The sequence below is a fragment of the Streptomyces sp. 840.1 genome, assembly GCF_003751445.1.
In the GTDB taxonomy this organism is placed as follows: Bacteria; Actinomycetota; Actinomycetes; order Streptomycetales; family Streptomycetaceae; genus Streptomyces.
Map to the genome: position 1 here is coordinate 4,372,632 of NZ_RJUU01000001.1, position 57,671 is coordinate 4,430,302.

A 57,671-nucleotide genomic window follows, 5' to 3' on the forward strand; every position below is an offset into this window, starting at 1 on the left:
TAGCCTGCGTCAAACCCGAGGCCGGTGACGCCGTCATCTTCGACTCGCGGAACCTCCACGCGGTCGAGCCGGCCCAGGGCGAGGGGCGAAGGGTGAGCCTCTCCTTCTTCCTCGGGGTGACCGGCCGGGGGCCGCTCGCCATCTGGTCCTGACCCGTCCCGTGTGCTGGTGCCGATTCTGCCGCATTCCACGAAATGGGGGAGATATGCGTCTCAACGAGGAGCAGGTGGGCCTGTTCCGGGATCAGGGTTTTCTGCTGATGGAGTCGGTCTTCGACGAGAAAGAGGTCGAGGCTCTCCGGGAGGCCTTTCGCCGGGACAGCCTGATACCCGGCGAGCAGCGGATCATGGAGGAGCGCGGCGACACGGCTCGCGCGGTGTACAGCTCACACCGGCGACAGCCCGAGTTCGCGGCTCTGGTGCGCTCCTCCCGGCTGCTCGGTCCCGCACATCAGCTTCTGCACGAGGATCTCTACCTCTACCAGTTCAAGGTGAACGCGAAGCCGCCGTTCACCGGCGACCTCTGGGCGTGGCACCAGGACTACCTCGCCTGGAAGATCGCCGACAACCTCCCGGCTCCGCGCCTGCTCAACGTCGGTCTCTATCTCGACGACGTGACCGAGTTCAACGGCCCGCTGATCTTCATTCCCGGTTCGCACCGCAACGGTCTGGTGAGCGAGGGCAGAGGGCGGGAGCGGAGGTCCGAGCAGCATCTCGACCCGGACGACATCCGGCTGTCCGAGTCCGAGATGGCCGCACTCGTGCGGGAACACGGAATGCAGAGCCCCAAGTGCCGGGCCGGCTCGGTCGTGTTCTTCGACCCGGAAGTCGTCCACGGCTCGGCCCCGAACATGTCGCCCTTCCCGCGCAAACTGCTGATCGCCACCTACAACCACGTGGCCAATCAGCCCCGCCCCCTGAAGGAACCACGGCCCGAGTACCTCATCTGCCGTGACACGAGGCCCCTGCGGATGGCCGACGAACCCCTGGATTCCCTCGCCGGAGGTGGGGCGAAGTGAGCGATCACGCGGAACACGGCACGTACCCGGCCACGGCGAGGGCGGTCGTGCTGGAACAGTTCGGTGAACCCCTGGTACTCCGCGAGTTCGACGTCCCGCCCGCGCCACCCGGCGGACTGGTCGTGGAAAGCCGCTTCGGCGGCATCTGCGGGACCGATCTCCACTTGCAGCAAGGCCACTTGGCCATTCCCACCCCGCTGGTGCTCGGACACGAAGGACTCGGCACCGTGCGCGAGCTGGGTCCCGGGGCCGACCGGGACGCCCACGGCTCCCCGCTCGCCGTCGGTGACGATGTCATGTGGGCCTCCTCGATCGCCTGCGGACAGTGCGTCTACTGCCAGGTCCACCGGGAGCCGACGCTGTGCGAGAACCGGCAGACCTATGGAGTGAACCGCCCGGCCTCCGCGGAGCCCGCACTCTCCGGCTCCTGGGCCGAATGCATCGTGCTCCGGGAGGGAACCACGGTCGTCAGACTCCCGGCGGGCGTGGGGCGGCCGGCCGCGATGTCGCTGGCCTGCGCGGGGCCGACGATGGTGCACGCGCTGTACGAGCGGCGCCCGGTGCGCGTCGGTGAAGTGGTGGTGGTCCAGGGCAGCGGCCCCGTCGGACTCGCCGCGGCCGCGCTGGCGCAGCTCGCCGGAGCGTCGAAGGTCATCCTCGTCGGTGGGCCGGAGCAGCGGCTCGGCCTCGCCGCGAAGGCGGGGATCGCCGACCACCACGTGAATCTCGTCGAGGCGGAGGACCGGGACCTCGCCATGGACAAGGTCCTCGGCCTGACCGGCGGGCTCGGCGCCGACCTGGTCATCGAATGTACCGGGGTGCCCGCGGCGATCAGCCAGGGAATGCGGTTCTGCCGACGCGGTGGCTCGTATCTGGTCATCGGCCAGTACACCGACAGCGGTGACACGGTGATCAATCCCCACCAGATCGTCTACCGGCAGCTCGATGTCGTCGGTTCCTGGGCGTTCAGCGGCGCGCACCTCGTCGAGTACGTACGACTGCTGCCCGCCCTTGCCCGCCGCTTCGATTTGGCCAGTATGGTGACGGCTTTTCCCTTGGAGGACCATCGCGCCGCACTGGAAGCGGTGGCGAGCGGAACGGTGATGAAGGCGGTATTCGTCAGTCGGCCGTAATTTCCGGCAGAGCGGCGGGACTTGCTCCGGTGGGCCTCAACTCGTAGCCTGGCCAACCTGGTTGGCGCATCTGAAATCGCCGCCGGATTCGTCCGTAAAAGACGGTACTCCTGACGCGTATGCTCACTCGGAAAGGTCGGATATACGTTATGGAAGGCAAGTCCAAGTCATTACTCTTCCGAAACCGCGACTTCGGTTTGCTGTGGTCGGGTGAGTCGGTAAGTCTGCTGGGCAGCGAGATCAGCATCATCGCGCTTCCCTCATTGGCTGTACTCGTCTTCGGAGAGGGCACGCTGGGTGTCGGTGTCCTCGTTGCGCTGCAGTGGATACCGTTCGTACTCCTCGCGCCACTGCTGGGTGTGTTCACCGACCGTTTCCGTCGCAAGCCGTTGATGCACATTGCCAACATCGGGCGTTTTGTCACGCTCGGTTCGTTGCCGCTGGCCGCGGTGCTGGGTCATCTCACCGTGACCCACCTGTATGTGGCCGCACTGGTCAAGGGCATTTTCGACGTCGTGTTCCAACTCGCGTACCAGGCGTATTTGCCGAACCTGCTGGAACGGCAGGATTTCGCGGACGGAAATGCCAAGACCCAGCTGAGCCGGTCGCTGGCGGTCGTCCTGGGCCGTTCCGCCGGTGGTGGCCTGGTCGGGCTCATCGGTGCCGCCAAGGCCATCACGGCCGATGCCGGCTCGTATCTGGTCTCGAGCATCGCCCTGATGTTCATCAAGGCGAAGGAGCCCGCCCCCGCCGTCGCGGCGCGCGGAGTCGCCGCCACTCTGGGAGAGCTCCGGGCCGGAGTGCAACTCACCTTCGGCAACCGCCTGTTGCGCTATCTGACGCTGATGGCGACCTTCGGCAACATGGCGGTCTCGATGACGCTCGCGATGATCATCGTTTACGCGTACAAGGATCTGGACTTCGGTCCGGGACGGCTGGGTCTGGCTCTCGCGGCCGGCGGTATCGCCGTCGTGGCCGGCGCGATGCTCTCCCGGAAGATCAACGCCAAGTACGGCATGGGGCGGACCCTGATCTTCACCCATCTCGTGCTCGGTGTGGCGTTCGTGCTACTTCCCACCGCCCAGACGGGTGGCACGACCTTCGCGTTCGTCGTGATCGTCATCTCTCAGCTCGTTTCCTCGTTCACGTCCCCGATCGCGAACGTCGGCATCATGACCCTCATCCAGAAGGCCACACCTCCGCAGGCCATGGGGCGTGTGGGCGGGGTGGCGCTGCCGTTCGTGTGGGGAGCCAATGCGATAGGTCCGCTGCTCGGCAGCGGCATCGCGGCGTTCTCCTCCAACGCGGCGACCTTCTTCGTGGCCGCGGCGCTTGCCTGGATCGCGACGATCTGGATCGTCCTGGGTTCCGTGCACACACTCTTCGACGAAGTGCCCGAGGAGTTGCGGGTCGCCGTCTGAGCCGGGTGCAGGACCGTAGGAAGGGATGAGCTGCCATGCAGGACCAGGACGCGACAGACAGCCTCGCAGCCAAGCGCAGACGGCTTGCGGCGATGTTGGCCGATACCGGACGAAGCACGGCGGCCCGCACCGGCCCCGTTTCCTTCGCGCAACGGCGCTTGTGGATCCTCGACCGCCTGGTGCCGGGCAGCAGCGCCTACAACGTCCCCATCGTCCTGCGGACCCGCACCGCTCCGGACCCCGGCGCGCTGGCGAAGGCGCTGGGCGAGGTGATCCGCCGCCACGAAGTGCTGCGCACGGTGTTCCTCGGCAATGACGGCGTCCCGGTGCAGCGGGTGTGCGACCCGTACGAGCCGGTGGTCGACGTCTGCGATGTCAGCACGGAGCAGGACCCGCAGGCCGCGGCGGACCAGCGGGTCAAGGCCTCGATCAGGCAGCCCTTCGACCTCGCGAAGGGGCCCTTGCTTCGCGCCCTGCTCCTCAGGACGGGCCCCGAGGACCATCTGATCTGTCTGACCGTGCATCACGTCGTCTGTGACGGCTGGTCGATCGTGACGCTGTTCCGGGAGCTGGACGGGCTCTACGGACAGGTCCGCGGCGGTCCCGAGGCACAACTGCCGCCCGTACAGCAGCAGTACATCGACTTCGCGCTCTGGCAGCGTGCCCGCCTGTCGGGCGAGCGGGCGAAGGAACTGAGCGCGTACTGGAGCGACTGCCTCGACGGCGCGCCGGGCTTGCTGCAACTGCCCCTCGACGCCTCCCGGCCGGTCCATCACCGTGCCAACGGCGGGATCCACGAGTTCGCGTTTCCCGACCGGCTGCGCGAGGACATCCTCGCGTTCGCCGCGCGGGCCAGGACGACCCCGTTCTCCGTGGTCCTGTCCTGCTTCACCGCGCTGCTGCAGCGGTACAGCGCCCAGGACGACATCGTGGTGGGCGTGCCGGCCGCGGGGCAGACGCACAGCGAGCTGCAGGGAATGATCGGCTTCTTCGTCAACACCCTCGTCATGCGCATGAATCTCGAGGGCCGGCCCAGCCTGAACGAGGCGGTCGGCCGGGCACGCGAAGTCGCCCTGGGGGCGTTCGCCCATCAGGACATGCCGTTCGAGAAGCTCGTGGTGGAGCTCCAGCCCGACCGCAACCCGACCGTCACGCCAATCTTCCAGGTCCTGTTCAACTTCCAGTCGGCGTCGAACGAGAGGCTGCGGCTGCCGAACCTGGACGCCGTCCTCGTGCCTTTCGATACGGGGATCGTGCGGTTCGACCTGGAGTTCAACGCCTTCGTTGGGGAAGACGGGATGGGCGGCTCCTGGCTGTACAACCGCGACCTCTTCCCGGCAGCCGCCATCGCCCGGATGTCAGGGCTCCTCGAACGCCTCCTCGCCGCGGCAGTCGCACAGCCCGACGTCCCGCTCAGCGGCCTCGAGCTGTTCGAGCGCGCCGATCTCGACGAGTTCGGCCGGGTCGGAGGAACGGCTGAGGAACACCCTCGGCCCGTGCCGGGCGGGGCGGAGCGGGGCGAGCCGGTCGTCCGGGTCCGCCCGGCGTCGAGTCCGGACGCCGAACGCCGGGTTACCGGCGAGCTGCTCCCCGCATGGCGGGCCAGGGACTCCGATCCCGCGCTGCGGCGCGCGGTTGCCCGGCGCGCACGCGGTTTCGAGCTGCCGGCCGGCGGCGTCGTGGTGATCGCGGCGGACATCCGGACCGTCGCACTCGACGAGGCGCTGTGGGTGCTCGACGCGGGCGCGCAGCTGGTGCTCGTCGAGGCGGCCGAGGGACTTCTGGACGCCGTGCTGACGGTACTGGCCGAAGAGGACGTCGACACACTGGTCCTCGCGCCCGGACTGCTGCACCAGGTGATCCGGGCCGTGGAGCGGGGCGAGGCCTCGCCGGCACCGCGCCGGGTCCTCGTCACCGGCGAGGCCCTCGGCCTCGGCCTCGAACAGCGTTGCCTGCGGGCCCTGCCGGACACCGAGTTCTGGTCGGTCTACCGGGTCGCGGGGATCGGCGATGTCGCGAGCCGAAGGTGCACCGGAGACGTCCCGGCGGGCCACGACGTGGCGGGGACCGTCTGCTCGGGGCTGGCCGTACGGATCCGGGACGGCGACGGCCTGCTCCTGCCCATCGGAGCGCCCGGGAGGGTATGCGTCAGCACCGGGCCCGGCGTGGCCGGCGAAGCCGCGACCGGCGATCTGGGCCGGTTCAGGGAGGACGGGACGCTGGAGGTGCTCGGCGCCGAGGCGGACCAGACCTACGTACGGCAGGTCCGGGTGCCGCGGGGCGAGATCGAGGAGACGCTGTCCGGCCACGGGTCCATCGGCGACGCGAGAGTGGTGTCGGCGTCCGACGGCAAGGACGGCGGGCCCGCCCGGCTCACCGCCTGCCTCACGCCCGCGGGGGCGTGGGGGGAGCCCGCACAGCTTCGCGACTCGGTACGGGCGCACGCACAGCGGCTGCTGCCCGGCGTCCTGGTGCCCGACGCCTATCTGTTCCTTGAGGAGCTGCCCCTGACGGGGCGGGGAACGGTCGACCTGGCGGCTCTGCGTGAGATCGAGGGTGCCGAGGAGGACGAGGAGAGACGCGTCGCGCCGCGTACCGCCACGGAACGGCTGCTCGTCGGGATCTGGCGTTCCGTGCTCGGTGTCGCGGACATCGGGATCCACGACAACTTCTTCCTGCTGGGCGGGCACTCGCTGCTGGCGATCCAGCTGATGAGCCGCGTGCGCCGGGCGACCCGCGTCGATCTGCCCGTGAGCGTGCTGTTCCGCTACCGCACGATCGCCGATCTGGCCGCGCGCATCGCCACCGTCTCCAGCGGAGGCGGGGCCGGCGGCAACCTGGTCCGGATGCAGTCCGGTTCCGCGCCACTGCCCCTGGTCCTGGTCCACCCCGCGGGCGGCGGGGTGTTCTGCTACGGACCGATGGCCACCGCGCTCACCAACCGGACCGTGTATGCCTTCGAGGGACGGCACCCGGGTGCTTCGCTGACCGCGCTCGCCGAGCACTATCTCGAACAGCTGACCGATGAGATCGCCGATGCCCCCTTCGCCCTCGCCGGCTGGTCACTGGGCGGCGTGGTGGCGTTCGAGATGGCCCGCGTGCACGCCGCGAACGGCGGTCCCGCCGTGCCCCTCGCGATGATCGACTCCGCGCTGTTCGAAGGGGACCCCGCGGCGCCCGACGCGGAGGCGCGACTGCTCGACGGCTATCTGCAAGGGGTGCGCGCGGACTTCGACCTGGCGCTCCCGGCCTCGCCCGAGACGGCTCTGCTCCCGCCGCGCAGGGTGTTCGCCGACATCCTGGAACGCCTGGGACCCGATGTGCCCGAGGCCCTCGACCTGGAGGAGATGATGCGCCAGTACTCCGTCTACCGCTCGCACATCCGCAACCTGGCCGGCTACCGCCCCGCGGCCCCCTACCCGGGCGGAGTGCACCTCATGCAGGCATCCAAGTCGCCCTCCGCGGCTGAGGCCTGGCGCCCGTACGTGCCCGGCCTGGTCGTGTCCCGGGTCGAGGGTGACCACTACAGCATCATGCGCAATCCGGGGCTCGCCGCCGTGCTCACGGAGCTCGAAGGGGTCCTTGCGGACGCCTCCGCCGCGGAAGGGGGACCGGTCGGGTGACGCGGATACAGGATGCGACAACGATCGTCGGCGCGATCGGTACGGCGGCCGCCGAGTACGCCACCCTGCCGGCGGTCGTCGACGGGGCGGACACCCTCTCCTACGGGGAACTCTGGCGCGACGCGGGCCGGATCGCCCGAGCCCTGCGATCACGCGGTGTGCGGACCGGGGACATCGTCGCGCTGGCCGCCGAGCGCTCGCCCGGCCTCCTGGCCGGGCTGCTCGGCATTCTCCGGTCCGGCGCCGTGGTGCTGCCCCTGGACGTCACCTATCCGGCCGCCAGGCTGCGGATGATGCTGGACGACAGCGGCGCGGCCGTGGTGGTCGGCCAGGAGAACACGCTGGGGCCCTTCACCGCCGACGGGCGGGAAGCCTTCGTGCTGGGGGAGGTGCTGAGCGGCGAGGAGACGAGATCCGGTGAGGAGCTGGAGGAACCGGATCCGGCTGACGGCTGCTATCTGCTCTACACCTCGGGGTCCACCGGTGGGCCCAAGGCCGTGATGATGCCGCACGCCGGCCTCGCGAACCTCGTCCGCTGGCAGACGGAGGCCTCGGACTGCGGCCCGGGGAGCCGGACCCTTCAGTACGGGGCGATCTCGTTCGACGTGGCCCTCCAGGAGATCTTCTCCACCTTCGCCAGTGGCGGGACCCTGGTCTGCATCGACCACGAGACCCGCCGCAATCCGGTCCGCACCTGGGAGCTGGTCATCGCGGCCCGGGTGGAGCGGATCTTCCTCCCGTACGTCGGACTGCAGTCCCTCGTGATGGTCGCCGACGCGGTCGACGTGGAGGCGGCGTCCCTCCGGGAGATCATTCCCGGAGGCGAGCAGCTGCAGTGCACGCGAGCCCTGCGCGAGCTCATGGCGCGGCTGCCGGGGTGCCGCATGTTCAACCACTACGGCCCCGTCGAGACGCACGCCGTCACCCACCATCCCCTGGAGGCCGATCCGGCCCGGTGGCTCGCCCTCCCCCCGATCGGCACGGCCATCCCCGGCAACCGCGTGTACGTTCTCGACGCCGACGGCCATGAGCTGGGCGTGGGCGGGATCGGCGAGCTCCATGTCGCCGGTGCGCAGGTGGCGTACGGCTACTGGAACCGTCCCGGTCTGACGGCGGAACGCTTCCTGCCGGCGCCCGACGGCCACGGTGAGCGGATGTACCGCACGGGTGACCTGGTGCGCAAGCGCGCCGACGGCGCGCTCGACTTCCTCGGGCGAGCCGACGACCAGGTGAAGGTCCGGGGCTTCCGCGTCGAGCTCGCGGAGGTCGAGGCGGCCGTCAGCGACCACCCGGGTGTGAACGCGTGCGGAGCGACAGTGGCGGGTGACGAAGGCATCGACCGGATACTTGTCGCCTTCGTCCTGGTGAAGGAGTCCCTCGACGCCGACGTCGTACGCGAGGAACTGCGGGAACGGCTGCCCGACCACATGGTTCCCGCGACGCTGACCGCGGTCGAGTCACTGCCCCAGCTGCCCAGCGGGAAGCTGGACCGCCGCGCCCTCCGGCTGATGGCGGAGACCGTCACGGCAGCAGGGCAGAACGCGGCGTACTGACTCCCTCGCGGAAGCCGCTGTCACGGATGGAGCGTCATCCGCCGTGACAGCAGCTTCTCGTAGAACGGCAGGTGGAACCGCAGGTACTCCGCGAGTGTCTCGTCGTTGTCCGGGGTGGTCCCGTACGGGGAGGCCTCCTTGTGGAAGCCGTCCGTCCGGCTGGTCGACTCGTGCCACCGCTGGGTCCTGCGCCACTCCTCGCGCATCCCGGGCTGCCAGGACAGGGCCTCTTCCCGGTAGGCGATGCCCACCCCGGCGCAGTACGCGGCGACGGTGTCGGCCGGCCGCTCCATCAGGAGGCCGGAGTCGACGACCACCGGTTCGCGGCCCGTCGCCTCGACCGCGTCGTAGATCTCGGCCAGCCGGGCGAACCCGATCTCATCGCGTCCCAGCGAGGGATTCAGCGCGAAATGCGAGGCGATCGCCTCCCGGGGATGGCGGATGATGAAGGTGTGGGTCGCCTCGGCGAGGAACGCGGAGTCGGCGAGCAGACCGGGGTAGTGGAAGTCCGTGGTGTCCTTGAAGAAGACCGGGCGCTGCTCGGAGAGCTCCCGCAGCGCCGCGATCAGCTCCGCCTCGCTGTGGGCCCGCAGCGGACCGGCCTCGGCCACCCCGAAGTCGGCGAGGTGCGAGAAGGGTTCGTGAACCACGAGGAAGTCGCCCCGCTCGGCCATCATGCGCATGAAGGCCGTCGACCGGCAGCGCGGTGCGCTCCACAGGGCGAGGATCCGGGGGCCGTTCTGCTCCGGCAGATGCACAGTTCACTCCTGTGAGCGAGGTCGGATGTCGAGCCGGGAGACCGGCGTGTGCGGTTCGGCCGTCACCTCGGTGAGCAGCTCCACCACGTGATCGATGTGCCGCAGACCTGTCTCCCGCTCCCACAGGCCGGTGTTGATCTCCAGCATGACCAGGAAGGCGTCCTCGCGGATGACTCCGTGGAACGACAGCTCGTACCGGGCGGTGCCGTGGGAGAGGAGCTCGTAGCGGGACGCGCAGCCGTTCAGGTCGAGCGGCATCCAGTCGGCGAGCTGCAGCTCGCAGGTGACCTGGTAGAGCGGATGACGATCGGCCTGCCGGTCCGGCCGGACCGCGTCGAGGATGTCGGCGAACGGCAGCCGCTGATGGTCGTAGGACAGCAGCAGACTCGTGCTCACCCGGTCCAGCAGCTCACCGAATGCGGGGTCGCCCGAGCAGTCCACACGCACCGGGACGACGTTGAGGAAGCAGCCCATCAGCTGCTCGGATCCCCTCCTGGAGCGGTTCTCCGTGGGCACGCCGACCACGAAATCGCTCTGCCCGCTCAGCCGGTGCAGCAGGACGACGACCGTGGTGAGGAAGACGGTATAGGCGGTCACCCGGTGTTCCCGGGCCAGCCTGCTCATGGCCTCCGCCAGTTCCCTGGACACACGTCGTTCCAGGAACTCGCCCTCGTGGGTGGGCCGCGGGGGGCGTGGCCGGTCGGTGGGAAGGCAGAGCTCCGGCGCGCCGGCCAGCGTTCCCCTCCAGAACCGGCGCAGCCGGTCGCCCTCCGGGCTCGCCAGCAACTCCTGCTCACCCGCAGCCAGTTCCGCGAAGTCGAGGGCGAGCTCGTCCAGCCGTACCGCGCCCTGCCCGGTCCGCGCGTTGTAGAACGCGGAGAGCTCGCGCATGAAGACCGTCATCGAGACCTCGTCGGTGACGAGGTGGTGGAACAGCAGATGCAGTACGTGCTCCTGCTCGCCCAGGCGTACCAGGCGCGCGCGCAGCAGGGGCTCGCTCGTGATGTCGAAGCCCCCGTACGCGGTCTCCTCCTCCAGGGCGCGGCTCTGCTTGCGGAGGGTCTGCGGCGGCAGGTGGCTCAGGTCGGTCATGGGGACGTCGAATCCGAGGAACGGCGCGATGCGCTGCATGGGTTCGCCGTCGATCTCCACGAACGTGCCGCGCAGCCCGGCCTGCCGGGCGACGATGTCACCGACCGCGGCGCGCAGCGCGTCGCTGTCCAAGGGGCCGTCGAGGCGCAGCAGCAGGGGGATGGTGTGGGTGAGGAGCCCCGGGTTCACCTGCTCGGCCAGCCAGAGCTGCTGCTGCGCGGAGAGCAGCGGAACGAGCCGCTCGCCCGAGTCCTGGCGGGGCGCCGGGGCCGGTCTCCCGGCGGCCTCGCTCTCCGGAGCCGGGTCCGGGTCCGGCTCCGAGGCGACAAGGCGCAGTACGTCGTCCAGATGCGGATACCGGCGCCGCAGTTCCGTCGTGAGCATGCCGGGCGTCGGGTTCTCGAACAGGACCCGGATCCCCATCTCCGCGTCGAGGCTCTCGCTCACGTTCGCCACCAGGCGAGCGGCGAGCATCGAGTGTCCGCCGATGGCGAAGAAGTCGTCATCGGCGGACACCGCCCGCAGCTCCATGGTCTCCGCCCAGAGTTCGCACACCACGGACAGCAGGGCGTCGTCGCCGGTGCGGACGGGCGCCGGGGCGCCGTGCGTCACGAACTCGGCGCCGGAGACCAGGTGCACGGCGCCGGCCGGGCTCAGACGCGCGGTGAGGCCCGTCGGGACGATGCGGCCCTCGTGGACGACGGACAGCGGGGCGGGTGTGTAGGCGGACAGCGGATGGGCTCCGTCGCCGAGCACCAGCCGGCCGGGGCCGGGTGCGAGCACGACCGGCCATTCCCGGGGCAGCGCGGTGAGATCCACGGCCAGCACCGTGTCCGTGCCGGGCAGGGGGAGCATACGGATGACGCGCTGCCCGGGTCTCTCCCGCAGCCGTGCGAGTTCGGTGTCGGGGATCGCGCTGTCCACGACGGTCAGGGCGCCGGACCCTGGCTTTCCGCCGGTGGCGCTCAGGGCCGCCCTGAGGGGTGCCCCCGCCTCGTGGGCCGCACGGCGTACGTCGTCGCCGGGGCCGGAGGCGAACGCGAGCCCCGACAGGGGCTCCCGGGGCGCGTCGAGCAGTGCCCCGAGGAGGAGCTCGTAGTCCCTCATCAGCTCGGCGATGCCCTGCTCGGTGTAGATCGCGGTGTCGTACTCGATCCAGGCCGCGGTCACCTCCGCGGTGGCCTCGAACTCGACGATGGTGTCGAACCGGCCCCGTCCCCGGTGGACTTCGACCGGTTCGGCGGGAAGTCCGCCGAACGAGGTGGTGCCCAGTGCGTCGAGCCGGGGGAGGAAGAGGTGCTGGATGAGCGGGGTCCGGCTGGGATCGCGGGCGGGCCTCGCCAGGGCGAGGATGCGGCTCAGCGCCAGCCGTTCGTGGTCCACGGCGCTCGCCACGGTGTTCCCGCAGCGTTCGGTCAGCACCTCGAAGGAGGGATCGCCGCCCACGTCGAGGCGCAGGGGCAGCGTGTTCGCGAACTGGCCGACGAGATCTGCCGTTCCCGGGGCGGACCGGTTCGCCGCGAGGACGCCGAGGACGAAGTCGCGGGCCCCGGTGGATTTGTTGACCAGTGCGGCGAAGCCGGCCAGCGACACGGTGTAGGCCGTGGTGCGGTGTTCGCGGGCGAAGGCCAGCAGCCTGGGGCCGAGGGCCTGGGCGAACCGGAACTCGCTGCGGCGCCCCTCGGTGCCCTTCAGCGCGGGGCGGGGGCGGTCGGTCCGCAGGTCGAGCGCGCTGGGGACGCCCGCGAGGGTCTCCCGCCAGAACTCCCCGTCGGTCCGCTCCGCGACCGGGAGCAGCACCTCGCGCTCCCACCGCGCGAAGTCCGTGTACTGCAGGCCGGGTTCCGGCACGGGGGAGGCGACCCCGGCGAGTGCCGCCGCGTAGTCCCGGCTCAGCTCGTCCACGATGACACGGACGGCGGTGATGTCGGCGATCACGTGGTGGACGGAGAGGACGAGGACGTGGCTGTCCTCGGTGAGCTTCACCACCAGGAGACCGAACAGCGGACCCGTCGCCACGTCGACAGGGGCCGCGGCGAACGCACGCGTCGCGGCGTGCATCGCCGGCTCCCGCCCGCCGGCCGGTTCCGCGCTCAGGTCGAGCCAGGTCAGTGGGGGTGCGGCGGGGACGGGCGGCACACGAAGGACCGGTTCGCCGTCCGAGTCGGCCACCGTGCTGCGCAGAATCTCGTGCCGGGCTATCAGCGCGGATACCGCGTGGGTGAGAGCGGACGGAGAGAGCGCGCCCCTGATCCGCATAGCGGTGCATTCATTCTGGGCCGCGCCGGAACCACCGGCGTTGAGAAAGTGCTGTTGGATAGGAGCGAGCGGCACACCGGATATCTTCCCCTGCATATGTCCCCCATCAAGGCTCACTACAACGTGCCTTCCCAGTAGGTTAGTTGACGGAACGCGGCAGTGGCAGTGGGTGCCGTACTTCGCTACGATCGCATCGGTCGCGTGCATGCCGCGGATAGTTGACGGAAATGGGCGGGAAGAGCCGGTGACGATGTCGAGATTGTTCCTCAAATTGCCTTCGGAAGAAGCGGAATTCCGTCTGTTCTGCTTCCCGTACTCGGGTTGTGGCGCTTCGATGTACGTGAAGTGGCCGGACCGGATCGGTCCGGTCGAGGTCGTGCCGCTCCAGCTTCCCGGCCGGGAGAACCGGATGCGGGAGCCGCACTACGGGACCTACGAAGAGCTCGCAGTCGACGTGGTCGACGGGCTGGCGCAGTATCTGGACCGGCCGTACGGGGTGTTCGGGCACTGCGGCGGGGCGCTCCCCGCCTTCGAGGCCGTGCTGCGCATACAGGAACTCGGGCTTCGCCCGCCGTCGCGCTGTTTCGTCTCCTCCCAGGTCGCACCGCAGGACGGCCCGCACGGCCGGTTCCTCGGCCTGTCCGACGACGGTCTGCGGGCCGAACTGTCCGGCCTGTTCGCCGAGCTCGGATCGGCCGAGCCGCCCGCGGAGATGATCGACATGTTCCTCGAGGTGATGACCGCCGACCTGGAGGCGAACAGGCGGTACGTGAAGCCGGCGGCGGGACGCGCTCCCTGCCCGCTCACCGTGGTGGGCTGGGACCGTGACCAGGAAGTGCCGCACGAGCTGATGGGCGGCTGGGAGCGGTGGGCCGAGGCCGACAAGATCGTCCTCCCCGGCACGCACTACACCTTCCTCGGCGCACCGGCGGAGTTGATGGAGCGCCTGCGCTCCGACCTGGTGGGCGGCTGATCCACCGCCTCATTCGGCCAGGCCGGGAGCCGGGCTCGAAGCGGCGAGATGCGCCTCTCCCGCCTCCCTCCAGAGCCGGGGGGCCGTGCCCATCCGGCTTCCCTCCACGGAGGCGATCCGGTAGGCCGTCGCCACGGTCGAATGCGCCAGCATGCCTCGTACTCCGTGCAGTTGAATCGCCAGCCGGGTGCACCGGAGGACATGCTCGGTCGCCGCCGCGAGCACCTGTGCGGCGTGGGCCGCGCAGTCCCGGCCGAGGTCGTGCCGCCAGGCCGCCTCGTGCAGCAGAAGCCGCCAGCCGTCCGCCGCCCCGACCAGCTGGGCGAGCCGGTGGGCGACCGTCTGGAGCTCCACCAGCGGCCGCCCGAACTGAATACGGCGGTTGACGTGGCCGCGCGCGGTATCGACGGCCCGGTCGGCGACGCCCAGGAGGAGCGCCGCCTGCCTGATGCGCGCCGCGTCAAGGCTCCGCCGCAGCTGCCCGTCATCCGGGGTGGCCGGCGCCGCGGGGGCGCCGGAGAACTGCAGGCGCCGGCCCGGCAGGCCGAGCAGTGCGCTCCCGCGCGAGCTGGAGGTGCCGGGGTCCGGGCGCACGACGTACCAGCGGTGGTCCCCGCCCTGGGCCACCGCGCGGACCACCGCGAGGCTCACCTCGCAGTCCGGCAGGTACTCGCTCTCGCCCCAGAGCCTGTTCTCGTCGTCGGCGCGCAGGGTCGGCGCGCAGTGCACACCGATCGTGACCGCGTGAGCGGTGCCTTTGATGACCTGCTTGACCAGGGAGTCCGGCAGCCGGTCGGCTGCCGCGAGTTCAAGGGCCAGCATGGTCTCCCGGTGGGCGGCCAGCGGCACGAGGCCGCGCCCGAGCTGCACGTTGACGATGATGTCCGCGCTGAGCCCGAGTCCGAACCCGCCGAGCCGCTCCGGAAGGCTGAGTTCGGGCACCCCGATCGCCGCGAGCTCGGCCTGGACGTCGCTCGTCCTGCTGAGAGCGGCGTCCACGGCGTCGGCGAGCTGGACCTGAAAGGGGTCCATCTGAAGATCCACGGTCTATCCCCCTGTCTCCACGTCCTCGAGCAACCGGGCACCTGTGACGATGTCGAGCAGGACTTCCGAGGCGCCGCCCGAGACCGTGAGTCCTGGAGCCTCGCGATAGGCCGCCTCGAGCGCGGACCCACCGGTCTCGAAGCCGGACTCGATGACCTGGGTACCCAGGGTGTCGAGTGCCCACCAGGAGATGGCCTGGGCGGTCTCACTGCAGTGCCACTTGGCCAGGGAGGCATCGCTGATGTCGGGCCGGTCCTCCTGCAGATGCTGCATGGCGCGGCAGGTCAGGAGCCGGCTCGCGTCGAGCCGTGCCCGGTGTTTCGCGAATTCCGCGACATCCGCGCCCCGCGTTTCACCCGGCACCCCGTCGTGAGCGGTGAGGCTCCGCGCCGCGAGGCCGAGCCAGTGCCCGGCCCTGGCGTAGTAGTCGAGTCCACTGCGTTCCGCGGCGAACATCCGGGTGATGAGTGACCATCCTTGCCCTGCGGCTCCGAAGAGTGCCTCGGGCCCGACACTCACGTCCACCAGCGCGATGTCGTGGAACTGCTCGTCGGCAAGGCTGGGAAGGGGACGTACGGAGACCCCGGCCGTGCTCATGGGGACGAGGAACAGGCTGATCCCCTGGTACCGGCTCTCGCTCACGTCCGTCCGGACGGCGCACAGGGCGATGTCGGCGTAGGCGCTCTTCAGGTTGTAGGTCTTGCGCCCGTTGAGGACCCAGCCTTCGCCGCCCGGTCCCGGAGCGGCGCGGGTGGTGACGCTCGCCAGGTCGGAGCCGTGTTCCGGTTCGGTGAAGAGGATGCACGCCGTGAGGTCCCCGGAGGCGAGCCGCGGCAGGAGTGTGCGTTTCTGCTCCTCGGTGCCCGACTGGAGGATCAGGGAGCCGACGATCTGCACGGAGATGTAGTAGAGGCTCTGGGGTATGCCGTGTCTGACCAGCTCTTCCAGCAGTACGACGGTCTCGGTGAAGTCTCCGTCCCTGCCTCCGTATTCCGCCGGCCACGACGGAGCGAGAATACCCTCGCGCCCGAGATGACGATAGAGCTCGCGGACGTCGCCGTCCATACCGTCGTTCCTCTGGTGTACCGCGTGCAGCAGGCGACGGGTTTCTGTGGCCGACAGGGTGGATTTGAGCTCTTGTCTGAAGTCAACGGTTCTGTTAGGGACGCCGAAATCCATGGCTTGATCCTTGTCGAGACTCGATGGCAACACTACTGTGGCACACGTTCACAACCTTCGCAGTATTTTGACTGTCTCTCAGATGCCTTGCTGTGAGGTCGAGTTGGGGTTCCCAAGACCGCACTGAGCGCGAGGCCCAAGACCCGAACACGCCATTCCGGTTTAACTGCCCGTCACTCTTGGTGGACTTGGGGAGAAATGAGTCAGCAAAGCGAGTTACTCCGCAGACTGCGTGGTATGTCGGCGGACCGAAGAGAAGATCTGCTCTCCCGGCTGGACAATGTCTCGCGAGGTGCGCGCACTGCGCCATTGTCCTTCCGGCAGGAACAGCTGTGGCTGTTCGACAAGGTTTCCTCCAGCGGCGCGGCGTACGGAATCGGATTCGCGATCCGCCTTCGCGGACCGCTCGACGAGCGCCTGCTCGGACACGCGCTGAATGACGTCGTCGAGAGGCACAGCGTTCTTCGCTCCGTATTCCCGCACGAGCACGAGACCGGGGTCCAGGTCGTGCGGCCGCCCCGGCCCGTCCCGCTGGAGAGCGAGCCGTGCGGAGAGCGGGGCCCGGAGGAACACGGGGCGAGGATCGTCGGCACGGAGCTGCGCAAGGGCTTCGACCTCAACGCCGAGAGCCCCGTGCGTCTGCGTCTGCTCCGGGTGTCCGCCACCGAGCACGTGCTGGTCCTCGTCACGCACCACCTGGTCATGGACCCCCGGTCGATCGAGGTGCTGCTGCCCGATCTCGCCGAGGCCTACCGGGCGCGCCTGGCCGGACAGGAGCCGTCCTTCGCCGGGGACAGCCCGCACTTCGGCGAGTACGCGAGCTGGCAGCGCGCCTGGGTGGACGGTGACGAGGCCAGGGAATGCGCCGAGTACTGGCAGCGGACGCTCGCCGCCTGGGAGAACACCGAACTGCCGGCGGACCGGCCGCGGTCCCGTCTTCTCGACCTGACCGCCGCCGCGGTGAGCAGTCCCCTCGAACCCGAACTGGCCGCCTCGGTCAGGGCACTCGGCGAGCGCCTCGGGGTGCCGGCCGAGGACGTACTGCTGGGAGCCTTCTACGCGACTCTGGCCCGGCACACGGCAGCCACCGATCTGACGGTCGGGATGCGGTACACCGTGCCCGGCCCGTTCGCTCCCGGACTGCTGGTCGGCGACTGCGGCAACCTCCTGCCGCTGCGCCTCGAAGGGATGGACGGACTGTCGTTCGCCGAAGTGGTCCGCAGGGCCGGTGCCGTGCGCGACGGCGCGGAGAAGCACGGAAGCCTCCCCTTCAAGCTCGTGCTCGACGGCCTTCACCTCGACCCCGACCCGGCCAGGCTTCCGCTGGTGCAGATCGGCTTCGACGCCCGGACGCACGCGCCCGTGACGGCGTCGGCGGGCGGGCTGACCATGTCCGCCGAACAGATCGACACGGGTGCCAGCCCGTACGAACTGTCCCTGGAGACCGTGCTCGACGGACCGGGGTCGTCGGTGACGGTCCGTTACGCGACAGCGCTCTACCGGGACTCCACCGCGCAGCGGCTCGTCCACCGGTATCTGCGCCTGCTCGAGGACGGCTGCGCGTCCCCGGAGGCGTCCCTCACCGAGCTCTCGATCACGGGCCCGGACGAGCGGGAGTCCGTTCTCGAGGAGTGGAACGTCCGGCTCGGGCCGTACTCCGAGGATTCGGTGCACCAGGTGTTCCAGCGCGTCGCCCGCGAGCACAAGGGCCGGGTCGCCCTCGTCGGGAGGGACGGGGAGGTGACGTACGCGGAGCTCGAGGCACGGGCCAACCGGCGCGCGCACCGGCTGCTGGAGCTCGGGGTGGAGCCGGGGACCTGTGTGCCGGTCCTGGTCAAGCGAGGCAGCCCCGTCGTCGAGGCGATGCTCGCCGTGCTGAAGGCCGGCGCCGCCTACGTGCCGGTGGACCTCGGCCAGCCCGCGGAACGGGTCAGGTCCATCGTGGCCGACTGCGGCGCCCGGGTCGTCCTCGCCTCCGAGGGCGCCGGGGAACTGCTCGGCGCGGCCGGAGTGCGCGTGGCGTACATGGAGGACGACGTGTCGGGGCTGCCCGACACCGCACCGGACGTCGAGGTGCCACCCGAGCAACTGGCCTACGTCATCTACACGTCCGGGTCGACGGGCGTCCCCAAGGGCGTCCTCATCGAGCATCGCAACGCCACCGGATTCATCCGGACCGTGCGGGACATGTTCGGCCTCGGCCCGCAGGACCGCATGCTGCAGTTCGCGTCCGTCGGCTTCGACGTCTCCGTGTTCGAGATCTTCGGCGCGCTGCTGTCGGGCGCCCGCCTGTACATGGTGGACGACGAGGAGCGGTCTTCCATCGACTCCATCGACGCGCTCATGGTCGACCAGCGGATCACCGTCATCGACCTCCCGCCGGCGATCATGGAGCTGCTCACGCCCGAACGCTATGCGGACCTGCGTGTCGCCTTCGTCGGCGGAGAGGCGTTCTCCGGCGAGCTGACGACCCGGTGGGCACGCCACTGCGCGTTCACCAACGGCTACGGCCCCACCGAGACGACGGTCACCGTGCTGGCCAAGCAGTGCGAGGGACGATGGGCCGAGTCGCCTCCCATGGGCCGGGCCATGAGCAACCACCGCGCCTACGTGGTGGACGCGGACGGGGGACTGCTGCCGGCCGGCGCCGTCGGTGAACTGGCCATAGCGGGGCGGGGACTGGGGCGTGGATACCTCGGCCGCCCCGACCTCACGGCCGAGCGCTTCCGGCCCGATCCGTACGGCCCGCCCGGCTCCCGGATGTACCTGACAGGGGACCTCGCGATCTGGCGGGACACGGGTGACCTCGCCTTCCTCGGCCGGGCCGACCGGCAGGTCAAGGTCAGGGGCGTGCGCATCGAACTGGGCGAGGTCGAAGCCGCCCTGCAGGCCGTCCCCGGAGTCGCGCGGGCTGTCGCCGACATCGCGGTCGACCCGCACCGCGGCACGCTCCTCGTCGCCTATGTGGTGCCCGCTGCCGGGACGGAACTGCAGCTGGACGCCGTGCGCTCCGCACTGGGCAACCGGCTGCCCCCGACCATGATCCCCACCGTGCTCGTGCCGCTGTCCGGCGTACCGCTGACCCGGAGCGGAAAGGTCGACCGCAGAGCACTCCCCGCGGTCGAGTTCGCCGGACTGGAGAGCGCGGCGGACAGCGACCTCCAGGACTGCACACCCACCGAGCGGACCGTGGCGAGCGAGGTCTTCGCCACGCTGCTGGGCACCAGGGTGGCCCGGCATGTCAACTTCTTCGCCCTCGGCGGTACGAGCCTCCAGGCGATCCGTATCGCGCCCCGGGTGAAGGCCGTGTTCGGCGTCGACGTACCGATCGCCGAGTTCTTCTCCGCGCCGACCGTCACCGGACTCGCCCGCATCATCGACGACGCACTCGCCAGGGAGAGCGTGCGGCGCGACCACCTCGCGAGCGCGCTCGACCTGGTGGAGGGCCGGAGCGACGAGGAGATCGCGGAGCTCGTCCGCACCAGATTCGGTGACGCCTCATGACAGGGGCGGTGTTCACCGCCGAATCGCCGTGGATCCGCAGATCTGCCCGTGCCGCGCCCGCGGTGCGGCTGATCTGTCTGCCCTACGCGGGCGCCGGCGCGTCCGTCTACCGGGACTGGCCCGGCCTCCTGCCCGACTCGGTCGAGGTCCTCGCGCTGCAGCTGCCGGGCCGGGAGGACCGCGCGCGGGAGGACGCGCCGGCGGACCTGCCGACGCTGGTGCGTACCTGCGCCATCGCGCTGCGGCCCTTCTGCACCACGCCGTACGTGCTGTACGGGCACTGCGCGGGGGCTCTCCTCGCCCATGACGTGGCCCAGGAGATGGCCGAGCGCTTCGGCGTACGGCCGCGGCGCCTGATCGCGGCGGCCCAGCCGGCCCCGTACGTCACCCCGGTTCAGGCCCCGCTGCACGAACTCCCCGACGAGGAGTTCACCGAAGCGGTGCGCCTGCGGGGCGGGCTGCCCGAGGCACTCCTGGCCAACCCGGCCATGCTGGAGTTCCTGCTGCCCATGCTGCGAGCCGATTTCGCGCTGTGGGAGCGGTACGAGCACGAGCGCCGGCCCACACTGCCCTGCCCGGTGACGACCGTACGCGGCCGGGACGACACGGTCGTGAGCGGCGGCCTGGCGCAGACCTGGGGGGAGTGCACCGAGCACGGTCACGAGCACCACGAGGTCGACGGCGGCCACTACTTCGTCAGCCGGATGACGCCTGCGGCCGCCCGGACGATCGCCCACGCGGTACTGGACAGTGAGGGGCAGAACGGGTGAGTGACAAGGGCGGGGCGCCGCGCACGGCGCCGGCGGACGTGACGGGGATCGGTCGTCTCGCGGGAGCTGTTCCCGGCGTGCGCGAGGCCGTCGCGATCACCCGCCACCGGGTACGGACACCGGCCGCCTCCGGCGACCGGGCCACCTCGGGGACGCCGGTGACGGGTGCGGCGAGCGGAACCCCGGTACCGGACGACCGGCCGGCCGTCAGCACCGGTCCCGTGCCGAGGGTTCCCGCCGACGGCGTGGGAACGCTGACCGAGGCCCTGCTCCGGGCGGCGGAGCTCGCGCCGGAGCGCGGCACGACCTTCGTTCTCCGGGACGGGAGCACGGACCGGCAGACGTACCCGGAGCTGCTGGACGAGGCGCTGCGGCTGCTGGGCGGGCTGCGGAAGGCAGGCGTCGGCCGGGGTGAGGCCGTGCTCCTCCAGTGCGCGGACAGCCGCGCCTTCCTCACCGGATTCTGGGCCTGTGTGCTCGGGGGTTTCCTGCCGACCCCGGTGGGGCCCGCGCCCGACTACACGGCGGACAACGCCGTCACCCGAAAGCTGCGGTCCGCCTGGCAACTGCTCGGCAGGCCCTTCGTGCTGAGCGATACGGAGCTGCGGGACGGCGTTGCCGGTCTGGGCCGTCTCTGGGGGGCCGGGGCACAGTTCAGGACCGGCTCTGTGGCGGAGCTGACGGCCGCCGGACCCGACCGGCCCGAGACCGCCCACCCGGATCAGCCGGTGCTCAACCTGCTGACCTCGGGCAGCACGGGAACGCCCAAGTGCGTCCGGCACGCGCACAGGTCCATCGTGGCGCGCAGCTATGCGACCGCCCAGGCCAACGGTCTCACCGAGCACGAGGTCACACTGAACTTCATGCCCCTCGACCACGTCGGGGGCATCGTCATGTCGAACGTGCGGGACGTCCTGCTGCGCTGCGAGCACGTCAACGCGCTCACGGACTCGCTCGTCCGCCGTCCGGTGAGCCTCCTGGACTGGTGCGACCGCTTCGAGATCACCAACACCTGGGCGCCCAACTTCGCGTTCGCGCTGGTCAACAAGCACGCTGCGGAGATCGAGGCGGGCAGCTGGGACCTCTCGCGGCTGCGCCACATCTGCAACGCGGGGGAAGCGGTCGTGCCGCGTACCGCGTACCGGCTTCTCGAACTGCTGACCCCCCACGGTCTGCCGCCCTCCGCCATGGTCCCCTGCTGGGGCATGTCGGAGACCTCCTCGGGCGTCACCTACTCCGCGATGGACGCGCGGGACCCCGCCGCGGGTACCGTCTCGCTCGACCCGGCCTCGCTGGACGGCCGGCTGGTCACCCTTCCGCACGGCACACCTCGCGCCGTAGTGCTCGCCGACGTCGGGCCCCCGATACCCGGGGTCGGCCTTCGCATCGTCGGCCGCGAAGGCGAGGTCCTCCCCGAAGGCCGCGTCGGACGCCTCCAGGTCACCGGAGACACCCTGCTGCTCGACTACTTCGAGAACGCGGCCGCCAACGCGGCGAGCTTCACCGACGACGGCTGGTTCGAGACCGGGGATCTCGCGTTCCTGCGCCAGGGGCGCCTCACGCTCACCGGCCGTGAGAAGGACATGGTGATCGTCAACGGCGCCAACCATCCGGTGTCCGACATCGAAGCGGTGGTCGAACAGAGCGCGGGGGTGCGACCGGCCTGCGCCGCCGTGTGCGCCGTCCGTGACGAGGAGGCCGACACCGGTGAGATCCTCGTGTTCTTCGTACCGGCCGAGGACGCGGCCGGGGACCTGGACGGCACCGTCACCGCCATCCGGGCGGAGCTCGCCCGCGACCTCGCCCTGCGCCCGAAGGCGGTCGTCCCCGTGACCGCCGCCGAGTTCCCCAGGACGGCCAGCGGCAAGATCCAGCGCAACCAGCTCGCCGAGGCCTACGCGGACGGACGGTTCGACGGACGGCAGTACGACCGGAGGTCCGCGCCGGACCCGACGGACGACGACTGGCTGCTCGAACGCGTCTGGACAGCCGTCGACGCGGCCGCCGCCACCCCGCCCGCCCGGCCGGTCCTGCTCTATGCGCCGGGCGACAGCGCCCTGGAGGCACAACTCACCGGGCTCCTGTCCGGCGAACGGGTCAGGGTGCTCTCGGCCGGACAGCGGTTGCGGGCCCCCGGACCGAGGCACGCGGAGGTGGACCCTCTCGACCCGGAACAGCACGACCTCGCGCTCGCCCACCTCACCGGGGGCCTCGGCGAGCCCCCGCGCGTGCTGTACGCGTGGGGGAGTGAGCCGACAGCGGCCGGGACGGCACCGGACGGCCTCGCGCCGGCCCGTCTGCTGGTCGCTCTCGGCGCTCTCGCGCGCGCCCACCCGGACGCCGAGGTCACCGTCCTCACCCGGCACGCACTCGGGGTGTCGGCGGACGACGAGGTCGACCCGGGCCGGGCAGCGCTGTCCGGCCTGGTGCGCAGCGCCGTCACCGAAGGGCTGCTCGCCTCGGCCGGGCTGGTCGACGTGCCCCCGCAGGCCGACGCGGCCGAGAGCGCACGGCTCGCGCTGGCCACGTACGGAACCGACCTGGTCGCCGTCCGGGACGGCGTCGCGTACGCACCGAGGCTGCGGATGACGGCCAGAGCCGGCACGCTCGGCGTCCCGCCCGAGGCCCTGCGGCCCGGCGGCACCTGTCTGGTCATCGGCGGTCTCGGCGGTCTCGGCCGGATCGTCGCCGAGTACCTGGTAGCCGCCCTGGGCGCCCGACTGCTGATCACCGGACGCACACCTGAGGCCGAACTGCCCGGCACGGATGCCGGTGCCGTGCTGCGCGATCTGCGCGACCTGGGTGATGTGCGCTACGCGGCAGTGGATGTCGCCGCCGCCGGCGCACTGCGCGAAGCCGTCGCGGACGCCGAGGCGCACTGGGGGCGGCGCCTCGGCCTGGTAATCCACGCCGCGGGCGCCTCCCCGGCCCCGCAGTGGGAGGACCTCTCCGCTCATCAGCTCGGCAGGGAGAGCGTTCCCTGGCTGCGGACCATGCTGCACTCCAAACTCGAAGGCGGGGCGGCGGTCGAGGAACTGCTCGACAGCCACCCGGACACCGGCGTGGTGCTGTTCTCCTCGGTCAACGGATTCCTCGGCGGCAGCGCCTACGGCGCCTACGCCGCGGCGAACGCGGCGCTCGACGGCTTCGCACACCGCTGGGCGGCCGGTGGGCGGTACGTCCGCTGTCTGGCTTGGAGCATGTGGGCCGGCGTGGGCATGAACGACGGCAGTCCGCTGGTGGCCGCCGCACAACGTCGCGGACTGCGCCTGATCGAACCCTCCGACGGCCTGGGGCTGCTGCTCGCGGCACTGAACCAGCCCCGGCCGTATCTGCTGATCGGCCCGGACCCGGGCAACCCCCACCTGGCGGCACATCTCGCGCCGGACCAGTTCGCCGGCGGCAGCACCGTGGTGGCCGTGGTGCCCGAGGACTGTGCTGAACCCGAGACCGTCAGGAGCGCCGTCGCGGCGGCCCTCAGCGAGCACGGCGTACTGGCCCAGGTCCTGGCTGTCCCGCGGATCGCGAGAGACGCGGGGGGCAGCCCCGACGTCGTCCGGATCCTCGCCCACCGTGACGGCGCGGCCCGGCCCTCGCGGTACGTGGCTCCGCAGGGGTCGACGGAGGCGGTGGTGGCGCGGGTCTTCCAGGAACAGCTGAAGCAGGGGCCGGTGGGCCGGGAGGACTCGGTCTTCGCGCTCGGCGGCGACTCGATCCAGGTGCTGCAGATGGCGGGCAGCCTGGGCGAGTACTTCGGGCGCGAGCTCCCGGCCAGGCTGCTGTACGTCCACCCGACCGTCCGGGAGCTCGCCACGGCCATCGACGACGCCGGGGCTGACTGACTGCGCGGTGTGCCGCGCCCCGACCGGGGCGCGGCACACCCGTAACGGTCAGACCTTGAGGGCTTGTTGGATCGTCACCGCGACCTCGGCCCGGTGATCGGTGAGGAAGAAGTGTCCGCCCGGCCGGACGAACAGCTCGAACCGCTCCGAGGTCATCTCACCCCAGCCGCGCATCTCCTCGGCCCGCACGTCGGGGTCCGCGTCGCCGCACCAGGCGAGAACGGGGCAGCTCAGGGCCTGGCCCGGCGTGTACCCGTACCGTTCGATGAGAGCGAAGTCGGCACGCATCATCGGGATCAGCACGTCGAGCAGCTCCTCGTGGGCCAGGATCTCCTCCGAGGCGGCCCCGTAGTCGCGGAGCACCCGCACGAACTCGGCTCTCGGCAGCGTCGACACGAGGCTCTCGGGGCGGCCGATGGGCGGGGCGGGACGCCCGCTGACGAACAGGAATTCCGCCGGACTGCCCAGCCGGTCAAGACGTCTGGCCACTTCGAAGGCGATGATCGCCCCCATGCTGTGCCCGAACAGCAGGGGCCGGGTCGGTGCACGCGCGATCACTGCCGCGATCTCGTCGGCAAGCCCCGCCATGTCGGTGGGACCGGGTTCCGCCATCCGGGGGCCCCGGCCGGGGAGCTGGACGGGAACGAGTTCGACCGCGTCGTGGAAGCGCTCGGCCCAGGGTGCGTAATAGCCTGCCGTCCCTCCCGCGAAGGGGAAGCAGTACAGGCTCGCGGATGCGCCGCGGATCCGGAACCGGTCGTCGAACCAGGACGCGGCCCTGAACGCGGCCGGGGGGCGTGGCGAGCCGGTCATCCGGCGGCCCCCGAGAGAGTGCGTTCGGTGACGCCGGCCCTCGGGGTGAGCCGCACCGGCATGTTCTTGTAGCCCGCCACCAGGTTCGATGCCAGATGGGTCACCTCGCCGGCCGGCTCGACCCGCTCCACCAGGTTCATCAGCTCGTCCAGGAAGACGCGCAGGCCGAGCGTGGCCAGACCCGCGCCGATGCAGTAGTGCGGCCCGACCCCGAAGGCGACGTGCTTGTTCGGCTGCCGCTTCACGTCGAACTCGTACGGCCGGTCGAAGACCCGCTCGTCACGGTTGGCCGAGCCCAGCCACACGCTCACCGGCTCGCCCTCCCGCAGCGTCCTGCCGTGCAGCTGGACATCGCGCAGCGCGTAGCGCATGAAGTGGCTCGCGGGGGACGACCAGCGCAGGGCCTCCTGCACGCAGGGCCGCCGAAGGCTCTCGTCGTCACGGACCTCGCGGAACTGCCCCGGGTGCTCGGCCATCATGGCCACCAGCGTCGACGTGACGTGCGGGGTCGTGACGTTCGCACCCAGGAGGAGGGCGTAGCAGTTGAGGACGAGCTGCTGCTCGGTCAGCGGGGACCCGTCGACATCCATCGCGCGCAGGATGCTCAGCAGATCCTGGCCGTGCGCGCCGGAATGCCGCCGGCGCCGGACTTCGCTCAGGAAGAAGTCGAACAGCTCATGGTGTGCCTGGCGGAGCGTGGCCCTGGAGTCGCCGACCGAGTAGTCGGGATCGTCATAGGCGATCGTCATCGCCGTCAGCTCGGACATGCGGCGCCAGTTCTCCTGCGGCAGACCCATGAGCGTTCCGGTGAAGGCCATGGGGAACAGCAGCGCGGCCTGCGCCATGTCGAACACTCCGCCGTCGAGCGCCGGGCGCAGCAGGTCGCGGACGATCGCGCGTATCGGCTCCTCCTGTGCGGCGACGGCCCGGGGGGTCAGGGCCCGGTTCACCGGTTCCCGCAGCATCCGGTGCCGGGGCGGATCGGTGTCGGGCATCATCTCGTCGGAGGCGAAGTCGGGCATGCTCAGATCGATGATGCACAGCATGGTCCCGCGCCGGGACGTGAACGACTCGTAGTCGCGCAGGACCATCGACACGTCCTCGTGCCGGGTCAGCACCCAGAACGCCTCGCGTCCGTCGGCCGGGTCACAGTAGTAGGCGGGGTCGTGCTCCCGCAGCTGAGCCCAGAGCGCGTGCGGATCGGCGGCCGCGTAGTAGGTGGAATCGAGCAGATCGGCGTCCTTGAACTCGGCAGGGCCGAAGGGAGGTCGGGAAAGCCGCATGTCATGCTCCTTCGCCGGTGCCCGCGAGCCGGGCATTCACCTCGTGGGCGAGCTCGGAAACGACCGTGGCCCGGTAGAAGACCCCGGGCGTGAGCCGCGCGCCGAATTCCTTGTCGATGGCCTCCAGCAGCGCGATCGCCGACAGCGAGGTGCCGCCGAGCGTGAAGAAGTCGTCGCTGTCACGGACGTCCTCGATCTTCAGTACACGTCCGTAGATCTCGGCGATCTTCGTCCTAGTGGGATCAGGCATCAGGCGTCCACCCCTCGGCTTCAGGTTTTCCGATGACACGTAACGCGGCCGCGCCGATCGCCGCCGCACTGACGCCGGCTTCCTCCAGAGCCTCTCGGTGTCCTTGCACGACGGTCCCCACGCGGCCGCGTACGGCGACCCGCAGATGCGGCACGGGACAGTGCTCGCCGAGCGTCTCCGCGACGGCGTCCCCCAGCCCGCCGCGGGGGCGGTGCTCCTCCACCGTCACCAGCCCGGCGGTTGCCCTCGCGGCGTGCACCACCGTCCCGGTGTCCAGCGGCGAGAGTGTGTGCACCTGCACCACGCGGCAGCGCACCCCGTCGGCCAGGAGCGCGTCCGCAGCCTGGAGGGCCATCAGTACGGGCAGCGGCCCCATGGCCATCAGCGTGACACTGCCGCCCGGCCGCAGGGTCACCATGCGCCCGAGCTCGAAGCGGGGGACGACGTCGTGCACCGCGGGAGTGGCCGAGCGTCCGAGGCGCAAGTAGGAGGGTCCGGGCAGGGAGTGCAGGGAACGCAGCGCCGCACCGATCTCCTCGGCGTCCGCGGGAACCACGACGGTCAGATCCATCAGCGCCCTGGCGACGGCCAGGTCCTCGAGTCCGTAGTGGGTGGTTCCGAAGTGCGTCGCGGAGAGGCCCGCGTGCGTCGCGACGATGCGTACGGGCAGCTCGTTGCCGACGATGTCGACCTTGAGCTGCTCGGCGGCCCGCATCGTCGCGAACGTGGCCATGGTGTGGACGTAGGGCAGGTATCCGCGGGAGGCCAGTCCGGCGGCGATGCCGAACATGTTTGCCTCCGCGATCCCCACATTGACGTATCGCCCGGGGAACCGGGCGCCGAAGGTCTTCTCCAGGCCTCCGGTGTCCGAGTCGAGGCAGATGACGCGTTCATCGGTGCCGGCCAGCTCGATCAGCGCCCTGCGGTATGCGAGCCGGGGGGACTCCGGCTCCCTCCTGTCCGGTGCGGCCGTCATGAGGGATTCCGCGCTTCCAGGCTCGCGTACGCGCGTTTGAGCAACTCCGGCCGCAGTGTCACGTAGTGGCTCGCCGTCTTCCCCTGCAGGAAGGACACCCCTCGCCCCTTCAGCGTCCGCGCGATCACCGCGACGGGACGCTCGCCGGGACGGCGCAGCGCCGTGCGCAGGGCGTCCACATCGTGTCCGTCGACCGTCCGCGTCTCCCAGCCGAATGCCTCGAACCTCGGAGCGAGGGGCTCAAGGCCCACGCAGTCCTCGGTGGACCCGGTGATCTGGAGACGGTTGCGGTCGATGACCGCGACGAGGCCGTTCAACCGCTGGTGCCCGGCGAACATCGCCGCCTCCCAGACCGTCCCCTCCTGCAACTCGCCGTCACCGAGCAGCAGATAGACGCGGCCGGAGCCGCCGGAGAACCGCTCGGCCAGGGCCAGTCCCGAGGCCAGGCTCAGTCCGTGTCCGAGTGAGCCGGTGGGGAACTCGACACCGGGAAGCCCGCGGGGCGGATGCCCGAAGAGCCGGCTTCCCGGTGTCGCGTATCGGGTCAGCTCCTCCGGGTCGAGCAGTCCGGTGGCGGCGAGAGCGGCGTAGAGCGCGGGTGCGGCATGGCCCTTGCTGAGGATGAAGGCGTCCCGCTCGCCCAGGACTTCGCCGTACAGCACGGCGAGGATGTCCGCGCAGGAGAGGCTGCCGCCCAGGTGCGCGCCCTGCGGACCCGCGGCCATTCCCACGATGTCGCGACGCAGCCGGTGGGCGAGTTCCACGAGGTGGCGTGTCATCGGGCACCGTCCGGGAAGTGCCGGCGCCAGTCGTCGCCGGTCTGCGCCCGAGCGATGTCGCGGACCAGGCCGAGGTGCTCCCAGGCCTTCTCGAAACCCCGCGCGTACAGGGGGAGTACGTCCGCGGCCGCCGGATTGAGGTGGCGCCGCTGCAGACAGAGCGAGCCGTCGATGACCCGGCAGGACGACGGGAACCGGTCGGCGATGTCCTCGTACGACAGGCCGGCGGGGCGGAAGGCCGGGTGCGCGGGCAGCGGAGCCACCTGGTACTGGGAGACAGGCACCCCTTCGGCCCTGAGTACGCGGTGCAGGGCCCGGCGGACCGAGGCGGGCGCGATGCCCGCCATGTCCATCTCCTCGGGCACGAGCAGGAGCCGGATGATGTGCCAGGCGTGCGAGCGGTCCTCGGGTACCTGGGGAACCCGGAGTCCGGGCAGCGCCGCGAGCCTGCCGAGCAGGGCGGTGACTGCCAGGTCCCGGTCCTTCGAGTAGGCCGGAAGACGAGTCAGCTGCGAACGCGTGAAGGCTGCTTGTACCGGCCCGAGCCGGGCGTTGCCGCCCGCACGGTGCGCGATGTAGGTCCGGGTGCCGGCCGGTGCGCGCTCGCCGAAGTTCCGCAGCGCGAGCGCGGCCTCGTGCAGCGGACCGGAGTCGGTGGTGATCAGTCCGCCTTCCCCGCAGGTCGGCAGGTTCTTGCTCGGGTGGAGGCTGAAGCCACCGAGCAGGCCGAGCGCTCCGGTTCTCCGGCCCCGGTAGGTGGCGCCGTGCGCCTGCGCGGCGTCCTCGACGACTGCCAGCCCGCCGGCCCCGGCCGTGGAGGCCAGCTCGTCCATGTCGGCCGGCAGACCGTGCAGATGGACGGGCAGGAGCGCCGCGGTCCGCTCTGTCAGCACCTCGGACGCCCGCTTCGGATCCAGCGTGTAGGTGTCGGGATCGATGTCGGCGAACACCGGTGTGGCGTTGCACTGCACCACCGCGTGGGCGGTCGCGTTCATGGTCAGCGCGGGGACGACGACCTCGTCGCCGGGGCCGATGCCGAGCGCGCCGAGCGCGACCCGCAGGGCCGCGGTTCCCGAGCTGACGGCCACGCAGTGGGCCACTCCGACGTGTTCGGCCCATTCCCGCTCCAGCGCCGGGACCTCGCTCTCCCCGGCCGCTGTCGCCGTCAGCCGGCCACCGCGCAGCACGCGGGACACGGCCTGCTCGTCCCCGGGCGTGACGACCGGCCAGAGCGTCGCGGCCGACGTGGTGCCGGAGGGGACGGCCGGTGTTCCCCCGAGCATGGCGAGCTTGCCCATCAGGTCTCCTCCGGCTTGTCTTCCCAGTGCGTGAGTACGTCCTCGAGGCGCTGGAGGCACTGTTCCCAGTGCACCAGCAGCCGCCGTCCCAGGGCTGCCACCCGGTGCTCGGCGGGGAAGTCCGCGACGGCTCCGTGTGCCGCGCCGACGCGCAGCCCCGTCCAGCTGTGCGCCACCAGGTCGACCCACCGGGCGGCCTCCACGAGGTCGGGCCGCTCGAAGTGCAGCCCCGCCCGGGTGAGAAAGGTGCTGTGCAGGCTCGCTTCGGCCTGGGCCGGCCAGCCGAGGACGTAGATCTCCTGGAGGGCCCGCACGCCCTCGCGACGGATCCGTCCGGGCAGTTCGTCGAGCAGGCGCACGAGGACGGCCGGGCCCCCGGCCGCGGCGGCGTCGCGCATCGAGGCCACGTTGTCCGTCAGTACCTCGCGCAGCCAGGGCAGCGAGGGCAGGGGCTGCGGCCCGGTGGTGCGCACCTCCAGCCAGCGCCAGGACGGTGAACTGCCCGCGAAGAACGGGTCGCTCGTGTCATCGACCGCCAGGCGGTGGCGTGCCTCGTCGAGGACGGAGCGTGGGAGGTCTCCGCGGTGGGCGGGCGGCATGGGGTCGGCGATCCGGTAGACGTCCCGCTCCGGGTCGTACGCCGTGACCACGATGAGGTGGGCCGCGTGGACGTCGTGGTAGGCGGGCCGGAAGGGCAGGTGGTAGTTGTTCACCGCGACCACGGGCGGAACGCCGCGCGCGAGGGAGGCGACCACGTCGTGGTGGGCAGCGGCGGCGTCGCGAGGACTGTGCCAGCGGAGCGATACCGGATGGTGCAGGCAAAAATACTCTTCGACGCGGTCGCCGGCCGGATGGAAGTATTCCACGGATTCGACCGGGCCCGTCGGTGCGCAAAAACGCCAGCCGGCGCCGAGCGCCTGGACAGGATCCCACCCCGCCCGCTCGAGTACGTAACCGATATCTGTCTGCAGACAACTGCTCAGATCGTCGTACCAGGAAACAAAAGAGCCCCCTGCCGGGGCGGTCACCGAACGGTCTCCATGGTGAGGGCGAATATATGCAGGGCCGGGTTGTCGGGCAGCCGGAGCGCCCGTACCGGCTCTCTTCGCGTCACGGGTATCCGAACTGCCCATAATTGCCCGGAGAGGTTGCCCTGGCGATGGTGCGGATAGTGCATCGAGGGTGATGTCGCCGCGAGGGATTCACCGAAGTGCGCCCGCGCCGGCCAGAAATCGGAGACCCTGATCCATTCAGGGTCGACGGCGCCGGAGGAATAATGGATGTGGACGGTCTCCTCGCAGCGCCGCTCTGCGGCCGTCAATAGATGGAGCCAGTCCGCTTTGCTCTCGGGAAGCTTTAGATACTGGGCGTCGCAGCGGATGTTGTCCGGCTCGGAGTCGACTTCGTTGAAGGTTTCGAAGGGGACCCCATCCACCGAGAGACGGCCGGAAGGGATGGTTTCGAATTGCAAACTGTTCCCCCAAACGTTTAGCCGGCCGTCGCCCAGGTTCTGCATCGCGGTAAGGGCGACGTTGTTGAGATGCGGTGCCAGATCGACCGCTGCCATGGTGTGGACACGTGACGTCTCTACGGGCAGAAAGTGGCTCACTCCTTGACCCTCATCAATTCATGTGGGGTACCTGGGACAGCGCCTGCACTGGGGCTGGATGCTAGGCGACGCACTCAGACCGAAGCAAGCCTTAATATTCTCATGGCCTACTCTTGACTGCCCTGTGATGCCAGTGTTCTACTTCCGCTGGATGTCAGGATCCGCGCTCCTGGGGAGGGGAAAGTCTCAATGGCTGGGTCAGTCAGTGAATGCCCTGAGTGTCACGCGACTATTACTGCCGACGCGGACGTGATGATCGCGGAGATCATTGACTGCGTGGATTGTTCCGCAGGACTCGAGGTGGTGTCCGCGGACCCGCTCATCCTCGCTCTGGCTCCCGAGGCCGAAGAGGACTGGGGAGAATAACCGGCGGTCCGGGCGGCCTGGCAGGTTCGAATGACGGGGGACGGGGGGCGAGTGCTGTCGTCGTATCCAGTAGTGCTGATTGCCACGCGTATCCGTACTGAGGAACGCATGTTGCTCGAAGCGTTCCGGCGCAGGGCGGTGCCCTGCGTACATGTGGACGACCGCTCTCTGGTCTACCGGGTGGGTGGACCGCCGCCCAAATGGCGTGCTGTTCTCAACCGTGCTATTTCAGCGACCAGAAGGCTCGAAGTAAGCAGACTGTACGAGGCGTTGGGCATCTCGGTGTTCAACTCGCTTGCAACAATGACTTGTTGTAGCAGCAAGATAGCCGGTTCCCTCGCGCTGCACCATGCCGGACTGCCGGCCCCCGCGACCGCGATCGCTCTCGATGCCGCCGCCGGCGGTGCGGCGGTCGCCGAAGTCGGGTTCCCCGCAGTGCTCAAGCCCGTCGTCGGTTCCTGGGGGAGAGGCCTTGCCAAGGTCAATGACACCGATGCGGCCGAGGCCGTCATCGGCCTGCGGGACCAGATGCCCTCGCCGGTGCAGAAACTCGTCTACGCCCAGGAGTTCGTGCGCGGACGCGACATCAGGGTGCTGGTCGTCGGTGGCCGGGCGGTCGCCGCGATCGAACGGGCCGGCGAGCACTGGGTGCGCAACACCGCCCGGGGCGGGCAGCCGCGGGCCTGCGTGCTGGACCCCGGGCTCACCGAGCTCGCAGAACGCGCCGCGGAGGCGGTGGGGGGCGGCATCCTCGGCGTCGACCTCCTCGAGACGGACCAGGGGGACCGGTTCGTGATCGAAGTCAACGGCGGGGTGGAGTTCCACGGTCTCGCGGCCGCGCATCCAGGGATCCCGGTCGCCGACGTGATGATCGACTACGTATTGGGCGGGACTTCATGAAGGTTTCGGTCATAGGCGCATCCGGCTATGTCGGTGGCGAACTCGTGCGGCTGGCTCTGGGGCACCCGGAGCTCGATCTCGTCCAGGTGACGTCACGACGCCACGCGGGCGGCGTGCTGGGAGCCGTGCACCCCAACCTCCGGCACCACACGGACATCACTTTCACGGAGCCCGGCCGCCTCGAAACGGTCGATGTCCTCTTCGCCTCCTTGCCCAAGGGTGAGTCCCTGTCCCTGCACTCCCAGTTATCGCGGGCCGCGCCCCTGCTCGTGGACCTGGGGCAGGATTTCAGGGACCCGGGAAGGAGCACGGAAGCGCCCTTCGTGCCGGGACTCCCGGAGCTGTACAGGGCCGATCTGGTCGGCGCGGACCGGATCAGTGTCCCCGGCTGCATGGCGACGGCGGCCACCCTGGCCATCAAGCCCCTGGCGGAGGCGGGGCTGGTGGCGGGAGACGTCATCGTCGACGCCCGCACGGGATCCAGCGGCGCGGGAGCGGCACCGGGGGCGGCGACCCACCACGCGGAGAGACAGCACGCCTTGCGTGTGTACGGGGCGGCCGGACACCGGCACGAACGGGAGATCAGCCGGATGTGCGGGGTCCGGGCGCGGATGACCGTGACCGCCGTGCCCCTCGTCAGGGGCGTTCAGATCATCGCGCACGTACGACCGCCCCGGCCGGTGTCGCGCGCCGAGATCTGGCAGACGTACCGCCGGTGCTACGACGGCGAACCGTTCGTCCGGCTCGTGGCCCGGCGGGCGGGACTGCACCGGCTGCCGGAGCCGCAGTTCCTGACCGGGAGCAACTTCACGGACATCGGCTTCGACGTCGATGACGACGGTGAGCGCGTCGTCGTCGTCGCGGCGCTGGACAATCTCGTCAAGGGCGCCGCCGGGGGAGCTGTCCAGAGCATGAACGTCGCGGCGGGAATCCCCGAACGCACCGGAGTGGACTTTCCCGGATTGCACCCGGTGTAGGCCGGTGGAATCCATGGACGGCGTACTGGTGGTGAAGCTCGGCGGGGGCCTGGACCCCGGCCGGGCGCTCGACAACGTCGCGGCTCTGCGCGGCGCGGGTACCGATGTGGTCCTCGTACACGGCGGCGGAGCCGAAGCCGACCTGCTCGCCGGGCAGTTGGGACATCCCGTGCAGACCATCGAGGCAGCCGACGGCACCCGCAGCAGACGAACGGACGACACGGCGCTCGACGTCCTGGCCATGGCGCTCCTCGGCCGGGTCAAACCCGCACTCGTCGGCGGCCTGCGGGCGCGAGGCGTGATCGCGGCCGGACTGTGCGGCGCGGACGGCGCGCTGCTGACGGCCGAACGCAAGACGGCGATCAGGAGCCGGGAGAACGGCAGGGTCCGGCTGATCCGCGACGACAGGGCGGGCCGTGTCACACACGTCGCCCCGGCCATCCTGCGCGCCCTGCTCGCCGGCGGCCTCGTCCCCGTGGTGTCCCCGCCGGCGGCCGACGAAGGGGGGCGACTGCTCAACGTGGACGCCGACCAGGTCGCGGCGGCCATCGCCACGGCACTGGGCGCCCACGCGCTCGTCCTCCTCACCGATGTCCCCGGAGTACTGAGCGACCCGCCGGACCCCGCGTCGCTCATCGCCCGGCTCGACTGCTCCGGCCCCGGACCGGCCGCCGTGAGCGGCCGGATGCGGCACAAGGTGCGCGCCGCGGTCCGGGCCCGGCTGGCCGGCGTCCGGCACGTGGCCATCGGCCACGGCGGCATCGACGGGCCGGTGGACGCGGCACTCAACGGCGTGGGCACCGTCGTCGTGGGAACACAGCAGGTGGGCACGTGACTCCTCCGGCCGAGCACCTCACATGGCTCCTCAGATCGATGCTGTCCATCCCGTCCGTCTCCGGGCACGAGGGCCGGCTGGCCGCCTTCCTCGCCGAGCAGATGGAACACCTCGGGATGGACACCCACATCGACGCGGCCGGAAACGTGCACGGCGCCGCGGGACCCGTCGGTGCGCCGACGGTGCTGCTGCTCGGGCACATCGACACGGTCCCGGGGGCCGTCCCCGTCTGCCGTGTGGGAGACCTGCTCTACGGCCGGGGCGCGGTCGACGCGAAGGGGCCGATGGCCGCCCTGATCACGGCCGCGGCTCGGGCGACGAACGTACGCGCGGTGGTGGTCGGCGCCGTGGGGGAGGAGGTGCCGGGCTCCCGTGGCGCCCGGCACCTGCTGCGCACGCTGGCACCGCCCGACGCGGTGGTGATCGGCGAGCCGAGCGGCTGGGACGGCGTCTGCCTGGGGTACAAGGGCAGGGTCGGAGTGGAGTACGAGGTCACCAGGCCGCCCCTGCACACCAGCAGCCCGGAGCCCACAGCCGTCGAGGCCGCCGTCGCCTTCTGCTCACTCGCGAAGGACTACCTGCGGGCCCAGTACGGGTCGGCGGACTCCATCGCGTTCGACGCCGCGTCGGGAACCGTGGTGAGCCTGCGCGGGGACCTGAGCCGTGCCGAGGCGTTACTCACCTGCCGGGTGCCCCTCGGATTCGACTTCGACGCGTTCGAGCGGCATCTGCGCCGGCACAGCGACGGCACGGTGGAGTTCGACGAGAGGGTCGCCGCGGTGCGCCGGCCGAGAAGCGATCCGGTGGCGCGGGCGATGCGCGCGGCCATCATGCTGCAGGGTGGCGACCCCGTCCTGAAACTGAAGGCCGGCACCTCGGACATGAACGTGGCCGACCGCTGGGGGGTGCCGATGGTCGCCTACGGGCCGGGCGACGCCCATCTGGACCACACGAGCGACGAGCACATCGTGCTGCCGGAGCTGCACCGGTCGGTCGCCGTTCTCGACACGGCACTCTCCCGGCTGGCCACGCTGCTGAAGAAGCGGGCGGCGGATGCCACCCGGCCGAGAGAAGTGCTTTCCAGCGGTACGGGATGAGGGGAAGACGATGCGCGTCGAAGGACAGATCGCGATGATCACGGGCGCGGCCCGCGCTCTGGGGCGCTCCCATGCCTTTGCCTTCGCCCGCGAGGGCGCCGATCTCCTGCTGGCCGACCGGTGCGAGGAGGACGGACCCTACCGGCTCTCGAGCCGCAAGGAACTGGAGGAGACGGCGGCCGAATGCCGCCGTCTCGGCAGCAGGGTCCTGACGGCGGTCGCGGACGTCCGGAGCCAGGAGGCGGTGGACGCGGCGGTGGCGGCGGGGCTCGACGGGTTCGGCCGGATCGACATCCTCGTCAACAACGCCGGTCTGCTCGCCCCCGGAGGGGTTCGTTCGCACGAACTGAGCGAGCAGGACTGGAACACGGTCATCGACGTCAACCTCAACGGGACGTGGCGCTGCTGCCGTGCCGTGCTGCCGGGGATGGTCGCGCAGGGCTCCGGCGTGATCGTGAACACGGCTTCGGTCGGCGGCCTCGTCGCGTACGAGATGTACTCCAGCTACGTCGCCTCCAAGCACGCGGTCGTGGGCCTCACCAAGGCGCTGGCCCTGGAGTACGGCCGCTCCGGAATCCGGGTGAACGCGGTGTGCCCGAGCACGGTGGCCGCCGACGACAGCCTGGGCACCACGAGTACGGCGGCGGTGGCCCAGGCCATGGGGGCCACCTTGGCCGACTACGAGCGCGGCTCCTCCTCGTATCACGCGATCGGCCGTCTGGTGACCGCGCAGGAGGTGTCGGCGGCCTGCCTCTGGCTCGCCTGCTCCGAGTCAGCAGGCACCACGGGCACCGCGATGGCCGTGGACGGCGGCTTCACCGCGCGCTGAGGCACGGACCGCAATCCGGGAGAGGGAGCAGCGAAGTGACTGAGCAAGGAGAAGGGGCCGGCCGGCCCGACCCGCTCGAGCAGCGGCTCGCGGCGCTGGCGCCCGCACAGCGGGACCTGGTGCTGCGGATCATGGAACGGAACCCGGACGCGGCGGCCCGTGTCCGGCGACGCCCGCCGGCCCTCACCGAGATATCCGCGTCCTTCGAGCAGGAGCGGCTGTGGTTCATGAGCGAACTGCTCGCGCACGGGGAGATCTTCCACGTGCCGACGGCGCTCAGGGTCGACGGCCGGCTGCACGTCGAAGCACTGCGCAGGGCCCTCTCCCGGCTGACCGCACGTCATGAAGCCCTTCGCACGGTGTTCGTGGCGGGCGACGACGGCCCCCGGCAGGTCGTCCTCGAGAGCGTCGACATCCCCCTCGTGGTGCACGGCCGGGGGACCGGGCCGGACCCGGTGGGCGAGGCCCGCACGAGGGCCGCGCGGGCGATCTCGGAGGCGTTCGACCTGAGCACGGGACCACTGCTGCGCTGCGAGCTGTACGAGCTGGGCGAGGACGAGCACCTGTTCGTGATAGTCCAGCACCACATCGTCTCCGACTACTGGTCGCTCGGGATCCTGCTGAGCGAGCTCGGAAGCCTCTACGCCGCCGAGCTCGGCGGACCTCTGGAGCTCGAACCGCTCGATCTCCAGTACCCCGACTTCGCCCACTGGCAGCGCGAGACCCTCGACCGCAAGGCCCTGGAAGGGCAGCTCGACTTCTGGCGAGAGGCCCTGGACGGCATCCCCGGGGCACTGGACCTGCCGACCGACCGGCCACGCCCGGCGATCAGGACGAGCCAGGGCAGATTCCATCGCGTCGAGTTCGCCCCGCCCCTCGTCGCTGCCATGCGGCGGCTCGCCCAGGAGAACTCCACCACCCTCCATGTGGCCTTCCTGTCCCTCTACTTCGGCTTCCTCACCCGGTTGACCAGGCACGAGGAACTGGTCGTCGGTGTACCGGTCGCGGGCCGCACCAGGCCCGAACTGCAGAACATGCTCGGCTACTTCCTGAACTGGCTGGCGATCCGGGTCGATGTGAGCGGCCGGCCCTCCCTGCGACAACTCGTCAGGCGCACCCGGGATGCCTTCAACGCGGCGCTCGCCCACCAGGACGTGCCCTTCGACATGCTGGTGCGCGAGCTTCAGCCGGCCCGGGTGCCCGGGATCACGCCGGTCTTCCAGACCTCATTCAGCCTGCGGGACGCCGCCCCGAAGCCTCCGGACCTGCCCGGCCTCGACGTGAGCTTCGCCGACCTCGACGGCGGTGCGACGCACTTCGACCTGATGGCCGAGCTGTGGTGCGAGGACGACCGCGTCGTCGGCTATCTCCCGTACGACGACGAGCTGTTCGACGAGTCGACGGTGGCCTCCTACGCCCGGTGGATGACCGCCCTCCTGAGCGCGGGCACCGCGGAGCCCGACCGGCCGCTCTGCGACGTGCCGCTGATCACCCCGGCCGAACACGCGGAGCTCGTCGGCGCTCCCGCTGCCGACTTCCGCGACATCGCCACAACGCTGCACGGACGATTCCGCGAGCGCGCCGCGCGCGAGCCGGACGCGACAGCGGTCTGCGACGAACGGTGCACGCTGTCGTACGCCGAGCTCGCCCGGCGCGCCGATCGCCTGGCGCACGTACTGCTCGGCCGGGGGGCCGGTCCGGGGACGACGGTAGGGCTCATGGTCGAGCGGAGCGTCGACCTGCCCACCGCCGTGCTGGCCGTCCTCAAGTGCGGCGCGGCCTATCTCTCCATCGACCCGGACAGCCCGGCCGACCGGACCGCCGGCCAGTTCGCGGACTGCGCCGTCACGGTCGTGATCGCCTCACCGGGTCTCGCCGGCCGGCTGCCGCCGGGGCCGGAGCATGTCGTCCCGCTCGACTGGGACGCACCCGCATTGCTGGACGGGTCCGACGAGGTGGTCGAGGCCGTGGTGGCGCCCCAGTCCCCGGCCTACGTCATCTACACCTCGGGTTCGACGGGCTCCCCCAAGGGCGTGGTGGTCTCGCACGCCAATGTGCTGCGGCTGTTCACCGCGGGCGACCGGGTCTTCGGCCTGGGCAGCGACGACGTGTGGACGCTGTTCCACTCCACCGCCTTCGACTTCTCCGTGTGGGAGCTGTGGGGAGCACTCCTGTACGGCGGTCGTCTCGTCGTGGTCCCGTACTGGGTGACCAGGGCACCGGACGCCTTCCTGGAACTACTCGAACGCGAAGGGGTGACGGTCCTCAGCCAGACCCCGTCCGCCTTCCTCCAGACGGCCGAGGTGGCCCTCGCCAGAAAACCCCGTCTCGCCCTGCGCTACGTGGTGTTCGGGGGCGAGGCGCTGAACTTCGGCGCACTGGCCGACTGGTTCGAGGCCTTCGGAGAGCAGGGCCCCGAGCTGGTGAACATGTACGGGATCACCGAGACGACGGTGCACGTGACGTTCCGGCGGGTCGTCCGCGCCGACACCGCGGAGACGGGCTCCCTGATCGGGGAACCGCTCGCGGACCTGTCCCTCTATGTGCTCGATGCCGAACTGCGGCCCGTGCCGCCCGGGATACCCGGCGAGATCTTCGTCGGTGGTGGCGGGGTGGCCCAGCGCTACCAGGGCGACCCCGCGCTGACGGCGCTGCGCATGCTCCCGGACCCGTACAGCGCCCTGCCCGGCGCGCGCATGTACCGGACGGGGGACCTCGCCCTGCGCAGGCGGGACGGTGAGCTGGTCTACCGGGGGCGGGCCGACCAGCAGTACAAGATCCGCGGACACCGGGTGGAGCTCGGGGAGGTCCAGACCGCTCTGCTCGGGCTCGACGAAGTGGCCCGGGGCGCGGCGTTCGTCGCCGAGGACCGGGTCGCCGGCCTGGCCCTCCACGCCTGCGTGGTGCCGGCCACGGAGCCGGCCCCGACCCCGACACAGATTCGGCGCAGGCTGCTGCGGATCCTTCCCGACTGGATGGTTCCTACAGTCGTCCTGGTGCTGGACGAGCTCCCGCTCACGCGCAACGGAAAGCTGGACCAGCGAGCGCTGGTGGCACTGCGGCGCGAAGAGGCCCGGCGGAGCGAACCCTCGACACCGCCCAGCGGGGAGGTCGCCGAGGCCCTGGCGGCCGTCTGGGAAGAGATGCTCGGCGTCAGCGGCATCGGCGGCGAGGCCAACTTCTTCGAGCTCGGCGGGCACTCCCTCATGGTCGTGCAGCTCGTGTCGAGGATTCACGTCGCGTTCGGGAGGGAGATTCCGATGGAGACCCTGTTCCTGAAGCCTGAACTGCAGGCGATGGCCGACGCCGTCGAAGAGCTCGCGATCTCGGAGAAAACCGGCCTCGCGGTGGAGAGCGAGGACTGGATCGACGGACTCTCCGAGGCCGAACTCGACGCCATGCTCGCCGCGGTGGCGGAGAGCCCACACGAGGGGGACCTTTGAGCACGAAGCCGATGACCACCGTGGTGGGAGTGGTGGAGCACCACGCGAGGACGAGACCCGACGCGCTCGCGATCGAGCACGGCGGCGCCCGGGTCACCTACGCCGAGCTGAACGAGCGGGCGAATCAGCTGGCGAGGATCCTGCTGGCCAACGGAGTACGGCGGCAGGAAGTGGTCGGCGTTCACCTCGTGCGGTCCATCGAATGGGTCGTCTCGATGCTGGCCACCCTGAAGCTGGGCGCCATCTGTATGTCGCTCGACCCGAAAGCGCCCTCGGAGCGGACGGCGCGCGCGATCGCCCTCGCCGGACCACCGGTCGTCCTGACGAGCGCGAGCCGGTCCGCCGAGCTGTCACCGGGGGCGGCCCGGGTGCTCGTGGTGGAGGCGCTGCGGACGGCGCCGGGCACGGACGGCGGTGATCTCGGCATCGAGGTCGAGCCGGCCGACCTGGCGTTCGCCATGCACACCTCGGGCTCCGCGGGCAAGGTGAAGATCGTTCTGGCGCAGCACAGCTGGCTGACCCACGGGGTGTCCCATGGCGTCGCCGTCAACCGCACCGGTCCGGCCGACCGCGGGTCCTGGCTCGCGCCGGCCGGTGCGGGGATCGCCGTCCACGAGGTGTGCATGCTGCTGTGGGCGGGGGCCGGTATCCACATCGCGGAGCCGGAGGTGGTGGCTTCCCCGCCCGCCCTGCGCGAGTGGCTGCTCGCCCACGGGATCACCCAGACCTTCGTCATCACTCCGGTGGGCGAGCAGCTGCAGTCGCTCGACTGGCCGGCGGACTGTTCCCTGCGGCTGATGACCCTCGGCGGGGACAAGCTGAACCGCTGGGCACCGGCGGGCCTTCCGTTCGAAGTCGCCGTGTCCTACGGCTCCCTCGAGGCATTCCAGATCGCCAACTCGCTGCACCCATGGGAGTCGCGGTGTACGCCCGCCACGGCGACATCCGCCGACCGCGCCGCCGCGCCACCCGTGGGCCGGCCGCTGCCCGGGGTGCGCGTGCACCTCCTCGAAGAGGATCTGACTCCGGTGGCCGAGGGGACGATGGGGGAGGTGTGGGTCGACTCGCCCGCTCTCGCGCTCGGATACCTGGCGGATCCGGCGCTGACGGCGGACAAGTTCCGCCCGAACCCCTTCGGCACCCCGGGCAGCCGGCTCTACCGCTCCGGAGACGCGGGACGGCTGCGGGCCGACGGAGTGCTGGAGCACCGGGGGCGCATCGACGACGTGGTCAAGATCCGCGGGCACCGGGTCGAAGTGGGCGAAGTGGAATGGGCGCTGGGCCGTCACCCGGACGTGGCCCAGGTGTGCGTGGTCGGGGTGCGGGACGAGGGGCAGAGCCAGCTGGTCGCCTGCCTGGTCACCCGGGGGCCGGTCACGCCCGGCGAACTGCGCTCCCACGCGGTGCGGTACCTGCAGGAGTTCATGGTGCCCGTCGCCTACGTGCTCCTCGACCGCCTTCCCGTGAACACCTCCAACAAGACCGACCGGCTCTCACTGCCACCGGCGGACTGGCGGAAGTGGCGGCCCGCGCAGCCGTACCGCCGGCCGCAGGGCGAGATTCCCCGGGGGCTCGCCGGGCTGTACTCGGAATTGCTCGCCGTGGACAGGGTGGGAGCGGACGACAACTTCTTCGAGCTCGGAGGTGACTCACTGCTCGCGGCCCGTCTCCAGAGCCGGATCGACGGCCTTTTCGGAGTGAAGGTCGCGCTGCGGGAGCTGATGTCTGCCGGAACGCTGGAGGAACTGGCCGGCCATGTGGAGCTGCGGCGCGCCGGCGCATCTGACTCCGACACACTTCCGCCGATTGTGCGGAGGGGCCGGTGAAAGAGATGGCCCGGAATTCCTGTCGTGGACAACGTTCTTGAGTAGTGTTTTCTGTCAGGAGGAAGAAGAATGAGCAACGTGGAGCGCGACTATCACGTCGTCGTCAATGCGGAGCAGCAGTATTCGATCTGGCTGGCGGATCGAGACATTCCGGCCGGCTGGTCGGAGGCGGGCTTCAGCGGGCCCAAGGACGCCTGTCTGGAGCATATTTCGGAGGTATGGACCGATATGCGCCCGCTGAGCCTGCGCGCCAGGACCGAGGCGCGAGAGGTTTCCCGCGAGACGTCGCCGTGAATTCGGTCTGACGTGGTGATTCTTGTGCGCTGAAAAGCCGTGCCGCTTGTTGTGTGGATCGGCCGACCCCGGGACCCGAGGTAAGTGGAGGAATTGTGGGCGAGCAGCAAGTTCCTGAAACTGACGAAGCCGTTGCCATCATCGGAATGAGTTGTCGTTTCGCGCCCGACCTTGACTCGCCCGCAAAGCTGTGGGCGACCCTTGTCGAGGGCCGCAGTGCGGTGAGTGAAATGCCCGACAAGCGCTGGGAGCCGTACGCCGCACAGAGCCCTGAGGCGACCGCGATCCTGCGGAGGACCACCCGGAAGGGAATGTTCCTCGATGACATCGAGGGATTCGACGCCGAATTCTTCAAAATCACCCCGCGCGAGGCGGAGTACCTCGATCCGCAGCAGCGCATCCTGCTGGAGATGGCCTGGGAGGCGCTGGAGGACTCCGGCCTGCAGCCCCTGGCCCTGAGCGGTTCCGAATCATCGGTGTTCATGTCGGCCAACTCCAACGACTACGGCCGCCGGCTGCTGGAGGACCTGCCCAGATCGGGTGCGTGGGCGGTCAACGGCACGACCTTCTACGGCATAGCGAACCGGATCTCCTACTTCCTGGACATCAACGGCCCCAGCATGGCCGTCGACACCGCGTGCGCCGGATCGCTGACCTCGCTGCACCTGGCCTGCCAGAGCCTGCGGCTCGGCGAGACGCCCGTGGCCATCGTGGGCGGCATCAACATCATGGCGAGCCCCGCCCTGAACGTCGCCCTCGACGCGGCGGGTGCGACCTCGCCCGACGGGCGGAGCAAGGCCTTCGACAAGGCGGCCGACGGCTACGGACGCGGCGAGGGCGCCGGCGTCATGGTGCTCAAGAGGCTCGCGGACGCCCGCCGGGACGGGGATCCGGTGCGTGCGCTGATCATGGGCAGCGGCGTGTTCCAGGACGGCAGGTCCGACGGCATGATGGCACCGAGTGCCGACGCCCAGGAGCACATGCTCCGTCAGGTGTACGGCCGGGCCGGCATCGCCCCCGCCTCCGTCGGATACGTGGAGGCCCACGGCACCGGAACCCCGGTCGGTGATCTCGCGGAAGTACGCGCCCTCGCCCGGGTCTTCGGTGCCGGACGGCCGGCGGACGGCCCCTGCATGCTGGGCAGTCTCAAGCCCAACATCGGTCATGTCGAGGCCGCTTCGGGAATCGCCGGCGCCATCAAGGCCGTACTCGCGATGGAGCACGGCGAGCTTCCCCCGAGCCTGCACACCGAAGCCGGCCCCGACCTCGAACTCGACCGCGGCGGTCTGCGCCTGGTCAAGGAGACGACGCCCTGGCCGCCCGGCGAGCAGCCCCGCCGGGCAGGCGTGTCGAGCTACGGCGTCGGCGGAACGATCGCCCACCTGATCCTGCAGGAGCCCCCGGCGCCGGAAGCGGCCCCGGTTCCCGCCGCCGAGGCCTTCCCGGCGGGCACGCGCCGGCTGTTCCCCCTCTCGTCGATGTCCGAGGCCGGACTGCGCTCCCTCGCCGGGGCGACGGCCGGCCGGCTGCGCGAGAACCCCGGTGTGTCTCTGGACTCCGTCGCGCACACCCTGGCCCACCGTCGCTCGCACCTGGAGACGAGGGCGGCTCTGGTGGCCGGCTCGGCCGCTGAACTCCTCACCGGGCTGGAGACCCTGGCCGCCGGGGAGCGGACCCCCGAGCTGATCACCGGACGCGCCAAGCCCGCACGGGGCCCGGGGGCGGTATGGGTCTTCTCGGGGCACGGGGCGCAGTGGACCGGGATGGGCCAGGAACTCCTGCGCGAAGACCCCGTCTTCGCCCGGTCCATCGACGCCCTGGCGGAGATCTTCGACGAGGAGATGGGCTGGACCCCTCGCGAGGTCATCGGCAACGGAGGGCCGTGGACCGTGTCCGTGGTCCAGGCGATGACCTTCGCCATGCAGATCGGCCTCGCGCAGACGTGGCGCGCCAAGGGCGTGACGCCGAGCGCGGTCATCGGGCATTCCGTCGGAGAGATCGCGGCCGCGGTGACCGCGGGCGCGCTCGACGTGGAGGACGCCGCCAGATTCGCCTGCCGCCGCGCCGCGGCACTGCAACGTGTCGCAGGGCTCGGCGGGATGGCACTGGTCGGGGAGTCGCTGGCCGATGTGGAGCGCCACCTCGCGGGCTGGGACGACATCGTCGCCGCGATTTCGGCGAGCCCGCGGTCGACCGTCGTCTCGGGAGACCGCGCCGCGGTCGAGAACCTCGTCGCCGAGTGGGGCTCCGCGGGAATCCAGGTCAGACGGGTCGACACGGACGTGGCGTTCCACAGCCCGCACGTCGACGCGGTCCTCGACGAGGTCACGGCCGCAGCCCGGCAGCTGACCGCGAAGGAGCCGCAGATCACCTTGTACAGCAGCGCGCTCGCCGACCCTCGTTCCCGCGAGGCGCGAGACGGGGAGTACTGGCGCACGAACCTGCGTGCTCCGGTCAGGTTCACCCAGGCCGTGCGGGCGGCCCTCGACGACGGTGAGCACACCTTCCTGGAGATCTCCTCGCACCCGGTGGTCGCGCACTCCATCACCGAGACCGCCGAGGACGCCGGGGCCGAGGACATCCGCGTAGCCGTCTCCCTGCGGCGCGACGTACCGGAAACGGGCCAGCTCCTGCGCAACCTCGCCGAACTGCACTGCAACGGCGTGCACATCGGGTGGCAGGACCACAAGGGCACACTGGTGGCGCTGCCCACGACTCAATGGCAGCACCGCCCGTACTGGATCTTCCCCGCGACGACGGGCGAGAGCCATGGCCGCGGACACGACCCGGACAGCCACACGCTCCTCGGCGGCCGTATGACCGTCGCCGGCGCCCCGGCCCAGCAGGTCTGGCAGACACACCTGGACATGGACAGCCGCCCCTACGCGCAGAGCCACAAGGTCGTCGGCGTCGAGACGGTACCTGCCTCGGTCGTCCTCAACACCTTCGTGACGGCGGCGACGCACGGCGAATCGGTTCCGGGACTGAAGGACATCGTCTTCCGCACGCCTCTGGCGGCCCTGCCCCCCCGGGTGGTGCAGGTCGTACTCGACCAGAACCAGGCGCGCCTGGCGAGCTGCATCCAGCGGGACGCCGGCGACTCGACGGCCACCCAGGAGCTGGAGTGGCTGACGCACACCACCGCGACGGTCGACAGGACGGCGGTGGCCGGCACGCGGCCGATGGAGGACGTCCAGGCCATCAGGGACCGGTGCCCGGAGGAGTGGACCTGGACCCGGGTCGACACCATGTTCAGGAACATGGGGGTCGAGGGATACACCTTCCCGTGGGTGGTCACGGAACTGCGCCGCAACGAGGTCGAGCAGCTGGCCACGGTGATCATCGATCACGAGCCCAAGCTCCACCCGAGCAGCTGGACCGCGGTCATCGACGGCGCCCTCACGGTCAGCGGAGTGCTGGTGACCAACGAGGACGCGAGGACCCTGCGCACGTCCTCGCACATCGAGGCGATGGTCTTCCGCGGCCCGCCGCCCGGCCGGGTCACGGTGCACACCACGCGTTCGGCGACCGATCCCGACACCACCATCGACGTGCTGGTGGCCGACGAGAGCGGCCAGGTGGTGTGCGAGGTGACCGGGCTGCGCTACACGATCGTGCAGGACCGGCCGGGCGGCATCATGGCGCCGAGCGAGCTCGTGCACGAGCTCGACTGGCGGTCCGTCGAGCTCGAGGCCGGAGCCGCTCCGGGGCAACTGGTGCTGCTGGGCGACGACTCCGTCACCGGGGCGCTCGCCGGCCATCTGGGCCGTTCCGGCGTCCGGTGCGTCCGCCTCGAATCAGCCGCCGACCTCGCGAAGCTGCCGCTCGACGAGCCGGGCGTGCTGCTGGTGGCGCCGAGGCCGCAGAACACCGGTGAATCATCCGAGGCCGCCGCGGAGCGCAACGCCTGGACGCTGATCGACGCGGTGCAGTCGCTGAGCCGCCGCCTTGCCGAGCGGGCGGACCCCACCGCCGAATCACCGCTGAAACTCTGGTGCCTGACCCAGGGCGTACGCGACGCGGAACACGAGTCGGCCCTCGCCCACGCACCCCTCTGGGGGGTCTCCCGGATCACCGCGGGCGAGCGCCCCGACCTGTGGGGCGGGGTCGTCGATGTCGGGACGGAGCTCGCCGCCTTCGACAGCGACACCTCGGACCGCCTGCTCAGCGTCCTGTCCGCCTTCCCGGGCAGCGAGGATGTCATCTCGCTGACCAAGGAGGGCGCTTCGGTGGCGCGCCTGACCCGGATCGACCGTGCGGCCGGTCCCGGCGGAGTGCAGTGCCGGCTCGACGGTACGTACCTGATCACCGGCGGCGTCGGAGCGCTCGGCCTCGAGGTGGCCCGTCATCTGGTGGACCGGGGCGCCCGCCGTCTCGTCCTCGTCAGCAGGCGCGGACTGCCGCCGCGGGCCCAGTGGGCCGGGATCCAGGACAGCGCGATCCGGCGCCGGACCGATGCCGTCCTGGCCCTTGAGGCACTGGGAGTGACGGTCCGGGTGCTCGCACTGGACATCTCGGACGCCGACAAGTCCGCGGCGGCACTCGACCCCTCGGCGCTCGGGCTGCCGCCCATCCGCGGTGTGGTGCACGCCGCCGGTGTGGTGGCCGACGCCCTGGTCGACAACGTCGACCCCGACGGACTGCGTCATGCGATGGCACCGAAGATGCGCGGCGCGATGGTCCTGCACCGGATGTTCCCGCCGGGAACGCTCGACTTCTTCGCGCTGTTCTCCTCGTGCGGGCAGCTCGCACGGCTGACCGGCCAGGCGAGTTACGCGGCGGGCAACTCGTTCCTCGACGGACTTGCCGCGTACCGCAACGCCGGCGGATTCACGGAGACGACCAGTCTCGCGTGGACCTCCTGGCGTGGAGCGGGCATGGCGGAGACCACCGCCGGCACGACGACCATCGAGGCGGAGTCACGCGGGCTGGGCAGCATCTCCATGACCGAGGCGTTCCGCGCCTGGTCGTTCAGCGACCGCTTCCACAGCCCGTACTACGTGGTCATGCGCGTGCTGCCGGAGCGGCGGCTGCCGGTGTTCAGCGAGCTGACGAGCGTCATGGAGACCGATCACGCGGGTGAGCCGGCCGGCAGCGTCACCGACTGGCTGGAGCTGTCGGAGGAGGAGCTGCGGGACCGGGTGGCGCAGGACGTCAACGAACAGGTGGCCGCCGAGCTCAACCTGCCGGCCGCGGACATCGACCCGAACCGTCCGCTCGTCGACCTCGGCGTCGACTCGGTCCTCACCGTGGGGCTGCGCGTGAGGCTGAACCGCAGGTTCGGAATCGATCTGCCGCCGACGATCCTGTGGAGCAATCCGACGGTGGCGGCCCTGGCCGATTTCCTGGTCGACGACCTGCGGGGCCAGGCAGCGGCCGAGGAAACGGACCCCGAGGTCCCGGTGGCGGGGTGAGCCCCTCGGGCGCGCAGGCCGAGGGACCTGACTCCTGAGCAACGGAAGAAGCGGAAGAAACCCCGGAGGAGCAATGGCGACAGCGCGACAGGATCTCATCACCCGGCTCGTGCGGAACTTCGACTGGCACGACCCCGAGTACACACCCGACGTGGCGCAGGATGTCAACCGCGAAGTGCGCGAGCAGGCGGCTGTGACGTACACCGAGGCGCACGGTGGGCTGTGGATCCTGTCGCGCCACGCCGACATCAAAGCGGCACTCAAGGACCACCGAACCTTCAGTTCGGGGTCCGGGGTCTTCTACCCCAGGGCCGCCGGGATGCCGAAGTTCTCCCCGATCGAATTCGACCCGCCCGAGCACGGAGAGCTTCGCGCCCTCATGGCGCCGCCCCTGCACAACGAGGAGGTACGGCGCCTCGAACCGCGGATCCGGACCCTTGCCACAGAGCTCATCGGACCGATCGCGGAGCGCGGGTACGGGGATTTCTCCGCCGAGCTGGCGAATCCGTTCGCGATCGGGGTGCTCGCCCTGACCATCGGCCTCTCGGAGCCGGCGCAGCTCAAGGTGCGCGAACTCACGAGCAATCTGTGGAAACACCTCTCCAAGGACAGCCAGGCGGACAGCTTCTGGCCGGAGTTCCGCGAACTGCTCGCCGACGAGGTACGCAACGCCCGCGCGCACCCGGGGGACTTCTACATATCCCGGCTGGCCAACACGGAGATCGACGGGAAGCCGATCTCCGACGAGCGGCTGCACTCCGTCATCGTGTCGTTGTGCATAGCGGGACACCAGACCACCCTGAACACGCTCAGCCGCATGCTGTGGCACCTCGCGGGCAACCCCGGTCTCCAGCAGCGGCTCAGGGAGGAACCCGAGCTCATGTCGGTCGCGGGCGACGAGACGATGCGCCGGTGGTGCCCGACCGACCGTTTCACCCGCTTCACGACGCGTGAGGTGACGATCGACGGTACGACCATTCCCAGCGGCTCCAGGGTCGTCCTGCTGCTCGACGCGGCCAACCGGGACCCGGCGAAGTATCCGGAGCCCGAGGACTTCTCGCTCGATCGCGGAAACTCGCACCAGCATCTCAGCTTCGGATTCGGTATCCATCACTGCCTCGGAGCGGCTCTGGCCAGGATGGAGTTCAGGACGGTGCTGGGCGAACTGGCGCAGCACCCCGTATACCACCTCACGGAAGAACCGGGCCGCCACTTCGAGAACGGGCGTCACATCGTTTTTGACAGCGTGCCGATTCGATTCGCAGAAAGGCCGATACATGGATAGCCGGAGCGGTGACGTGCCGGAACCCGAAGCCCCCGCCCTTGACGGGCTGCTGAGGATCGCCGGCGGAATGTGGGCCTCGCAGACCCTGTGCGGGGCCGTCGACCTCGGCCTGTTCGGCTTCCTGTCGGCGGAGAAGGGGGCCTCGGCGGCGGAGGTGGCGGAGGGGCTCGGTATCGCGGGCCGGCCGTCCGAGATCCTCCTGACCGCGTGTGCCGCGCTCGGACTGCTGGTGCGGGACGATGCGCCGGGAGCAGATGCGCGATACGTCAATACGCCGACGGCCGAGGAGTACCTGGTGCGTGGCGGGCCCCGCTATTTCGGCGACTACATCGACATGCTGAGGAGCCACACCACGCCCGGCTGGCTGCGTGTCACCGAGGCCATCCGGTCCGACAGTCCGAGCCGGTGGGACCCGGATCAGCAGGAAAGGATCTTCGACGCCGGCAACCGGGCGAGCACCTTCTGGGACGGCCTCCGTCCGCTGTCCTCGATGACCGCCGGTGTACTGGCGGACGCGGTCGATTTCAGCACGGCACCCAGGCTCCTCGATGTCGGCGGGGGCGGCGGTGCCTTCGTGATAGAGCTGTGCCGGCGATACCCCCACCTGGCCGCCACGGTGTACGACCTGCCGCACGTGTGCGCGTACACCGCTGGGAAAATAGCTGACGCCGGGCTCTCCGCCAGGATCGGTACGCACCCGGGTGACTTCTTCGAGGACCCCGAGCTGCCGACGGGGCATGACACCATTCTGCTGTCGATGATCATGCATGACTGGGGCGAGGCGCGTAACCGGGAACTCCTCGCCAAGTGCTATCGCGCACTGCCCGGCGGCGGCCGGCTCGTGATCAGCGAACTGCTCGTCAACGACGAGAAGACGGGACCGCTCGACGCGGCGCTCATGAGCATGAACATGCTGGTCGGGACGTGGGGCCGCAATTACACAGCGGCGGAGTACAGCGAGTGGCTGCGTGCCGCGGGATTCGACGAAGTACATACGGTTCGCTTCTCCGCCCCGGGGGCGAACGGCGCGGTACTCGCACGAAAGCCCTGACCGGGAGGTGTTCCCGGTACGGGACTCAGGTACGGCCTGGCCGATCGGCGCATGCCTTCCACTCCCCGCATACTGCGTCACGGCCGCACTCGTTTCCCTCGAATGGGTGAATGGATGCGGCTGTGTGAGTGCCGCGCAGGTACACCATGCGAAAGTCGTGGAAGCGTGACTCTTTTGGCTCATGCCGGTTTTAGGTGCTGACGTCCGGACATCTTGCGGCCGGGCCGCATCTCCTGAGTTGATTTCTGGATTCGATTATGGCAATCAGTGTGCAAGTGACATTCGATGCCGAGAATCCCGCCAGGCAGGCGGAATTCTGGGCGCTCGCTCTCGACTACGTGGTGCAGCCACCGCCTCCGGGATGTGAATCGTGGGCGGAGTTCGCGCAGTCGATCGGGTTGCCGCAGGAACGCTGGGACTCCATGGCCGCAGCGGTCGATCCGGACGGGGCCGGCCCTCGGGTGCTGTTCCAGAAGGTGCCCGAGGGAAGGGCCGTGAAGAATCGGGTGCACATCGATGTGCAGCTGCGGGCCGGGGAGAGGCACACCCCGGACGCGGGCGTGACGAAGCTGACCGAGCACGTGTCGAAGCTGGTCGACGCCGGGGCGAAGGTGGTTCGCGAGGTCAGGGAGCCGACGGGAAACTGCACCGTGATGCAGGATCCCGAGGGCAACGAATTCTGCGTCGCCTAAGGACTGTCCCGTAATCCCTGGTGGATCAGCGCTCGGCGTCGGATGCGGTGCATCGCAAGGCGGAGGAGCGTCCGCATACTGGATGTATTCGGGCGTTTCGACAACGCAGCGAGGTGCCGTAGCTGTCGTCGAGCGCCCGCAAGGGATTACGGGACGGCCCTTGGAGGAGTGCCTGTGCCCTTCGCTCCCGCGCCTGGTGACTTCTTGTGGAGCCGCGCGGCTCAGGGCGGCGGGAGCTCCCCACTCGCCGATATCCCATCAGGAGGGGATCGGAGTGCATGGATCATGACTCCTTCCTTGATCCACCTTCTTTAATTCAACAAGGTTGGCCGAGAAGGCTCTTGTGTCTCCCCGGCAGTGACTTTCCGTTGCAGAATCATGCGCAACGCTTATAATCACTACATTGCCCAAAGCGGCCTGCGGCAGTGAGCCGCCCGGAAGGAGCATCGTCATGCCCAAAGGACTCACTCAAGATGCAGGTTGGCAGATCGGCGTCTCCGCGACACTGCCTTTCCCGCGCTCCGTCGTCTGGGATTTCATGGTGAGTCCTGAGGGCATCGAGCTCTGGCTGGGCGAAGGCGCGGAGCTTCCTCCCGCCCCCGCGAAGGGGGCGAAGTTCGAGACGGTCGACGGTGTGACCGGGGAGATTCGCAGCTACCGCCCAGGTGACCGCATCCGGGCCACCCGCGGCACGACGACGGTACAGCTGGCGGTCTCCAGCTCCGGTGACCGAAGCATCCTCCGTTTTCACCAGGAGCACCTGGCGAACGCGGAGGAGCGGGAGCAGCAACGCGCCCACTGGCAGAGTGTGATGGAGCGGGTGACGAAGGAGCTGAGCTGATCGGGCGGAGCAGGCGCCGGACAGCATCGAGGGCCGCTCCCCCAGCTGGGGGAGCGGCCCTCGCTTGGCGTTTCTGTCATCGAGTCAGTGAACCGGCCGGGCGGGCCGGCCCTCGGGGCGGGTTTTGAGAAATCCCGTCTGCGTGGCGGCGTCCGGCACTTCCTCAAGGTCTCGGCCTCGCTCGGGCAGGGGAGACCCCATCCCCGCCGCGTTGTCGGGATCGCACACAGCAGACGCCGTCACACCCGCCCTGCGGGTGTGACGGCGCTGCTTTCGGACTACGGCATTGGGCCTAGAGGTCGAAGTACAGCTCGAACTCGTGCGGGTGCGGGCGCAGTTGGATCGGGGCGATCTCGTTCGTGCGCTTGAAGTCGATCCACGTCTCGATCAGGTCGGGCGTGAAGACGCCGCCCGCGAGGAGGTACTCGTGGTCCGCCTCGAGGGCGTCGAGGACGGCCGGGAGGGACGTCGGGACCTGCTGGACGTTGGCGTGCTCCTCGGGAGCCAGCTCGTAGAGGTCCTTGTCGATCGGCTCCGGCGGCTCGATCTTGTTCTTCACGCCGTCCAGGCCGGCCATCAGGAGGGCCGAGAAGGCGAGGTACGGGTTGGACGACGGGTCCGGGGCGCGGAACTCGACGCGCTTGGCCTTCGGGTTGGAGCCCGTGATCGGGATGCGCATCGCGGCGGAGCGGTTGCGCTGCGAGTAGACCATGTTGACCGGGGCCTCGAAGCCGGGGACCAGGCGGTGGTAGGAGTTCACCGTCGGGTTGGTGAACGCCAGCAGCGACGGGGCGTGCTTCAGGATGCCGCCGATGTAGTAGCGCGCCATGTCCGAGAGGCCCGCGTAGCCCTGCTCGTCGTAGAACAGCGGGTCGCCGCCGGCCCACAGGGACTGGTGGACGTGCATGCCCGAGCCGTTGTCGCCGAAGATCGGCTTCGGCATGAAGGTCGCGGTCTTGCCGTTGCGCCAGGCGACGTTCTTCACGATGTACTTGAAGAGCATCAGGTCGTCGGCCGCGGCGAGCAGCGTGTTGAACTTGTAGTTGATCTCGGCCTGGCCGGCCGTGCCGACCTCGTGGTGCTGGCGCTCGACCTGGAGGCCGTTCTTGTCCAGCTCCAGGGAGATCTCGGCACGCAGGTCGGCGAAGTGGTCCACCGGCGGGGTCGGGAAGTAACCGCCCTTGTAGCGGACCTTGTAGCCTCGGTTGTTCTCCTCCGACCCGGTGTTCCAGGCGCCGGCCTCGGAGTCGATGTGGTAGAAGCTCTCGTTCGCCGACGTCTGGAAGCGGACGTTGTCGAAGACGTAGAACTCGGCCTCGGGGCCGAAGTACGCGGTGTCCGCGAGACCGGTGGAGGCCAGGTACGCCTCGGCCTTCTTGGCCACGTTCCGCGGGTCACGGCTGTACTGCTCGCCGGTGATCGGGTCGTGGATGAAGAAGTTGATGTTGACGGTCTTGTCGCGGCGGAAGGGGTCGACACGGGCGGTCGACAGGTCCGCGCGGAGCGCCATGTCGGACTCGTGGATGGCCTGGAAGCCGCGGATCGACGAGCCGTCGAAGGCGAGCTCCTCGGTCGGGTCGAAGACCGCCGCCGGGATGGTGAAGTGCTGCATCACACCGGGCAGGTCGCAGAACCGGACGTCGATGAACTTGACGTCTTCGTCGGCGATGTACTTCTTCACGTCGTCGGCGTTCTGGAACATCCAACTCCTCCTACTCCCGACCCGGGCGGGGCGGGGTTGCAGCTCGTTGTGCGGCCAGTGCGGTGGCACACGCTGGACCCGACCATAGGCAGACCGGATTTCTCAAGCATGACCCATTTGTTTCGCCGAAGTTAACCGGGCCGGGTGTGAGCAGCGCCTCGTGACCGTGCGGTGACTGGTTCCGGGCGGGTTCTGGGGAGGTTTCGTACGGGTTTCCCGGCGGCGCCGGAGAGCCGCTGTTCCACCCGCCCGGCAGTGGGCTCGGGGGCGCGCAGTACCGTGGTCGGGTGGACAACAGGCAAGCAATCGGATCGTGGCTCTCCGGGCCGCGTGCGGCCGCCGAGGACATGGGCGCCGACTTCGGGTACCGGGGCAAGCGGCTCGGGCTTCCCGAGCAGGGGCCGGGGGCCGTGGCGCCGCTCGGCCGCCGTTTCGGCGCGATCTTCATCGACTGGGCCCTGTGCATGCTGATCGCATACGGGCTGTTCGCTCGCGGTGACCAGCAGGCGGCCGGCAACTGGGCGGTGGGGATCTTCCTCGTACTGAGCCTGCTCACCGTCGGCACCATCGGCCGCACGCCCGGCAAGCGCGTCACGGGCATCAGGGTCGTCGCCGAGGGCGGCGGACGGCTGGGTCTCGGGCGGGTGCTGGTGCGCACGGTGCTGCTGTGCCTGGTGATCCCGGCCCTGGTCTGGGACCGCGACGGGCGGGGGCTGCACGACCGGGTGGCCCGCGCCGTCCAGGTCCGTGGCTGAGGCGGCAGACAACGCGGACGGCGCACGCGAAGAGGGCGGGTCACGAACTCCTGGTTCGTGACCCGCCCTCTTGAGCGTCGTATTCCGTCTCCGTGCGCCGTCAGCGCATCTTTCCGCCGCGCGGCATCCGCATGCCCTTCGGCATCGGGCCCTTCGGCAGCGGCATGTTGCTCATCAGGTCGCCCATCGCGCGCAGCCGGTCGTTGGCCGCGGTCACCTGCGGGCCGGTCAGGACGCGCGGCAGCTTCAGCATCTTGGTGCGCACCTTCTTCAGCGGCACCTGGCCCTCGCCGTTGCCGACGATGATGTCGTGCACGGGTACGTCGACCACGATGCGGGCCATCTTCTTCTTCTCGGCCGCGAGCAGGGACTTCACCCGGTTCGGGTTGCCCTCCGCCACCAGCACGATGCCCGCCTTGCCCACGGCGCGGTGTACGACGTCCTGGCTGCGGTTCATCGCGACCGCGGGGGTCGTGGACCACCCTCGGCCCACGCGGTCCAGGACGGCCGCCGCAGCGCCCGGCTGGCCCTCCATCTGCCCGAAGGCGGCCCGCTCGGCACGCCGTCCGAAGACGATCGCCATCGCGAGGAGGGCGAGCACGAAGCCCAGGATGCCCACGTAGATCGGGTGGTTGATCAAGAAACCGATCGCGAGGAGGACACCGAAGGTGACGATTCCCACACCCGCGACGACAAGACCGATCTTGGAGTCGGTCCGCCTGGTCATCTTGTAGGTCAGGGCGATCTGCTTGAGCCGCCCCGCGTTCTCGGCGCTGTCCGCGCCTTCAGTGGATTTTGCCTTCCTCGCCATGCAATGAAGTTTACGTGGCCTAAGAACGGTGCTCGGCCACGGCCTCCAGTACGGACTCGGACTCGACCCGGTCCTTTGCCCGGCGGCGGTCCTCCAGGACGGCCGTCCAGGCGTTGCGACGGGCCGTGGCCTGGCCGCTGCTCAGCAGCAGCGACTCGACGGCGCGGAGGGCATTGGTGACGGTCGGAATGGCTGTGGCGCGTACCGGCGCGGCCTGCATCGTGGAAGTCCCCTCGGAACGGATGCGCGGACTGAGCGGCGCTCAGTGGGCGGACTGTGTTGCGCGGACTGGATACGGAAGCTGCGTGGGCAGTGGCGGCTGAACCACTGCGCTGCGTGCATCCAGGGTCACTGCTCGGTGTTACCAGCGCATGACCGGTCGGTCAAACACCAATGAAACCTTGATAGCGGCGCCGCGCACGTCGGCGCGGCCCATCCGCGCCTCCGACCTGCGAGGAGCGGACGGGCCGCGTCGAATCAGCTGTTACTTCTCAGTAGCTTCTTGTGCCCGGTTTCACACGGGCCGTGGGCTACGCGGTGGGCACGGCGGCGGCGCCGCGCCGCTCCATCGCCTGCTGGAAGAGCCGGCCCGCGCGGTACGAGGAACGGACCAGCGGCCCGGACATCACACCGGAGTAGCCGATCGCGTCGGCCTCGTCCTTGAGTTCCACGAACTCGTGCGGCTTCACCCAGCGCTCGACCGGGTGGTGGCGCGGGGTCGGCCGCAGGTACTGGGTGATCGTGATGAGCTCGCAACCCGCGTCGTGCAGGTCCCGCAGGGCCTGGCTGACTTCCTCGCGGGTCTCGCCCATGCCGAGGATCAGGTTGGACTTGGTGATCAGACCGGCCTCGCGGGCCCGGGTGATGACCTCCAGGGAGCGCTCGTACCGGAAGCCGGGGCGGATCCGCTTGAAGATCCGCGGCACCGTCTCCACGTTGTGCCCCAGCACCTCGGGGCGCGAGGCGAAGACCTCGGCGAGCTGCGCGGGCTCGGCGTTGAAGTCGGGGATCAGCAGCTCCACCTTGGTGTGGCCGCCCTCCCGCTCCGCCGTCTGCGCGTGGATCTGGCGCACGGTCTCCGCGTACAGCCAGGAACCGCCGTCCTCCAGGTCGTCGCGGGCGACGCCGGTGATGGTGGCGTAGTTCAGGTCCATCGTGACGACGGACTCACCGACGCGACGGGGCTCGTCCCGGTCCAGCTCCTGGGGCTTGCCCGTGTCGATCTGGCAGAAGTCGCAGCGCCGGGTGCACTGGTCGCCGCCGATGAGGAAGGTGGCCTCGCGGTCCTCCCAGCATTCGAAGATGTTGGGGCAGCCCGCCTCCTGGCACACCGTGTGCAGACCCTCGCTCTTCACGAGCTTCTGCAACTGGTTGTACTCGGGGCCCATCTTCGCCCGCGTTTTGATCCACTCGGGCTTCCGCTCGATGGGGGTCTGGCTGTTCCGGACCTCAAGGCGCAGCATCTTGCGCCCGTCGGGTGCGACAGCGGACACTCCGGCACTCCCCTTTGCTTTCACTGCATTGGATTCTTCGGCGAACACCAGGGTACGCCCGTAGTTCGTACGGCTTTACGTCTGGCCAACCTGTGGCCGGCAGGGCCTATTCCCGGAGCGGTACTCCGAGCGTCATGCCGTGGCCACGGCATCGGCCGGGCGCTCGATGACGCGCGGAGCGAGCTCGGCGTTCTCCAGGACGTCCCGCAGGTGCCTCTCGACGACCGGGAGCACGTCCGTGATCGTGAGGTCGCGGCCCAGCTCGTAGGCCAGTGAGGTCACGCCCGCGTCCCGGATCCCGCACGGCACGATCCGGTCGAACGAGGTGTTGTCCGGGTTCACGTTGAGCGCGAAACCGTGCATCGTCACGCCCTTGGCGACCCGGATGCCGATCGCGGCCAGCTTGCGGTCCTCGCGGCGCTGGCCGGCGTTGGACGGGGCGTACTCGGGGCCGTTCAGCCGGGCGTCGAACTCCTCGTCCTGGAGCCTGGGGTCGAAGTCGAGCGAGAGGCCGCCGATCGCCGGGCGCTGCTCGACCGGGTCCCCGAGCACCCAGACGCCGCTGCGGCCCTCGACCCGGCTGGTCGCCACCCCGAACTCGGCGGCCGTACGGATCAGCGCCTCCTCCAGCCGGCGCACGTGCGCGACGACGTCGACCGGGCGCGGCAGCTTCTGGATCGGGTAGCCGACCAGCTGGCCCGGCCCGTGCCAGGTGATCTTGCCGCCGCGGTCGACGTCGATGACCGGTGTGCCGTCCAGGGGGCGCTCACTGTCGGCGGTGCGCCGGCCGGCCGTGTAGACGGGCGGGTGCTCCAGCAGCAGACAGGTATCGGGGACGGTGTCCTCGAACCGTGCCGCGTGCACCTCGCGCTGCTTCTGCCAGGCCTCCCGGTAGTCGACGGATTCCTCGCCGAATCCCAGACGGACGAACCGAAGCTCAGTCACGGCAGCAGCCTTTCTCCTTGCGGCGCCGGGGAGCCGGGGGGTGCCCCGTCGCCACGGCACCATGCACCGAATCGCGCCTCCCGCAACTGTACGACCGGCCGACCGGGAGCGGCCGGGCAGGTGGTTCGCGTCAGCTTCTCCGCAATCCTCACACGATCGGATGAATGTGAAGCGAAGGTGGCCGAGGTCGCCCCGGAGGCCGCTAAATTCGCGCCGTTCCATAAGGGCTGCCCGCCCGGCCCCGAAGGCAGGAGACCGTACAGCTGATGTCGGAACGACCTCCGCAGCGCACGCCCAACCGCCGACTCGCCTCGCTCATCACCGAAGCCGGATTCTCCAACGCCGGCCTCGCCCGCCGGGTGGACCAGCTCGGCCTCGAACACGGCCTGGACCTGCGGTACGACAAGACCTCCGTGACCCGCTGGCTGCGCGGACAGCAGCCGCGCGGGACCACCCCGGCCCTGATCGCGGAGGTCTTCACCCGGCGGCTCGGGCGCAGACTCTCCGCCCAGGATCTGGGCCTGGACGCCTGCGCACCCGTCTACGCGGGCCTGGAGTTCGCCGCGACGCCCGCCGAGGCGGTCGACATCGTCAGCGGGCTGTGGCGCAAGGACTCCGGCAGCCATGCGGAGCTGCGGAAGATCGCCTTCACCCCGGCAGGCCTGGTCGTCCCCAGCCGGGACTGGCTGATCGGCCGGGCGGACGAGTGGGTGGCGCGCGGCGGCTACGGCACAGGAGTGAACGGGCACCCCGGAGGCGCCGGGCTCGCCGGTGCCCTCGGCGCGGTCCCCGAGCAGGGCGGGCCCCCCGGCCCCGGCGGCCGCCCCGGTCCGCGGGGACCCCTCCCGCCCCGGCCGCCCGGCCCTCCGGCGGCCCACGGCCTGCCGGGCGCCCCCGTCCCGCCGCACGCGCCGGGCGGCGGCCCAGGCGCCCCGGGC

General features: G+C 70.2%; 43 protein-coding genes (2 of these 43 cut by a window edge). 26 read left to right on the plus strand and 17 right to left on the minus strand.

The annotated features are described in order from the left end of the window. The 6 genes from EDD93_RS20050 to EDD93_RS20075 all read left to right on the plus strand — a co-directional run. Positions 1-152: the end of a putative 2OG-Fe(II) oxygenase gene (locus EDD93_RS20050; RefSeq protein WP_123526450.1), read on the plus strand. 661 nt of this gene lie to the left of the window's left edge; 152 of the gene's 813 nt are visible here — the last part of the coding sequence; its start codon lies beyond the left edge, outside the window; its stop codon occupies positions 150-152. A gap of 53 nt (positions 153-205) precedes the next feature. Next, positions 206-1,018, plus strand: a complete 813-nt coding sequence (locus EDD93_RS20055) for a phytanoyl-CoA dioxygenase family protein (protein WP_123526451.1) — start codon at positions 206-208, stop codon at positions 1,016-1,018. After that, positions 1,015-2,151 carry a zinc-binding dehydrogenase gene (locus EDD93_RS20060; protein ID WP_123526452.1) on the plus strand — a complete coding sequence of 379 codons (1,137 nt, stop codon included), beginning with the start codon at positions 1,015-1,017 and terminating at the stop codon, positions 2,149-2,151. Before EDD93_RS20055 ends, EDD93_RS20060 begins: the two co-directional genes overlap by 4 nt. A 149-nt stretch (positions 2,152-2,300) precedes the next feature. Then, a complete protein-coding gene (locus EDD93_RS20065) occupies positions 2,301-3,572 on the plus strand; it encodes an MFS transporter (RefSeq protein WP_123526453.1) in 1,272 nt (423 codons plus the stop codon). A 35-nt stretch (positions 3,573-3,607) separates the two neighbouring features. Further along, complete coding sequence (locus EDD93_RS20070) at positions 3,608-7,195, plus strand: condensation domain-containing protein (RefSeq protein WP_123526454.1); 3,588 nt, start codon at positions 3,608-3,610, stop codon at positions 7,193-7,195. After that, positions 7,192-8,748 (plus strand): amino acid adenylation domain-containing protein, encoded by a 1,557-nt coding sequence (locus EDD93_RS20075; protein ID WP_123526455.1) that lies wholly within the window; start codon positions 7,192-7,194, stop codon positions 8,746-8,748. Before EDD93_RS20070 ends, EDD93_RS20075 begins: the two co-directional genes overlap by 4 nt. Positions 8,749-8,768: 20 nt before the next feature. Here the strand turns inward: EDD93_RS20075 and EDD93_RS20080 are convergent, their stop codons facing one another. Further along, positions 8,769-9,506 (minus strand): sulfotransferase family protein, encoded by a 738-nt coding sequence (locus EDD93_RS20080; protein WP_260255793.1) that lies wholly within the window; start codon positions 9,504-9,506, stop codon positions 8,769-8,771. Positions 9,507-9,509: 3 nt separating this feature from the next. Continuing rightward, positions 9,510-13,064 (minus strand): condensation domain-containing protein, encoded by a 3,555-nt coding sequence (locus EDD93_RS20085; RefSeq protein WP_311318325.1) that lies wholly within the window; start codon positions 13,062-13,064, stop codon positions 9,510-9,512. 43 nt (positions 13,065-13,107) lie between these two features. Here EDD93_RS20085 and EDD93_RS20090 point away from each other — a divergent pair, with 43 nt between their 5' ends. Next, positions 13,108-13,830, plus strand: coding sequence for a thioesterase II family protein (locus tag EDD93_RS20090; protein ID WP_123527883.1), 723 nt, complete (start codon positions 13,108-13,110; stop codon positions 13,828-13,830). Positions 13,831-13,839: 9 nt separating this feature from the next. Here EDD93_RS20090 and EDD93_RS20095 read toward each other — a convergent pair whose 3' ends face one another. Together EDD93_RS20095 and EDD93_RS20100 are read right to left on the minus strand one after the other, a co-directional pair. Next, positions 13,840-14,862 carry an acyl-CoA dehydrogenase family protein gene (locus EDD93_RS20095; protein ID WP_221217319.1) on the minus strand — a complete coding sequence of 341 codons (1,023 nt, stop codon included), beginning with the start codon at positions 14,860-14,862 and terminating at the stop codon, positions 13,840-13,842. A 15-nt stretch (positions 14,863-14,877) separates the two neighbouring features. Continuing rightward, the gene (locus tag EDD93_RS20100) at positions 14,878-15,939 is read right to left on the minus strand and encodes an acyl-CoA dehydrogenase family protein (protein WP_221217320.1); all 1,062 of its coding nucleotides are present in this window, start codon (positions 15,937-15,939) and stop codon (positions 14,878-14,880) included. Between the two features lie 423 nt (positions 15,940-16,362). On the opposite strand from EDD93_RS20100, the gene EDD93_RS20105 reads away from it, so the two are divergent. From EDD93_RS20105 to EDD93_RS20115, 3 genes are read left to right on the plus strand one after another with little or no spacing between them, the layout of a single operon-like run. Then, on the plus strand, positions 16,363-19,557 hold the full coding sequence (locus EDD93_RS20105) for a non-ribosomal peptide synthetase (RefSeq protein ID WP_185092386.1): 3,195 nt from the start codon (positions 16,363-16,365) through the stop codon (positions 19,555-19,557). Next, positions 19,554-20,327, plus strand: coding sequence for a thioesterase II family protein (locus EDD93_RS20110; protein WP_221217321.1), 774 nt, complete (start codon positions 19,554-19,556; stop codon positions 20,325-20,327). Before EDD93_RS20105 ends, EDD93_RS20110 begins: the two co-directional genes overlap by 4 nt. Further along, positions 20,324-24,169, plus strand: coding sequence for an SDR family NAD(P)-dependent oxidoreductase (locus tag EDD93_RS20115; protein ID WP_123526461.1), 3,846 nt, complete (start codon positions 20,324-20,326; stop codon positions 24,167-24,169). The genes EDD93_RS20110 and EDD93_RS20115 overlap by 4 nt, the downstream gene beginning before the upstream one ends. Positions 24,170-24,217: 48 nt before the next feature. Here the strand turns inward: EDD93_RS20115 and EDD93_RS20120 are convergent, their stop codons facing one another. From EDD93_RS20120 to EDD93_RS20155, 8 genes are read right to left on the minus strand one after another with little or no spacing between them, the layout of a single operon-like run. After that, on the minus strand, positions 24,218-24,982 hold the full coding sequence (locus EDD93_RS20120) for a thioesterase II family protein (protein WP_123526462.1): 765 nt from the start codon (positions 24,980-24,982) through the stop codon (positions 24,218-24,220). Further along, positions 24,979-26,265: a cytochrome P450 gene (locus EDD93_RS20125; RefSeq protein ID WP_123526463.1), complete on the minus strand. Its 1,287-nt coding sequence runs from the start codon at positions 26,263-26,265 to the stop codon at positions 24,979-24,981. Before EDD93_RS20125 ends, EDD93_RS20120 begins: the two co-directional genes overlap by 4 nt. A gap of 1 nt (position 26,266) precedes the next feature. Continuing rightward, complete coding sequence (locus tag EDD93_RS20130; protein ID WP_123526464.1) at positions 26,267-26,515, minus strand: phosphopantetheine-binding protein; 249 nt, start codon at positions 26,513-26,515, stop codon at positions 26,267-26,269. Beyond that, positions 26,508-27,491 carry a transketolase family protein gene (locus tag EDD93_RS20135; RefSeq protein ID WP_123526465.1) on the minus strand — a complete coding sequence of 328 codons (984 nt, stop codon included), beginning with the start codon at positions 27,489-27,491 and terminating at the stop codon, positions 26,508-26,510. Before EDD93_RS20135 ends, EDD93_RS20130 begins: the two co-directional genes overlap by 8 nt. Continuing rightward, positions 27,488-28,270 (minus strand): transketolase, encoded by a 783-nt coding sequence (locus tag EDD93_RS20140; protein WP_123526466.1) that lies wholly within the window; start codon positions 28,268-28,270, stop codon positions 27,488-27,490. Before EDD93_RS20140 ends, EDD93_RS20135 begins: the two co-directional genes overlap by 4 nt. Beyond that, positions 28,267-29,568 carry a DegT/DnrJ/EryC1/StrS aminotransferase family protein gene (locus EDD93_RS20145; RefSeq protein ID WP_123526467.1) on the minus strand — a complete coding sequence of 434 codons (1,302 nt, stop codon included), beginning with the start codon at positions 29,566-29,568 and terminating at the stop codon, positions 28,267-28,269. The genes EDD93_RS20140 and EDD93_RS20145 overlap by 4 nt, the downstream gene beginning before the upstream one ends. Beyond that, positions 29,568-30,701, minus strand: coding sequence for a BtrH N-terminal domain-containing protein (locus tag EDD93_RS20150; protein WP_123526468.1), 1,134 nt, complete (start codon positions 30,699-30,701; stop codon positions 29,568-29,570). The genes EDD93_RS20145 and EDD93_RS20150 overlap by 1 nt, the downstream gene beginning before the upstream one ends. Beyond that, positions 30,593-31,177, minus strand: a complete 585-nt coding sequence (locus EDD93_RS20155) for a hypothetical protein (protein ID WP_260255794.1) — start codon at positions 31,175-31,177, stop codon at positions 30,593-30,595. The genes EDD93_RS20150 and EDD93_RS20155 overlap by 109 nt, the downstream gene beginning before the upstream one ends. A 189-nt stretch (positions 31,178-31,366) precedes the next feature. On the opposite strand from EDD93_RS20155, the gene lysW reads away from it, so the two are divergent. The 14 genes from lysW (at position 31,367) to EDD93_RS20225 (ending at position 51,027) form a co-directional block, all read left to right on the plus strand. Then, a complete protein-coding gene (gene lysW / locus EDD93_RS20160; RefSeq protein WP_123526469.1) occupies positions 31,367-31,543 on the plus strand; it encodes a lysine biosynthesis protein LysW in 177 nt (58 codons plus the stop codon). Positions 31,544-31,615: 72 nt separating this feature from the next. Continuing rightward, entirely contained in the window at positions 31,616-32,443 is an 828-nt protein-coding gene (locus tag EDD93_RS20165) for a RimK family alpha-L-glutamate ligase (protein WP_221217323.1), read from the plus strand. After that, positions 32,440-33,420, plus strand: a complete 981-nt coding sequence (gene argC, locus EDD93_RS20170) for an N-acetyl-gamma-glutamyl-phosphate reductase (RefSeq protein WP_123526471.1) — start codon at positions 32,440-32,442, stop codon at positions 33,418-33,420. Before EDD93_RS20165 ends, argC begins: the two co-directional genes overlap by 4 nt. A 13-nt stretch (positions 33,421-33,433) precedes the next feature. Next, positions 33,434-34,255 (plus strand): [LysW]-aminoadipate kinase, encoded by an 822-nt coding sequence (locus EDD93_RS20175; RefSeq protein ID WP_123526472.1) that lies wholly within the window; start codon positions 33,434-33,436, stop codon positions 34,253-34,255. Continuing rightward, entirely contained in the window at positions 34,252-35,352 is a 1,101-nt protein-coding gene (locus EDD93_RS20180; RefSeq protein WP_260255795.1) for a M20/M25/M40 family metallo-hydrolase, read from the plus strand. The genes EDD93_RS20175 and EDD93_RS20180 overlap by 4 nt, the downstream gene beginning before the upstream one ends. Before the next feature lie 10 nt (positions 35,353-35,362). Beyond that, positions 35,363-36,181 carry an SDR family oxidoreductase gene (locus EDD93_RS20185; protein WP_123526473.1) on the plus strand — a complete coding sequence of 273 codons (819 nt, stop codon included), beginning with the start codon at positions 35,363-35,365 and terminating at the stop codon, positions 36,179-36,181. Positions 36,182-36,216: 35 nt separating this feature from the next. Next, complete coding sequence (locus tag EDD93_RS20190) at positions 36,217-39,624, plus strand: non-ribosomal peptide synthetase (protein WP_123526474.1); 3,408 nt, start codon at positions 36,217-36,219, stop codon at positions 39,622-39,624. Next, positions 39,621-41,450, plus strand: coding sequence for a non-ribosomal peptide synthetase (locus EDD93_RS20195; RefSeq protein WP_221217324.1), 1,830 nt, complete (start codon positions 39,621-39,623; stop codon positions 41,448-41,450). Before EDD93_RS20190 ends, EDD93_RS20195 begins: the two co-directional genes overlap by 4 nt. A 69-nt stretch (positions 41,451-41,519) precedes the next feature. After that, entirely contained in the window at positions 41,520-41,744 is a 225-nt protein-coding gene (locus EDD93_RS20200) for an MbtH family NRPS accessory protein (RefSeq protein ID WP_123526476.1), read from the plus strand. Positions 41,745-41,839: 95 nt separating this feature from the next. After that, positions 41,840-47,158: a type I polyketide synthase gene (locus EDD93_RS20205; protein ID WP_260255796.1), complete on the plus strand. Its 5,319-nt coding sequence runs from the start codon at positions 41,840-41,842 to the stop codon at positions 47,156-47,158. Positions 47,159-47,231: 73 nt separating this feature from the next. Beyond that, positions 47,232-48,443 carry a cytochrome P450 gene (locus EDD93_RS20210; RefSeq protein ID WP_123526478.1) on the plus strand — a complete coding sequence of 404 codons (1,212 nt, stop codon included), beginning with the start codon at positions 47,232-47,234 and terminating at the stop codon, positions 48,441-48,443. Positions 48,444-48,456: 13 nt separating this feature from the next. Next, positions 48,457-49,494 (plus strand): acetylserotonin O-methyltransferase, encoded by a 1,038-nt coding sequence (locus EDD93_RS20215; RefSeq protein WP_260255797.1) that lies wholly within the window; start codon positions 48,457-48,459, stop codon positions 49,492-49,494. Between the two features lie 257 nt (positions 49,495-49,751). Beyond that, positions 49,752-50,186: a VOC family protein gene (locus EDD93_RS20220; protein WP_123526479.1), complete on the plus strand. Its 435-nt coding sequence runs from the start codon at positions 49,752-49,754 to the stop codon at positions 50,184-50,186. A gap of 451 nt (positions 50,187-50,637) precedes the next feature. Continuing rightward, the gene (locus tag EDD93_RS20225; protein WP_123526480.1) at positions 50,638-51,027 is read left to right on the plus strand and encodes an SRPBCC domain-containing protein; all 390 of its coding nucleotides are present in this window, start codon (positions 50,638-50,640) and stop codon (positions 51,025-51,027) included. A gap of 292 nt (positions 51,028-51,319) precedes the next feature. Here EDD93_RS20225 and glnA read toward each other — a convergent pair whose 3' ends face one another. Continuing rightward, entirely contained in the window at positions 51,320-52,729 is a 1,410-nt protein-coding gene (glnA, locus tag EDD93_RS20230) for a type I glutamate--ammonia ligase (protein ID WP_123526481.1), read from the minus strand. Positions 52,730-53,016: 287 nt separating this feature from the next. Between glnA and EDD93_RS20235 the strand changes: the two genes are divergently transcribed. Beyond that, positions 53,017-53,484: an RDD family protein gene (locus EDD93_RS20235; RefSeq protein ID WP_123526482.1), complete on the plus strand. Its 468-nt coding sequence runs from the start codon at positions 53,017-53,019 to the stop codon at positions 53,482-53,484. Positions 53,485-53,584: 100 nt separating this feature from the next. On the opposite strand, the gene EDD93_RS20240 is transcribed toward EDD93_RS20235, so the two are convergent. The 4 genes from EDD93_RS20240 to lipB all read right to left on the minus strand — a co-directional run bounded on the left by EDD93_RS20240 (position 53,585) and on the right by lipB (position 56,733). Next, positions 53,585-54,295 carry a DUF4191 domain-containing protein gene (locus EDD93_RS20240; RefSeq protein WP_123526483.1) on the minus strand — a complete coding sequence of 237 codons (711 nt, stop codon included), beginning with the start codon at positions 54,293-54,295 and terminating at the stop codon, positions 53,585-53,587. A gap of 19 nt (positions 54,296-54,314) precedes the next feature. Further along, positions 54,315-54,515, minus strand: a complete 201-nt coding sequence (locus EDD93_RS20245) for a hypothetical protein (RefSeq protein ID WP_123526484.1) — start codon at positions 54,513-54,515, stop codon at positions 54,315-54,317. A 310-nt stretch (positions 54,516-54,825) separates the two neighbouring features. Beyond that, positions 54,826-55,788 (minus strand): lipoyl synthase, encoded by a 963-nt coding sequence (lipA, locus tag EDD93_RS20250; RefSeq protein WP_123526485.1) that lies wholly within the window; start codon positions 55,786-55,788, stop codon positions 54,826-54,828. A gap of 132 nt (positions 55,789-55,920) precedes the next feature. Continuing rightward, the gene (lipB, locus tag EDD93_RS20255) at positions 55,921-56,733 is read right to left on the minus strand and encodes a lipoyl(octanoyl) transferase LipB (RefSeq protein WP_123526486.1); all 813 of its coding nucleotides are present in this window, start codon (positions 56,731-56,733) and stop codon (positions 55,921-55,923) included. Positions 56,734-56,999: 266 nt separating this feature from the next. On the opposite strand from lipB, the gene EDD93_RS20260 reads away from it, so the two are divergent. Next, positions 57,000-57,671, plus strand: partial view of a regulator gene (locus EDD93_RS20260; RefSeq protein ID WP_123526487.1) — the 5' portion only. The gene runs 939 nt beyond the window's last position; 672 of the gene's 1,611 nt are visible here — the first part of the coding sequence; the start codon lies at positions 57,000-57,002; the stop codon falls past the right edge of the window.

What these genes read in the sequence shown, in the direction of transcription:
- EDD93_RS20055 (WP_123526451.1), top strand. Translation starts at nt 206, where the DNA reads ATGCGTCTCAACGAGGAGCAGGTGGGCCTGTTCCGGGATCAGGGTTTT.
- EDD93_RS20065 (WP_123526453.1), top strand. Translation starts at nt 2,301, where the DNA reads ATGGAAGGCAAGTCCAAGTCATTACTCTTCCGAAACCGCGACTTCGGT.
- EDD93_RS20070 (WP_123526454.1), top strand. Translation starts at nt 3,608, where the DNA reads ATGCAGGACCAGGACGCGACAGACAGCCTCGCAGCCAAGCGCAGACGG.
- EDD93_RS20085 (WP_311318325.1), bottom strand. Translation starts at nt 13,064, where the DNA reads ATGCACGCGACCGATGCGATCGTAGCGAAGTACGGCACCCACTGCCAC.
- EDD93_RS20090 (WP_123527883.1), top strand. Translation starts at nt 13,108, where the DNA reads ATGTCGAGATTGTTCCTCAAATTGCCTTCGGAAGAAGCGGAATTCCGT.
- EDD93_RS20095 (WP_221217319.1), bottom strand. Translation starts at nt 14,862, where the DNA reads ATGGACCCCTTTCAGGTCCAGCTCGCCGACGCCGTGGACGCCGCTCTC.
- EDD93_RS20100 (WP_221217320.1), bottom strand. Translation starts at nt 15,939, where the DNA reads ATGGACGGCGACGTCCGCGAGCTCTATCGTCATCTCGGGCGCGAGGGT.
- EDD93_RS20110 (WP_221217321.1), top strand. Translation starts at nt 19,554, where the DNA reads ATGACAGGGGCGGTGTTCACCGCCGAATCGCCGTGGATCCGCAGATCT.
- EDD93_RS20120 (WP_123526462.1), bottom strand. Translation starts at nt 24,982, where the DNA reads ATGACCGGCTCGCCACGCCCCCCGGCCGCGTTCAGGGCCGCGTCCTGG.
- EDD93_RS20125 (WP_123526463.1), bottom strand. Translation starts at nt 26,265, where the DNA reads ATGCGGCTTTCCCGACCTCCCTTCGGCCCTGCCGAGTTCAAGGACGCC.
- EDD93_RS20130 (WP_123526464.1), bottom strand. Translation starts at nt 26,515, where the DNA reads ATGCCTGATCCCACTAGGACGAAGATCGCCGAGATCTACGGACGTGTA.
- EDD93_RS20135 (WP_123526465.1), bottom strand. Translation starts at nt 27,491, where the DNA reads ATGACGGCCGCACCGGACAGGAGGGAGCCGGAGTCCCCCCGGCTCGCA.
- EDD93_RS20140 (WP_123526466.1), bottom strand. Translation starts at nt 28,270, where the DNA reads ATGACACGCCACCTCGTGGAACTCGCCCACCGGCTGCGTCGCGACATC.
- EDD93_RS20145 (WP_123526467.1), bottom strand. Translation starts at nt 29,568, where the DNA reads ATGGGCAAGCTCGCCATGCTCGGGGGAACACCGGCCGTCCCCTCCGGC.
- EDD93_RS20150 (WP_123526468.1), bottom strand. Translation starts at nt 30,701, where the DNA reads ATGGGCAGTTCGGATACCCGTGACGCGAAGAGAGCCGGTACGGGCGCT.
- lysW (WP_123526469.1), top strand. Translation starts at nt 31,367, where the DNA reads ATGGCTGGGTCAGTCAGTGAATGCCCTGAGTGTCACGCGACTATTACT.
- argC (WP_123526471.1), top strand. Translation starts at nt 32,440, where the DNA reads ATGAAGGTTTCGGTCATAGGCGCATCCGGCTATGTCGGTGGCGAACTC.
- EDD93_RS20175 (WP_123526472.1), top strand. Translation starts at nt 33,434, where the DNA reads ATGGACGGCGTACTGGTGGTGAAGCTCGGCGGGGGCCTGGACCCCGGC.
- EDD93_RS20185 (WP_123526473.1), top strand. Translation starts at nt 35,363, where the DNA reads ATGCGCGTCGAAGGACAGATCGCGATGATCACGGGCGCGGCCCGCGCT.
- EDD93_RS20200 (WP_123526476.1), top strand. Translation starts at nt 41,520, where the DNA reads ATGAGCAACGTGGAGCGCGACTATCACGTCGTCGTCAATGCGGAGCAG.
- EDD93_RS20210 (WP_123526478.1), top strand. Translation starts at nt 47,232, where the DNA reads ATGGCGACAGCGCGACAGGATCTCATCACCCGGCTCGTGCGGAACTTC.
- EDD93_RS20220 (WP_123526479.1), top strand. Translation starts at nt 49,752, where the DNA reads ATGGCAATCAGTGTGCAAGTGACATTCGATGCCGAGAATCCCGCCAGG.
- EDD93_RS20225 (WP_123526480.1), top strand. Translation starts at nt 50,638, where the DNA reads ATGCCCAAAGGACTCACTCAAGATGCAGGTTGGCAGATCGGCGTCTCC.
- glnA (WP_123526481.1), bottom strand. Translation starts at nt 52,729, where the DNA reads ATGTTCCAGAACGCCGACGACGTGAAGAAGTACATCGCCGACGAAGAC.
- EDD93_RS20240 (WP_123526483.1), bottom strand. Translation starts at nt 54,295, where the DNA reads ATGGCGAGGAAGGCAAAATCCACTGAAGGCGCGGACAGCGCCGAGAAC.
- EDD93_RS20245 (WP_123526484.1), bottom strand. Translation starts at nt 54,515, where the DNA reads ATGCAGGCCGCGCCGGTACGCGCCACAGCCATTCCGACCGTCACCAAT.